Source organism: Streptomyces fructofermentans, assembly GCF_014651055.1.
Classification (GTDB): domain Bacteria; phylum Actinomycetota; class Actinomycetes; order Streptomycetales; family Streptomycetaceae; genus Streptomyces; species Streptomyces fructofermentans.
Window position 1 is genome coordinate 1 of record NZ_BMWD01000044.1, and the last position, 49,422, is coordinate 49,422.

Below are 49,422 nucleotides of genomic sequence, written 5' to 3' on the forward strand. Positions count from 1 at the left end.
CGGGGTGGTCGCGGGGGGCTCGGCCCGGGGGACGGCTCAGCCCTTGCGGGTGGTGATCTCCTCGGTGAGCTGCGGGACGACCTCGAAGAGGTCGCCGACCACGCCGTAGTCGACCAGGTCGAAGATCGGGGCCTCGGCGTCCTTGTTGATCGCCACGATCGTCTTCGAGGTCTGCATGCCGGCGCGGTGCTGGATCGCGCCGGAGATGCCGGAGGCGACGTAGAGCTGCGGCGACACGGACTTGCCGGTCTGGCCCACCTGGTTGGTGTGCGGGTACCAGCCGGCGTCCACGGCGGCACGCGAGGCGCCGACGGCCGCGCCGAGCGAGTCGGCGAGCGCCTCGATGATCGCGAAGTTCTCGGCGCCGTTCACGCCGCGGCCGCCGGAGACCACGATGGCGGCCTCGGTCAGCTCGGGGCGGCCCGTCGACTCGCGCGGGGTGCGGCCGGTGACCCGGGTACCGGTCGCCTGCGCCGAGAAGGAGACGGACAGCGCCTCGACGGCGCCGGCGGCCGGGGCGGCCTCGACGGCCGCGCTGTTGGGCTTGACCGTGATGACCGGGGTGCCCTTGGAGACACGGGACTTGGTGGTGAAGGAGGCGGCGAACGCGGACTGCGTGGCCACCGGGCCCTCGTCGCCGGACTCCAGGTCGACGGCGTCGGTGATGATGCCCGAGCCGATGCGGATCGCGAGGCGGGCGGCGATCTCCTTGCCCTCGGCGGAGGACGGGACCAGCACGGCGGCCGGGGAGACCGCGTCGTACGCGGCCTGGAGGGCGTCGACCTTCGGTACGACAAGGTAGTCGGCGTACTCGGCGGCGTCGTGCGTGAGGACCTTGACCGCGCCGTGCTCGGCGAGCGCGGCCGCGGTGGCCTCGGCGCCGGAGCCGAGCGCGACGGCGACGGGCTCGCCGATGCGGCGGGCCAGCGTCAGCAGCTCCAGGGTGGGCTTGCGGACGGCACCGTCCACGTGGTCGACGTAGACGAGAACTTCAGCCATGGGAATGCTCTCCTGCTTGCGAAAGTGAGGGGGCGGTCGGGGAGCCCGCGACGGGCTCGAGTTCTCAGATGAACTTCTGGCCCGCGAGGAACTCGGCGAGCTGCTTGCCGCCCTCGCCCTCGTCCTTGACGATCGTGCCCGCGGTGCGCGCCGGGCGCTCGGACGCGGAGTCGACCTTGGTCCACGAGCCCTCGAGGCCGACCTCTTCCGCGTCGAGACCGAGGTCCTCGAGGTCCCAGGACTCCACCGGCTTCTTCTTGGCGGCCATGATGCCCTTGAAGGACGGGTAACGCGCCTCGCCCGACTGGTCGGTGACCGAGACGACGGCCGGCAGCGAGGCCTCCAGCTGCTCGGAAGCGGTGTCGCCGTCGCGGCGGCCCTTCACGACGCCACCATCGACGGAGACCTCGGAGAGCAGCGTGACCTGCGGGACGCCCAGGCGCTCGGCGAGCAGCGCGGGCACCACGCCCATGGTGCCGTCGGTGGACGCCATGCCGGAGATGACCAGGTCGTAACCGGCCTTCTCGACGGCCTTGGCCAGCACCAGGGACGTGCCGACGGCGTCGGTGCCGTGCAGGTCGTCGTCCTCGACGTGGATGGCCTTGTCGGCACCCATCGACAGGGCCTTGCGCAGCGCGTCCTTGGCGTCCTCGGGGCCGACGGTCAGCACGGTGATCTCCGCGTCGTCCGCTTCGTCGGCGATCTGCAGGGCCTGCTCGACCGCGTACTCGTCGAGCTCCGACAGCAGGCCGTCCACGTCGTCACGGTCGACGGTCAGGTCCTCGGCGAAGTGCCGGTCGCCAGTGGCGTCGGGCACGTACTTCACAGTGACAACGATCCTCAAGCTCACGCCGGCTCTCCTACTGCATCGTCTTTTCTGGGCTGCCTTCTGTTGGGCAGCATAGGCGCCTGAAGCGGCCGTTCCCTGCGGGGGCGACCCGCGCTCCGAGCGATATATTACTCGCCAGTACGCACCATCTACGCTCCCGCAGTTCGTTCCCTCTAAGCAAGCGCTTTGAACTGTGACCTTCGCAACGCAGCGTAATCGGAACTCGCCGCGCCCGCAGACCCGGTGGGCCGTACGGACCGGTGGATCAGTCGCGCAGCCCGCCGAACCGCCCCTGGTGGTAGAGCAGTGGCCGGCCGACGCCCGCCGGGTCCCCGGCCAGCACCTCGGCGAGGACCACCCGATGGTCCCCCGCGGGCACCCGGGTGACGATGCGGCAGACCAGCCAGGCCAGCACGTCGTCGAGCACGGGGATGCCCTCGGGGCCCTCGCGCCACGCGGTGGCCCCGCCGAAGCGGTCGGCGCCGCTGCGCGCGAACGTGGCGGCCAGGTCCTGCTGGTGCTCGCCGAGCACATGGACGCCGACATGGTCGGTGCCGGCTATCGCGGGCCAACTGGAGGCCCCCGTGCCCACGCCGAAGGAGAGCATCGGCGGGTCGACGGAGACCGAGGCGAGCGAGGTCGCGGTGAAACCCACGGGTCCCCGTTCGCCCCGGGCCGTGATCACGGCGACCCCGGCCGCGTGCTGCCGGAAGACGGAGCGGAGCAGGTCCGGGGAGGCGGGTCGGTGGGTGCGGAGACGGGGCGTGGCCGGCACGGGGGTGTCCTTCTGCTGGAGGCGGCGAGCGGGGTCCGGACTGTTCAACAGCCCGGACAGCGCGGGCCGGCACAGCGGGCGGGGTCCACGGGGACGCGCGCGGGGAGAAGGGGTTCCGGCGGCACAGGGCCAGGCTGACGATAGGTGGTGCGCACAGTCAAGTTCGTCCCGGCATGTGGGAGATGCGTCACCGGTGACTCCTCCGCCCTCTCGCTGTCAGGACGCCGCGACGGCCTCGCCCAGCGCGGCGATGACGTCGGCCCTGCGCGGCTGCCCTGTCGCACGCCGCACGACACGCCCGTCCGCGTCGAGCACGAGCACGGTCGGCGTCTTCAGGATGTCGAGCGCGCGCACGAGGTCCAGGTGGTCCTCGGCGTCGATCTCGACGTGCCGGACGCCGGGAACCATGCCGGCGACCTCGCCGAGCACGGTACGGGTCGCCCTACAGGGTGCGCAGAAGGCACTGGAGAACTGGACGAGTGTGGCTCGTTCCCCGAGCTCCTCGCCCAACTCGGCCGCGCCCAGCCTCTTCCCGCCGTCCCGCCCGCGCACTCTCACCCTCCCGCTCCGGCGTCCGTGCAGCACGCCGTACACGCTCGCCAGCGCCAGCACCACGAGGCACACCGCAAGTCCGCTCATCCCCGGCTTCAGCGTTCACGAGACTGCAAAGATTCCCGCGCCCGCGAGCCTTTCACGTACGGAATGCTTGATTCATGGACATCGATGCGAGGGGGCCGCGCTTCGGGGCGGCCGTGACGGCCGTCGTGCTGGCGGTCGTACTGGTCACCGGCAGCACCTGGCTCCTCGCCTGGCAGACGCTGGCGTTCGCGCTCGGCGCGGCGCTGGGAGTCGGGCGCTCGCCGTACGGGCTGCTGTTCCGCGCGGCCGTCCGTCCCCGGATCGGGCCGCCCGCGGAGTTCGAGGCCCCGCAGCCGCCCCGGTTCGCGCAGGCGGTCGGACTCGCCTTCGCCGCACTGGGCCTCGTGGGATTCGCGGCGGGCCCCGAATGGCTCGGTCCCGCGGCGACCGGCGCGGCGCTCGCGGCGGCGTTTCTCAACGCGGCGTTCGGGTACTGCCTCGGGTGCGAGATGTACTTGCTCGTGCGGCGCGTCACGGTACGCGCGAAGTAAAGGGAGCTTAAAACTGCGAGGTGGATCAAGGGGTACGTGACGAGGATCTCGCGGTTCCGGGGCACCAGGGCTGGTCACTCGTCCGTTATTGGGGCACGATCTGCGCAATGCCGTAAACCTACGGCAGCGTAAGTTTCCCGCCGGGAACCCCCTTCCCAGGCAGAGCATAGAGAAGGGTCCACCCCGTCCATGGCTGAGCTTGCCTACCGTCCCGCCATCGGTCTCGCCCGCACGCTGTTCAAGGCCTGGGACCTGCAGATCGACTGCAAGGGGTCGGAGAACATCCCGCGCACGGGCGGTGCGGTGCTGGTGAGCAACCACATCAGCTACCTCGACTTCATCTTCGACGGCCTCGCCGCGCTGCCGCAGAAGCGCCTGGTCCGGTTCATGGCCAAGGAGTCGGTGTTCCGGCACAAGGTCTCCGGCCCGCTGATGCGGAACATGAAGCACATCCCCGTGGACCGCAAGCAGGGCGAGGCGGCGTACGCGCACGCCCTGGAGTCGCTGCGCTCCGGTGAGGTCGTCGGCGTCTTCCCCGAGGCCACGATCTCCCAGTCGTTCACGCTGAAGAGCTTCAAGTCGGGTGCCGCGCGCCTGGCCCAGGAGGCGGGCGTCCCGCTGATCCCGATGGCCGTGTGGGGCACGCAGCGGCTGTGGACCAAGGGCCACCCGCGCAACTTCAAGCGCAGCCACACCCCGATCACCATCCGCGTCGGCGAGGCCATCGAGGCGTCGCGCGACAAGTACGCGGGCGCGATCACCCGTCAGGTGCGCGAGCGCGTGCAGGAGCTGCTGGAAGCCGCGCAGCGCGCCTACCCCGTACGCCCGAAGGGGCCGAACGACACGTGGTGGATGCCGGCGCACCTGGGCGGCACGGCCCCGACCCCCGAAGAGGTCAAGGCCGCCGAGAGCCGCTGAATCACCCCTGGGGGGCCCGGACCTCGATCCGCGCCCCCGGGCTGAACTTCTCCAGCAGTTCGGCCAGTTCGACCGCCGCCTCCTCGGCCTCGGGTGCCGGCGCCAGGCTCTCCAGCAGGAAGATCGCCGAGGTCGACTCCCCGGTGAGCCGGGTGCGCGGGCCCTGGCGCCAGTTCCAGCGCCGGCAGGTCACGCCCGCGTCGTCGAGCCACACCACCTCGCCCGCGGCGGGGTGCTCGACGGTCTCCTCGCCTCCGGCGACGGTCACGAAGTCCTCGTCGCCCGCGGCCCGTACGAGACGCATCCCGCCCCTGACCCGGTCGAGGTCCTCCCCGCCCACCGGGACGAGCCGGGCGACGCTGACCGCGTTGTAGAGGTCGACGAGCAGGTTGACGCGGGGCAGGCCGGCGTCCGTGAGGGCGCGGCGGGCGAGCGCCTCCGCGGAGTTGCGGGTGCGCGAGGGCTTGGAACCGAACGCCGTGTACACCTCGCGCCAGGCCGCCATGTGCGGGTCCTCGTGCGGCGCCCGGCCGGCCGTCCGCGCGGCGAGCCTGCGGGCCGCCGCGTCGAGCAGTTCCGACGTGCCGTCCGTACTGGGCCCGTTGACGAGTCCGTGCGCCTCGACGGCGACATGGGTGAAGCCGGGCGCGAGCGCGCGCACCTCGTCGGAGACGGTCAGCGGGAGAGTCATGGTCGGCCTTGCCTCACAGCGCGGTAGGGAGCGTCCGCCACAGGTGCGGCCGGTCCGACGCGGCCCGGAGGGCACGCATGACGACCGGATGCGGTTCAGCGTACAGCACCGGATAGTCCAACTCATTGGACTTCGGGTCGGGCGTGAAGGCCAGCCGTTCGCCGTCGAGCGAGAACCGGGCGTCCACTCCGGGCTTGTTCCCGCGCGGGTCCTGACGGTGCCAGGAGCCGTCGAGGCGCACGGCGACCAGACCGTGCACCACGCCGAGCCGCTGGTAGCAGAACGCGGTGGGGATGTCCTCGGCGCGCAGCAGGGCGGCCAGCGCGTGGGCCTTCGCGAAGCAGACGCCCGTGCGCCGCTCCAGCACGTCGGAGGCGCGCCAGGTGACGCGGAGATCGCCGGCGTCCTGCGAGTGCGGGATCGCGTCGCGGACGAATTCAAACGCGGCCCTCGCATAGTCATACGAGTCCGTCGACCGGGAAGCCAGTCGGGCAGCCGTCTCGCGGACCACCGGATGATGGTGGTCGATGACGTCGTCGGCGGCCAAGTAAGCCGAAAGGTCGGGGTTTTCCTGGATCAGCTCCATGCCCGCAGAGCATAGGAATACGGCCACCCGGGAGTCAATGAAATTTCGGATGGCCGTATATCTATGCAGTTGTGGAGGTGCGGGCCGGCTCGCTAGCGGGCCATCTCCTCCTTGAGCGCGGCCACGAAACCGTCGACGTCGTCCTCGGTCGTGTCGAAGGCGCACATCCAGCGGACGTCGCCCGCCGTCTCGTCCCAGAAGTAGAAGCGGTACCGCTTCTGGAGGCGCTCGCTCACGTCGTGGGGCAGCCGCGCGAAGACCGCGTTCGCCTGCACGGGGTGGAGGATCTCGACGCCGTGCACCGCCCGCACGCCCTCGGCGAGGCGCTGGGCCATCTCGTTGGAGTGGCGGGCGTTGCGCAGCCACAGGTCCTTGGCGAGCAGCGCCTCCAACTGCACCGACACGAAGCGCATCTTGGAGGCCAGCTGCATGGACAGCTTGCGCAGGTGCTTCATGTGGCTGACGGCGTCCGGGTTCAGCACGACGACGGCCTCGCCGAACAGCGCGCCGTTCTTCGTGCCTCCGAAGGACAGGACGTCCACGCCGACCGCGTTGGTGAAGGCCCGCATCGGAACGTCCAGGGAAGCGGCCGCGTTGGCTATACGGGCCCCGTCGAGATGGACCTTCATCCCGAGCCCGTGGGCGTGCTCGCAGATGGCGCGGATCTCGTCGGGCGTGTAGACGGTGCCCAGCTCGGTGTTCTGGGTGATCGAGACGACCTGGGGCATGGCGCGGTGCTCGTCGTCCCAGCCGTACGCCTGCCGGTCGATCAGCTCGGGCGTGAGCTTGCCGTCCGGCGTGGGGACGGTGAGCAGCTTCAGTCCGCCCATCCGCTCCGGGGCGCCGCCCTCGTCGACGTTGATGTGCGCGCTCTCGGCACAGACGACGGCGCCCCAGCGGTCGGTGAGCGCCTGGAGCGCGACGACGTTGGCGCCGGTGCCGTTGAACACCGGGAAGGCCTCGGCGGAGGCACCGAAGTGGCTCCGGATCACCTGCTGGAGGTGCCCCGTGTAGTCGTCCTCGCCGTACGCGACCTGGTGCCCGCCGTTGGCCACGGCCAGGGCGGCGAGCACCTCGGGATGGGCTCCCGCGTAGTTGTCGCTGGCGAAACCCCGCACCTGGGGGTCGTGGTGCCGTCGTACATCGGTCCTGGGAGGGTTCACGGCTTCTCGGTCAGCCACAGACGCGTTCCGTTCACTTCGGAGGCGGGCCGCTCCCAGACGCCGGCGACGGCCTCGGCCAGCTCCGTGACGTCCGTGAAGCCCGCGAACTTCGCATTCGGGCGCTCGGCGCGCATGGCGTCGTGCACCAGAGCCTTCACGACCAGGATCGCAGCAGCGGAGGTCGGCCCCTGCTCGCCCCCCGCCTTGCGGAAGTAGTCGCCCAGGGCCAGCGTCCACGCCTCGGCCGCGGCCTTGGCCGCCGCGTAGCTCGCGTTGCCCGCGGTGGGCTTGCTGGCGCCCGCGGCGCTGATGAGCACGTACCGGCCGCGCTCACTGCGCTGCAGGGCCTCGTGGAAGGCGAGGGAGGTGTGCTGGACGGTGCGGACGAGCAGCATCTCCAGGAGGTCCCAGTCGTCGAGATTCGTCTTGGTGAACGTCTCTCCGCCGCGCCAGCCACCCACGAGGTGGACGAGGCCGTCGACGCGGCCGAACTCCTTCTCGGTGCGGTTGGACCAGTCCCGGACCGACTGCAGGTCGAGCAGGTCGACGGTGTCGCCGACCACGGTGGCCCCGCCGTGCGCGTAGCGAGCCGCGTCGACCGCCTCGGCGAGCCGCTCCGGATCGTTGTCGGAGGCAACGACGACGGCCCCCGCCTCGGCCAGCCGCAGGATGGTCGCCCGTCCCGCGGGTCCGCCCGCCCCCGCCACCGCGACCACCGCGCCGCCGAGTGCTCCGTTCCCGTTCTCCTCGGTCATGGTCCCAACCTCCTGAGCTGCCTCGGCGCGGGCGCTCACGCGGCGGCCCGCTCGGCGCCCGCCGCGGTGATGCCCTTGGTCGAGGCGATCACCGTCTTCAACCTCTTGGAGAGCGCCTCATAGAACATGCTCAGGGGAAACTCGTCCGGAAGCACGTCGTCCACGAGTTTGCGCGGCGGCAGCGACAGGTCGAGCGCGTCGGGACCCTTCGCCCAGCGGGAGCCGGGGTGCGGCGCCAGGTACTGGGAGACGAGGTCGTACGCGGCGAACCAGTGGACCAGCTTCGGGCGGTCGATGCCGGCCCGGTAGAGGTCCTCGATCTCGGCGCAGAGCTGGTTGGTGACCTGCGGCGCACGCTGCCAGTCGATGTGCAGCTTGTTGTCCGTCCAGCGGACGACGTCGTGCTTGTGCAGGTAGGCGAAGAGCAGCTGGCCGCCCAGACCGTCGTAGTTGCGGACGCGGTCGCCGGTGACGGGGAACCGGAACATCCGGTCGAAGAGCACCGCGTACTGCACGTCCCGGCCGTGCGCGTTGCCCTCGGACTCCAGCTTCACGGCCTCCTTGAAGGCGGTGAGGTCGCAGCGCAGCTCTTCCAGGCCGTACATCCAGAACGGCTGGCGCTGCTTGATCATGAAGGGGTCGAAGGGCAGGTCGCCGTGGCTGTGGGTGCGGTCGTGGACCATGTCCCACAGGACGAACGCCTGCTCGCAGCGCGCCTGGTCGCCGACCATCTCGCGGATGTCGTCGGGGAGTTCCAGGCCGAGCGTGCTGACGGCGGCCTCGGTCACCGCGCGGAAGCGGGCCGCCTCGCGGTCGCAGAAGATGCCGCCCCAGGTGAACCGCTCGGGCGCCTCGCGCACGGCGATGGTCTCCGGGAAGAGGACGGCCGAGTTCGTGTCGTAGCCGGCCGTGAAGTCCTCGAAGGTGATGCCGCAGAACAGCGGGTTGTCGAAGCGGGTGCGCTCCAGCTCGGCCAGCCAGTCGGGCCAGACCATGCGCAGGACGACCGCTTCGAGGTTGCGGTCCGGGTTGCCGTTCTGCGTGTACATGGGGAACACGACCAGGTGCTGGAGACCGTCGGCGCGGTGCGCCGCGGGCTGGAACGCCAGCAGGGAGTCGAGGAAGTCCGGCACCTCGAAGCCGCCGTCCGCCCAGCGGCGCAGGTCCTTGACGAGCGCCTGGTGGTACGCGGCGTCGTGCGGAAGCAGCGGGGAGAGCTCCTCGACGGCGTCGACGACCCGGCGCACGGCCAGGTCCGCCTCGGCGGGCGCGGGAGCGGACTCGGCGCCGAAGTCGATCGACCCGTCCTTGGACTGCCATGGCCGGATCCGCTCCACGGCATCCTTGAGCACGGGCCAGGCCGGGTGCTCCACCACCCTGTCCCGAGGAGGAACGATCTCCTCCGTACCCACCTGCACAAGAATTTCCGTCATGTCCCATCCTTCTCAGGAGAACCTCGCGTATGAACACCGTACGTGGCGACAGTTCCCTTCCACAAGGGGAGGATCGGGAGATTGTCCCGTCCCACCCGGGGTATCACCGCTCTTTTTCCTGTGGGGCACGGCAAAGCCGAATACTTCCGCGTCCGGCGGGTAGTGATCGTCCTCCGGTCAACCCGCCCGGGACTCGCCCACCGACGGGTGAGCCGCGCACCCGCACAGCAGCGCTCGTTCCCGTGGCTGGAAGGCCTCATTCCCCGCTGCCGCAGCGGGTCCAACGCCGGTCGGGGCGATTAGGCTGCGGGCTTGCCGCGTGGGTAAGGGAGAGCAGCACGCGGCAGCCGAGCCGCCGTCGACGGAAGCGGAGTCAGCCTTGAACTTCCTCACCATCGGTCACCGCGGAATCATGGGTGTCGAACCCGAGAACACCCTCCGTTCCTTCGTCGCGGCCCAGCACGCCGGCCTCGACGTGATCGAACTCGATCTGCACCTCAGCAAGGACGGCGCGCTCGTCGTCATGCACGACGCCGACGTGGACCGCACGACCGACGGATCGGGCCCCATCGCCGGGAAGACGCTCGCCGAGCTGCGCGCGCTGGACGCGGGCCGGGGCGAGCGGGTACCGGTCTTCGAGGAGGTCCTCGACGCCGTCACGGCACCACTCCAGGCGGAGATCAAGGACGTGGCCGCGGCCCGGGCCCTCGCGGAGGTCATGAACGGACGCGACCTGGCCGCCCGTGTCGAGGTCCTGTCCTTCCACGACGAGGCCGTCGCGGAGATCGCGCGCCTGGTGCCCGGGGTGCGCACGGCGCTCGTCGCCAGCCGCTACGGCACCGATGTCGTCGAGCGGGCCACCGCGGTCGGCGCCACGAGCCTCGTACTGAACATCCGGCGGCTCACACTGGAGATCGTCGAGCGGGCGCGCAAGGCGGACCTGCGGATCATCGGCTGGGTGGTGAACACCCAGGACCATCTGCGGCTGGTGCGCGCGCTCGGCCTGGACGGCGCCACTACCGACTACCCGGAGATCAAACGCACCGGCCGATTCACGGCGTGACGGTCAGGCGAGGTCCTTGACCAGCAGCTCGAACCGGAGGTCGTCGCGCTGCGGGATGCCGAACCGCTCGTCGCCGTACGGGAAGGGCGTCATCCTTCCCGTACGGCGGTAGCCGCGGCGCTCGTACCAGGCGATGAGGTCCTCGCGTACGGAGATCACGGTCATGTGCATCTCGCGCACACCCCAGATCTCGCGGGCGATGCGCTCGGCCTCGGCGATGATCACCTTGCCGAGGCCGGCACCCTGGAGCGCGGGGCTGACCGCGAACATGCCGAAGTAGGCGTGGTCACCGCGGTGTTCGAGCTGGCAGCAGGCGACGATCGCGCCGTCGCGCTCGACGGTCAGCAGACGGCCGTCGGGGGCCTTCATCACCTCGCGCACGCCTTCGGCGTCCGTGCGACGGCCTTCCAGGATGTCCGCCTCGGTGGTCCAGCCCGTACGGCTGGAGTCGCCCCGGTAGGCGGACTCGACGAGCGCCACCAGGGCGTCCACGTCCGCGTCCGCGGCATCGCGGAAGGTGAGTCCGTCGGCGGCGGTGGCGGCGCTGTCCATGGAGCGTTTCTCCGATTCTCGGCAGGGCTCGGGCACCGAAGAGCGTATCCCCCTCACTAGACTCGGGACGCATGGTGCATGTACTGAGCAGCAGGACCCTGCTCCGGCCCACCGACCCCGAACGCTCCCGCGCCTTCTACGGGCAGCGGCTGGGCCTGCCCGTCTACCGGGAGTTCGGCACGGGTCCCGAACGCGGCACCGTCTACTTCCTGGGCGGCGGGTTCCTGGAGGTGGCGGGCCGCTCCGACGCCGCCCCCTCACCCGCGCTGAAGCTGTGGCTGCAGGTCGCGGACGTCGCGGCCGCGCACGACGAACTCGTGGCGGCGGGCGTCGAGGTGCTCCGCCCACCCCGTAAGGAGCCGTGGGGCCTGATCGAGATGTGGATCACCGATCCGGACGGCACGGAGATCGTGGTCGTGGAGGTCCCGGCGGACCACCCCCTGCGCCACCGGCCCTGACGGGACTCGACCCCACCCCCGGACCTGCCCCGACCCGCCCCGCGGAACCGGCCTGCCCCGATCGGAGACGCCACGACAGGGACGCCCGGCGGCCCGCCCCCGGGGGTCTTCACGGAGGGCGGGCCGTACGCAGATTCCCCGCGGGCCTCGGACGCGCCCGCCGGGATCGCCGTGGGATCCCGGCCCCACGGGGCACGGACCGGTCGGGGCGCGGGGTCAGTGGTGGCCGAGGCTTCCGCTGCCGAACCCGCCGCTGCTGTTGGTGTTCCAGACCGGGCGCTTCTGCAGCTTGGCGCGGCGCGTGCCGTGGGCGTGCAACTGGTGCGGCGTGAGCACGCTGCCGTCGTGCGGCATCTCGTCGGGCTCGCGCATCTCGCTCTCCTCGCGGACCGCACCGGTCGCCGGGAGATGTGGTTGGCTCTCCGGGCTCGGCGGCCCCGGTTCACCGGCACGCACCCTCATGCCCCACCACACCGCGACGACCAGCAGCGCGGTGACGGCCATTCCCACGACGAAGGGAGCCCAGCCGGCGACGACCTCGTCCGGCAGCGCGATGTCCACTCGGAAGCTGTCCATGCTTCCTCCGTACCCGGACAGAACGGCACAAAACCGTCATTGCGGATGCCGGTGCGGCGACGGTATGGCGAGGGCCGCCACGGGTACGGGAAGGGGATGCGCATGGGTGTACTGGACATCGGCTCGAACACGGTACGACTCGTCATAGCGGAGACGGACGGAGCCGTGCCCCTGCCCGTACACACGGCCAAGCGGCAGCTGAGGCTCTCCGACCACGTGGAGCGCGGGGGCAGGCTGCCGCCGGAGCAGGTGGCACGGCTGGTGGAGGCGGTGGCGGACGCCAGGGACGAGGGCAGACGCTGGGGCGTCACCAGACCCTTCGCCTTCGCCACGGCGATCGTCAGGGACGCCCCGAACCGCCTCGACATCCTCGACCGGGTCGCGGCGGACACCGGGGTGCGGCTGCATGTGCTGCCCGGGGAGGTCGAGGCCGAACTGACCTTCCTCGCGGCGCGGCGCTGGATGGGCTGGCGCGCGGGTCCGCTGGCCCTGCTCGACATCGGGGGCGGCACGCTGGAGGTCGCCTTCGGCCGCAGCAGACTGCCCGACTTCGCCATCTCCCTGCCGCTCGGGGCAGCCCGGATGACGCGCGAGTTCCTGCGGGGCCAGGACCCGCCCTCGGCGCACCGGACCCGCCTGCTGCGCCGGCACGTGAGGCACCAGCTGCGCGATGTCGCGGCCCGCATCCGCTGGGAGGCCCCGCGCACCGCGGTCGCCACCTCTCGGACGTTCCAGCAGCTCGGGCGGCTGTGCGGCGCCGCGCCCGGCCGGTCGGGGCCGTTCACCGAACGTGTCATGACCCGCGCCGACCTGGGCTCGGCCGTCGAGCGGCTCGCGGCGCTGCCGGCCGCGGGGCGCGCCGGCCTGCCCGGCATCTCCGCCGCACGGTCCGGCCAGTCCCTCGCGGGGGCGATCGTCGCGCACACCTCGATGAAGCTGATGGGCGTCGACGAGGTGGTCATCTGCCCGTGGGCCCTGCGCGAGGGTGTCCTGCTGCGCTGCATCGAGGACGGCAACGCCGACTGGTGGGACGGCACGGCGCCCGTGATCCGCGAATGGTCGGCCTCGCCGCGCGCGCTCCGGCGCGTCACCGCCGACGACCAGTCCGGCGCGGCGGTCCCCGCACAGGTACCGGCGCCCGTCCCCGCAGTGGTCCCCGCACCGGTCACCCCGGCGGGGCACCGGCCGCGGGGGCCGGGCCTGTTCACCGAACGCACCTGAACGCGGGCGGTCCCGGCCCGGGGCGGTCCCGCGTGCAGCGGCGGACGACGGCCGTTCGAGCGGGGGTCGAGGGGCGTTCGAGTCGCGGCCGAGCAGCGTTCGAGCGCGAGTCCGGCGACCGTCGAGCGGGGCTCCGACGAGCATCCGGTCGCGCTCCGGCGCCGTTCGAGCGGCGGGGGACGACGAGGAACGGCGCGGGGGACGACGAGGCGGGGCGGCGCGGGACGAGGGACGCCGGCACCGACGTACGCCGCACCCCCGCACCCCCGCGGCCCTGGGCGCGCGTTCCGCCACCGGCGGTCCGCGTGCCGTCGTCAGCCGCGCGGTGTACGCAGCCTGCCCTCGAGCTGCACGAGCAGCTCACCGAGCAGCGCCGCGAGTTCCCGCTGCCCGTCGTCGTCGACACCGGAGAGCACGCCCGTCTCGTACGCGAGCTGCTCGGGCAGGATGCCGTCGACGAGGTCGCGCCCCGCGTCCGTGAGCCGCACATGCGCGACCCGGCGGTCCCGGGTGTCGCCGCGGCGCTCGACCAGGCCGCGTTCGGTCAGCTGCTTGAGGCGCTTGGTGACGGCGGCGCCGGACGAGAAGGTCTCGCGGATCAGGTCGCCGGGGGTGAGTTCGAGGCCGGTGCGGCGCAGCGCGCCCAGGAGGTCGAACTCGGGCCGGGTGAGTCCCGCGTGGCGCAGCGGCGCGTCCTCCGCCTGCTGGAGCAGCGCCGCGCAGCGGTTGATGCGGCCGATGACCTCCATGGGACCGGTGTCGAGGTCCGGGTGGACCGCCTTCCACTGCCGCACCACCGCGGCGAGCGTGTCCCCCGCGCCCGAGGCCGCCGCGGGCCCGTTCCCTGCCGTCATGCCCGTGCGTCCTCCGAAACGTGCGGTCCCTGGCGTCGTACCGTCGCCGCGAGCGTACGGTGTCCGGCCCGCTCCACCCGCATCACCCGCTCCCCCGGCAGGGCGCGCTGCCACCACTCGCCGGCCGCCGCGTCGGCGGTGGCGCGCAGCTCGACGAGTGCGCCGGCCAGCCGTCGGCGGGCCGGCTCCAGCCCCCCGGAGCCGGTGCTCCCGGCCGAGATCAGCCGCTCGGCGTCCTCGCGGGCGCGGGTCGCGGTGCCGAGCGCGTCCTCGACGCGGTCCCCGGCCCTCCGATTGGTGACGGCGACCGCGGCGGCGAGGCCGACGAGTGCGCCGACCAGCGTGTCGGCGATGCGCTCCGTCATCAGCTCACCGGCCGGCCGGAAGCCCGCGAACTCGGTGACCAGCAGGGCCATCGGCGTCACGCAGACGCTGCCGAGCCAGTAGTTGCGGCCGATCAGCGCCTCCGCCCCGAAATTGAGGGCGAGGCAGCACAGCACGAGGGCGGCGGGGCCGAGGTGGGCGAGCGGTACGACGGCCGCGAAGAGGAGGACGCCCGCGAGGTTGCCGACGACGCGCTGGACTCCCCGGTTCCAGGTCAGGACGAGGTTGGCCTGGTAGAGCGAGGCGGCGGTGACGAGGGCCCAGTACGGCCGGCCGACGCCGAGGGCCAGGGAGGCGTATCCGGCGAGCGCGCAGCCGAGCGCGGTGCGCAGGGCGATCGGCACGAGCGGGCCGAACCGGGCCGCCGCACGCCGCTTCCCGAGGGCTTCCGCCACGTCCACGCCGAGGAGTTCGGCGGACCCGGGTCCCGCCGCCGGGGACGGCGCCGGCCGCCTGCCGCGCAGGTCGCGCGCCCACGAGCGCAGCAGCGCCGGGTCGGCGTCGGCGGGTGCGGCGAGCGCGACCTCGGCCCGTACGAGGAGCCCCGCGAGCGCGCGGCGGGCTCCGGCCGGAGCGCCGGCGGCGAGCAGGGACTGCCGGGCCGCGTGCACGGCGGCGGCCGCGGCCGCCCGAGCCCGCTCATGCCCGGCGTCGGGGCGGCCGTCCGGGCCGACGGCCGCCGCGCAGTCGGCGGCCGCGGCCAGCGCGCGGGCCGTGGCGCGGCGTTCCGGGCCGTGCGGGCGTACGAGGCCCGGCGCCATGCCCACGAGCCAGGCCCAGGCGCCCGCCGCGGCGACCAGGGCGAGGTGTCCGGGCACCTGCCCGGCCGTCTGCGGGGCGAAGAGCGCGGCCGAGCCGATGAAGGTGAGGACGACCGGTCCGGGCGGGCCGATGCCCGTGGCGTCGCACAGCGCCTTGTGGGCGGCGGCGAGGAGCGCTCCGACCGTCACGAGGACCGCCGCGGAGGACGCCAGGGACGCCGTGACGAGCGCGACCGCGACGGTGGCGAGCATGCCCAGCACGACCAGGGCGAGCGCCCTGGCCCTCGCGGCGTACGGCAGGTTGTGGGCGTAGAGCGCGCAGAGCGACCCGGCCATCGTGTACATGGCGAGGTCGAGGCGGCCGAGAGCCAGCAGCGTCAGGTTCGGCACGCCCGTGGCGACGACCACGCTGAGCGCGGGCTTGAACCAGATGTCGGAGGGGCGGCCGACCCGCAGGACACCGGCGAGGGGCAGCGGGCGCATGCGCGGAGGGCTGGGGACGGCACTGCTCATGGAATGGAAGATTAGCAGGTGTTTTACTCGTGAAAGATATTGCGCCGTCGCCCGACTCCCATCGCCCGTCGCCCGATCACCGGTCGCCTTCGCCTCCCGCCTCCCGATCACCGGCCGCCCCCGCCTCCCGCCTCCCGTCCCCGGGCGGACCACCTGCTTCCGTGTCCGGGTGCACCCCCCGCACGCTCCCCGTGTACTCCCTTGCGCTCGCTTGCGCACCGACCGGCCGGGGCATCTCTTCGACCGGACAGTCCGACACCGGCGAGCGGGGAGGTACGCGGTGCACGGAGCGGGGTCGTCCGGCTGGCTGCTCGTCGCGCTGTGCGCGGCGACCGGGGCCTACTGCCTGCTGCGGATGCGCAGCGCCGTCGAGGAGCAGCGCCGCACGGCGGGCGGCGAGGCGCTGATGGGGTTCGGCATGGCCGTGATGGCCGTGCCCGCCGCGGTGGTGACCCCGCCCCGCTGGGCCTGGGCCGTCCACACCGCCGTGTTCGGCGCGGCCGCGCTGCGCGCCCTGTGGGGTGCGCGGACCGGCGGCCACCATCTGCACCACCTCGTGGGCGCGTGCGCGATGGCCTACATGGCGCTGGTGATGGCCCGCGGGGGGCACACGGGGGTTCCCGTGCTGACCGGAGTGCTGCTCGTGTACTTCACCGGCTACGTGCTGTGGACCGGCAGCCGGCTGATACCGGTCACCGCGGCCGGCAGGCCGGGAGGTGCCGCCGCCGTCGGCTGGGGCGACCGGCTGGAACTGGCCCGCGCGTGCCGCCTGTCGATGGGCATCGGCATGCTCGCGATGCTCCTCGGCGTCTGACCGTCCGAAGCGGAGCGCCTGAAGCGTCCCGGCCGCCCGGGTCCCGCCCTCCCGCGCCCGGAGCGGCTCAACGGCCCGTGGTCTGCGTCACTTTGCCGCGGCGGGCCGTATCCGCGGACGGCACCCCGCTCATAGGCTGCACCCATGATGGTCCCCGCGGCACTGCTGCTGCTCGGCGCCCTGGCCGCCGTCCTCGCTCCGCGGCTCCTCGCGCGGACGGACTGGCAGGACCGTGAGCCGGTGGTCGCGCTGTGGGTGTGGCAGTGCGTGGTGGCGGCCGTACTGCTGTGCTTCGCCCTGTCCATGACGCTGAGTGCGGCAGCCGCCTGGCAGGCGGTCCGCGGCCGCGTCTTCGCCCCCGCCCCGCGCGACGTCGTGGAGGCGTACGCACTCACCGGGGGCTCCTGGGCCGCGACGATCGCGGTGGCGCTCGCCCTCGGCGGCGCGTGGAGCGCGGCGATGCTGGTCCGCGAGATCGCCGGGTCCGCCGCGCGGCGCCGCCGGAGTCGGGCCGAACTCCTCCTGCGCGCACCGCTGTTGCCGGGCGAGGAGCCCAGCAGCGATCGACTCGTCGTCCTTGAGGGCGAGCGCCCCGACGCATGGTGGCTCCCCGGGGCCACACCCCGACTCGTGCTCACCACGGCCGCGTTGCGCCGACTCGAGGGCCGCCGGCTCGACGCGGTGCTCGCCCATGAGCAGGGGCACGCGCAGGCCCGCCACGACTGGCTGCTGCACTCCTCGGCCGCGCTGGCCACGGGCTTTCCGCAGATCCCGGTGTTCGCCGCGTTCCGCGACGAGATGCACCGCCTCGTCGAACTCGCCGCGGACGACATGGCCTCACGCCGCTTCGGCCGGCTGACGACCGCGCTGGCGCTGGTCGAACTCAACGAGGACCGGGGCGTGTTCGGGCCCAGCCCCACCCCTCAGGCCCATGTACCGCAGCGCGTCCAGCGGTTGCTCACTCCCCCGGACCGGCTGACGGCGGGCCGCCGGCTGCGGCTCACGGCGGCGGCGGCCCTGGTGCCCGTGGTCCCCGTCCTCGTGGCGTTCGTCCCCGGACTGCGCGCCCTCGGCTAGCCGCCCCGAACCGCCAGGAGCCGCGCGTGTTCGCCTCCGGCGCCGCCGGTCGGCGAGGATCGACCCCATGCACTCGCCATCCGTCGTCGCTCCGCCGCACGCATCGGGCTCCGGAACAGCCCTGCGCGTGGCGGCCGCGCTCGCCCTGCCGTCCGTCCTGCTGCTCGTCCTGGTCGCGGTGTCCTGGCATCCGCTCATGGTCCTCGACGGCGACATCGCCCGTACGACGCACCGGTGGGCCGTGGACGACCCGGAACTGACGCAGGCGTTCCGCGTCCTCACGGACTGGGTCTGGGACCCGTGGACGATGCGCGCCCTGTGCACCGCCGCGGTGCTCTGGCTGGTGCTGCGCCATTCCGCGTGGTGGCTCGCGCTGTGGCTGGCGGCCACCTGCCTGCTGAGCGCGCTGCTCCAGCAGGGCCTGAAGGCCGCGGTCGGCCGCGAACGCCCGGTCTGGCCGGACCCGGTGGACTCGGCCCACTACGCGGCCTACCCGTCGGGACACGCCATGACCGCCACGGTGGTGTGCGGGCTGGTGCTCTGGCTGCTGCGCCTGTACGGAGCCGGCCGCACGCTGTGGCGCGCGGCGGCGGCCGTGGCCGCGGTCTCCGTCCTCGGAGTGGGTGCCACCAGGATCTGGCTGGGGGTGCACTGGCCGACCGACGTGCTCGGCGGCTGGCTCCTGGGAGCGCTGGTCGTGGCCCTGGCGATCGCCTCGTACGACAGGTTCCGGGGCCCGGGCGAACTCCGGTAGCGCCCGCACCACCGGTACCGGCCGCCCGCACCACCGGCACCGAACCGGCCGCACCACCGGTACCGAACCGGCCGCACCACCGGTACCGGACCGGCCGCACCACCGGTACCGGACCGGCCGCCGCACCGCGGCACCGGACCGGCGGCCCGCACCAGCGGCACAGCGCGAATCGCCGCCGGCGGGCCCCACGCCGCCGCCGCGTGCGCCGGGTGTGCCCCGGAGCGCCCCCTCGGGTGGACAGGCCCGCCGGTAGGGTCCAGCGCATGGCTGCCGTGCTGTTCGACTTCTCCGGGACCCTCTTCCGCGTCGAGTCCGCCGAGTCCTGGCTGCGGGCCGTGCTCACCGCGGCCGGCACGACACTGCCCGAACCGGAGCTGATCCGGACCGCCGGGGCGCTGGAGGCGGCGGGCGCGCTGCCCGGCGGCGCCTCTCCGTCGGGGCCGCCGCCCGAGGAGGTGGCCGGTGTGTGGGCCGAGCGCGACCGCACCGCCGAACTGCACAGGGCCGCGTTCACCGGCGCCTCCCGCAGCGTGGACCTGCCCGACCCGGCGCTGCACGACGCGCTGTACGACCGACACATGGAGCCGGCCGCCTGGCACCCCTACCCGGACGCGATCGGCGTGCTGGACGGACTGCGCGGGCGCGGGGTGGCCGTCGGCGTGGTGAGCAACATCGGCTGGGACCTGCGTCCGGTGTTCCGGCACCACGGCCTGGACCCGTACATCGACACGTACGTCATGTCGTACGTGTACGGCATCCAGAAGCCGGACCCGCGGCTGTTCGCGACCGCCTGCGACGCCCTGGGCGCCGATCCCCGCGAGACGCTGATGGTCGGCGACGACCGGCGGGCGGACGGCGGCGCGGCGGCCCTGGGCTGCGCCGTGCACTTCGTGGACCACCTGCCGGTGGCCGAACGGCCCGGCGGGCTGCTGCCGGTACTGGACATGGTGGGCCGACCGCCGGTCGTGCCGTGACGTCCGGCGCCCCGCAGCGCTCCCCCGTCCCGCCGGGCGCCCGCCACGGCGGGGTGCGCCGCCGTGGCGGGCGGTGACGGCGGGGATCAGGCCTGGTAGCCCTCGACCTGCGACGACGGACGTACGTGCGCGTCGTCCGGGTTCTCGCCGAACTCCGACTTCGCCCGCCGCTGGCGCAGCAGGTCCCAGCACTGGTCGAGATCGCGTTCGAGCTGCCCGAGCCGCTCGTGCTCGGTCGCACCGTCGATCTGCCCGGCCGCGAGCGCCTCGCGGAGCCTGCGCTCGTCGTCGACCATCGTCGTGATCCGGGCCAGGATCTGCTCTTGATCCATGTGCGTACGCCTCCTCGGCACTCGCCTCCACTGTAAGGAGCGGACGGCGGCTCTGCGACGCGGCGCGGTGGCGGCACGGGCCTGTCGGGCCCGGCCCCGGCAGCCTCCCGGGGAGCCGCGGGGCCGACCCGGCACAGCGGCGGCGCGTCCAGCGGGTTGGAGGCCGTCCCGCGTCCGGGCGGCCTCGCCGGCGCACCGGGCGGGGCGGGGAGCGAAGCGAGCCCGCGACGACGGTGCGTGCGGGCTCGGGCGGTGACGGGGGCGCGCCTGTGAAACGCGTCTTCACTCGCCGTCCGCCCGGGACGATCCCCCGCGTCGCCCCGGGCGGACGGCATCCCGGCGGGCACCCCTTGCCGGGGGCTCGCCGGAAGCGCTGAGTATAGTTGGCTGACAGCCAGTCAACGCAGGAGTACAGGATGTCCCCTCGCAGCGCCGCGGTCAATGAAGAGTTGCGCCGGCGTTCCCGCGAGAGGCTCCTCCAGGCCGCCGTGGAGGTGGTCGGCGAGCGCGGCTACGAGGCCACGACGCTCGGCGACATCGCGGACCGCGCGGGCTCCGCCCGCGGACTCGTCTCGTACTACTTCCCGGGCAAGCGGCAGCTCGTCCAGTCGGCCGTGCACCGGCTGATGCACCGCACGCTGGAGGAGGCGCTGGAACGCGAGCCGCGCACCGAAGACGGCCGGGAGCGAATGGCGCGGGCCATAGACGCCGTTCTGGGCCTCGCCCGGGACCACCCGGTGCTGATGCGCCAGCACATGGCGGGCATCCTCCAGGCCGAGGGGTTCGTGCAGTGCGCCGAGCAGCGGCGGCTCGCGGAACTGCTCGGGGACACCGTGGCCCGCTACGGCTCGCCCGACACCGCGGCCGACTATCCGATGCTGCGCGCGCTCCTGATGGGCTCGATGTACGCGGCGCTCGTGCCCGGGGCCCCGATGCCGCTGCTCACCCTGCGCGCCGAGCTGTTCCGGCGCTACCGCCTCGACTGGGAACGCGGTGCCCCGCCGGACGCACAGGCGCCCGACGGGACGTTCCACGAGGACGTCTCACGGTTCTTCGCGCCCGAGGGCCGCGAGCAGGACCGTGAGCCGGATGCCGCCGGTCAGTCGAAGTAGTCCGGCTGCGTCTGCACGTTCAGCTCGCGCAGGCGGTTCCACTTCGCGGGGTCGGTACGGCGGTCGTTGATCTTCAGGACGTCGAAGCCCTTGGCGATGTCGTTGGAGTAGATGTAGCCGTTGTAGTAGTACGCCGACCACGAGCCGCCGACCTGGAGCGTGTCGGTGCTCACCGGGCCGCGCTCGAAGTACGCGATCTCCTTCGGCTTCGCGGAGTTCGTGAAGTCCCAGACGGAGATGCCGCCCTGGTACCAGGCCTGGACCATGATGTCCTTGCCCTTGACCGGGATCAGCGAGCCGTTGTGGGCGACACAGTTCTCGGTGTCCGCCTGGTGGCGGGGGATCTTGTAGTAGCTCTTGAAGACGAGCTTGCGCCTGTCGCCCTTGCCGACGATGTCGTAGATGCCGTCGGCACCGCGGTTCGGACCGACGGTCGCGTTGCAGGTGGCCGCTCCGCCGCCGCCCAGTTCGTCGGTGAAGACGACCTTGTTGGCCTTCTGGTTGAAGCTCGCCGAGTGCCAGAACGCGAAGTTCACGTTGTCCTGGACCTGGTCGATGACCTTCGGGTTCTCCGGGTCCTTGATGGAGAACAGGATGCCGTCGCCCATGCAGGCGCCCGCCGCGAGGTCCTTGGAGGGCAGCACGGTGATGTCGTGGCAGCCGGTGGTCTTGGAGACGCCCGGGTTGGTGGGCCCGCCCGGGTTGCCGCCGCCGTCCGGTCCCTCACCGGGGAACAGCACGGGGAAGTTGACGATCGCGGCCTTCTCCGGCGCCTTGCGCGGCACCTTGATGACCGAGATGCCGTCGTGCGGCGGCTGGCAGTCGGGGAACGCGGCGTTCGGCGAGTACGAGGAGACGTACACGTAGACGTTCCTGCGCTCCGGGACCAGCGTGTGCGTGTGCGAGCCGCAGGCGGTCTCGACGGCAGCGACGTACTTCGGGTTCTTCTTGTCGCTGATGTCGAAGACCTTCATGCCCTCCCAGGAGGACTTCTCGGTCGCGGGCTGCGTGGTGCTGCTGCAGGAGTTGTCGCTGCGCGAGGAGTCGGTGGAGAGGAAGAGCAGGTCGCCGGAGACGGTGATGTCGTTCTGCGAGCCCGGGCAGAGCACCTGGGAGACCGTCTTCGGGGCCCTCGGGTTGCTGATGTCGAAGATGCGGAAGCCGTCGTAGTTGCCGGCGAAGGCGTACTTGCCCTGGAAGGCGAGGTCCGAATTGGTGCCCGGCAGAGCGTCCTTGGGGATGTTCGCGAGGTGCTCGATGTTCTCCGAGTGGACGATCTCGTCCTGCCCGGGTATCTCGCCGCTCGCGATGGCGGCTCTGGCTTCGGCGGCCTCACTCCTGGAGACCTTCTCCGCTGTGGCCGGTACGTCCCCGGGGTCGGGGGTCGCGACCGCCGGTCCGGCCGTGAGCAGGGCCGCCAGGAGTCCCGCCGCTGTGGCGGCGACTCCCAGACGTCTGCGCCGCGTTCGGTGGTTGTTCAACAGGGTCACTGCGTCCTCCCTTGTAGCCGTTCGCAGTTGAACGGTTTCAGGTACCACCGCAGTATCGTCTTCATCATGCACAGATCAACAGACGGCAACGCACTTGTAATGAATGTTTCCGATCACTGATGCTCGGAAGCGTGTTACTACGGTCATCAACACTCACAAGGTGTCAGCCGCTTCAGGTGCCACAGGAGGTCACTGTGCTCGCTCGCCGTACGTCCCGCCGTCTGATCACGGCGTCCGTGACGGCCGCCGTCCTCGCTCTCGGTGGCTGCACGGGCTCGGACGACGACCCCAAGTCCGCCTCGGGCAGCGGGCCTTCGGTGATCGCTCCGGGCAAACCGGGCGAGGCCGCGGAGACCCTCTCGGCGGAGCAGGCCGCCGAGCAGCGTGACGACGACACCCCCAACTCGGCGGACCTCGCCTACGCGCGCATGATGATCAAGCATCACGGCCAGGCCCTGGAGATGACCGAACTCGTCCCGGACCGGGCCGAGTCGGGCAGGGTGAAGCGGCTCGCCGAGCGCATCGCGGCCGCGCAGGGGCCGGAGATCGACACGATGAAGGCCTGGTTGAAGAACCACGGCGGCGACGCGAAGGGCGACCGGCACGACCACGCCGCGATGCCGGGGATGGCCGGCGCGGCGCAGATGAAGGAGCTGCGGGCGGCCGAGGGGAAGGACTTCGACGAGTTGTTCCTGAAGCTGATGATCACCCATCACGACGGGGCGATCACCATGGCCGTGGACGCGCTCTCCGAGGGCAACAACATCCAGATCGGCGAGATGGCCGACGACGTGATCGCGCAGCAGACCACCGAGATCAGCAGGATGCGCGACATGTCCTGACGCGGCACGGGCGGGACGCGCTTCGCCGCCCCCGCCATGCTGCCGAGGACCCGCACGCCGACCCGCGCCGGTGCCTGCGCTCGCGCACCGGCACCGGACGCGTCGTCGTCCTCAGCGACGGACGTGACGCGCGGTCAGGAATCCCGCGTCCCGGGCCCCGGCGATGAGCCGGAGGGAGCGACGGCGGCTGTGGCCGGTCACGGCCATCACCGCGAGCACCGCGTCCCGCCCGGCCTCGCGGGCCGCCAGGTACTCCCCCGCGACGAACCGCAGCCCCTCGACACCCCGTGGCCGCTCGGGTCGCGCGTGACGCTTGTCCGAGGTGCCGTCGCCGGCGTCGGCGCCCGGAGCCGCCGGTCCCGCGCAGGCCTCCAGGAGCGGCCCCTCGATCCAGTCCGGCAGGACGGCGACGTCGTCGAGCGAGAGCGCGGGCCGGGCGCGTACGTCCTCGACGGAGACGCATCCGTCGCACACCACGGCGAGCAGGTCCACACGGGCGCCGTCGTCGAACGAGAGCCGGACGTTGCACCACGTCGTGACGGCGTCCCGCTCCCGCACTTCCCAGGCGGGCCACACGGCCACGGCCGCGTCCGGACCGTCGCGATCAGAAAGATTAAGGAAGGATGTTTCCAGCACATACGCAACGTAACCGCATCATCACATTCATCGCGCACAGCGACGCGACGCGGCCTCCGAGGGGCACCCCGTCGGCGCACACCCCGCGCGGACCCTCCCCGGGCGGGCGGTGCGGTGCGATGCTGGAGGCGCCAGCGGATCTCCTCGTTCTCCTCGGGGAAGGGGCACAGCCGTGCTGCAGGTCGCCGTCGTCGGCTCCGGGCCGAGTGGGGTGTACACCGCACAGGGGCTCGTCCAGCAGGACCGGGTGCCCGGCGTCCGGGTGGACGTCCTGGACCGGCTGCCGTGCCCGTACGGTCTGGTGCGCTACGGCGTGGCACCCGACCACGAGAAGATCAAGTCGCTCCAGGGGACTCTGCGTACGGTCCTGGAGCACGAGCGCGTCCGCTTCCTGGGCGATGTCCTCGTCGGCACGGACGGGCTGCCCGCCGCCCGCCTCCAGGAGCTGTACCACGCCGTCGTGTACTGCGTGGGCGCCGCCACCGACCGCCATCTCGGGGTGCCGGGCGAGGACCTGCCGGGCAGTTGGTCGGCCACCGAGTTCGTGTCCTGGTACAGCGCGCACCCGGACGCCGCCGCGGACGGATTCGTACGGGGCACACGGGCGGCGGTCGTCATCGGCGTGGGCAACGTGGCGGTCGACGTCACCCGGATACTCGCGCGCGGCGTGGCCGAGCTGAGCCCCACCGACATGCCCCAGGCGGCGCTCGCCGCGCTCGCCGACAGCCGGGTGCGTGCGATCACGATGGTCGGGCGCCGCGGCCCCTCCCAGGCCCGCTTCACCACCAAGGAGCTGCGGGAACTGGGCACCCTGCCGGACACCCGGATCGAGGTGGATCCGGCGGAGTTGGCGCTCGATCCGGCGTACGCCGACCCGTCGTCGCTGCCCGCGGCGCAGCGCCGCAACGTGGAGGTGCTGCGCGGCTGGGCGGAGCGGCCCCCGGCCGGCGGGTCCCGGCGCATCAGCCTCCGCTTCTTCCTCCGGCCCACCGAACTGCTCGCCGACGGGGGGCGCGTGGGCGCGGTGCGCTTCGAGCGGACCCTCCCGGACGGGCGCGGCGGTGTCACGGGCACGGGCCGGTACGAGGACATCGAGGCGCAGTTGGTGCTGCGCTCGGTCGGATACCGGGGCGTACCGCTGGAGGGGCTGCCCTTCGACGAGGAGCAGGCGACCGTGCCCCATCTGGCGGGCCGGGTCCTGCGGGACGGTTCGGTGGCGCCGGGCGAGTACGTGGCCGGCTGGATCAAGCGCGGCCCGACCGGCGTCATCGGCACCAACCGCCCGTGCGCGAAGGAGACGGTGGCCTCCCTGCTGGCGGACGCCCCGGCGCTCGCGCGGCGCGCGCTGCCGGGCGACCCGCTGACCGCCCTGCGCGCGTCGGGGCTCCGGCCCGTCGAGTGGGCCGGCTGGCAGGCGATCGAACGGGCCGAGGCCGCGCTCGGCGCCTCGCTGGGCCGGCGTGTGGTCAAGCTCCCGGACTGGCCCTCCCTGATGAGGGCGGCCCGGGACGGCGCATAGGCGGCGACTCCGGCCGCTTCGCGCGACCGGCGGCGGTCGCCGTCCCGGCGGCCCGCCAGTTCCCGCGTTCAGCCGGTGCCGAGGCGGGCGGCCTGGCGGGCGGCGGCCGCGAGGACACTGTCCAGGAGCCCCGGGAACAAGTCGCCCAGGTCGTCGCCGCGCAGGACGTTCATCTTGGCCGTGCCCCGGTAGATCTGCCGGATCACCCCGGCCTCGCGCAGCACCCGGAAGTGGTGCGTGGTCGTGGACTTGGTCACGGGCAGGTCGAAGTGCGAACAGGACAGCTCGTGCCCGTCGGCTGCGAGCTCACGCACGACCTGGAGCCGCAGCGGGTCGGAGAGCGCGTGCAGCACGGCCTCCAGGCGGATCTCCGAAGGCTCCGGGTGCGGGAGGACACGGGTGCTGCTGTTCGCGGCTTCGGTCGTCACGGCGGCTCCAGTCCATCGGTCCCGGAGGGCTCCGGGGAGACCATTGTACGAGGGTCTTCGTAGTTTGACATTCACCGTAGTACGATGCTTATCGTACGAGTCGTGAAGCGGTCCGGTGCTTCGGTTCCGTCGGTTCCGACGCGTCCCGTGCCCACCGGCCCTGTCCCGTCCGGCCCACCCTGCCCATACGGCCCCGCAACGAATGGAGTCCGCCGTGAGCGCGCTCTTCGAGCCCTACGAGCTTCGCGACCTGACCGTGCCCAACCGGGTCTGGATGGCACCGATGTGCCAGTACTCGGCCGCGCCGGACGGCCCCGACGCGGGCGCCCCGAACGACTGGCACTTCGCCCACTACGCGGCCCGTGCCGCCGGCGGCACGGGCCTGATCGTCGTCGAGGCCACCGCGGTCGCCCCCGAGGGGCGGATCTCCCCGTACGACCTCGGCATCTGGAACGACACCCAGACCGAGGCGTTCCGGCGGATCACGGGCTTCCTCAAGGATCAGGGCACCGTGCCCGCGATCCAGCTCGCGCACAGCGGCCGCAAGGGCTCCACCGACCGCCCCTGGAAGGGCGGCGGCCCGGTCGGACCCGAGGCGCACGGCTGGCAGCCGCTCGGACCGAGCCCGCTCGCCTTCGACGAGGGCCACCCCGTACCGACCGAGCTGACGTCCGAGGACATCCGGGAGGTCGTCGGCCGCTTCGCCGACGCCGCGCGGCGTGCGCTGGCCGCCGGCTTCGAGATCGCCGAGGTCCACGGCGCGCACGGCTACCTCATCGGGCAGTTCCTCTCCCCGCACTCGAACCGCCGCACCGACGAGTACGGCGGCTCCTACGAGAACCGGGTGCGCCTCGCCCTCGAAGTCGTGGACGCCGTGCGCGAGGTGTGGCCCGAGGACAAGCCGCTGTTCTTCCGCATCTCGGCCACCGACTGGCTGGAGGAGAACGGCTGGACGGCGGACGACACGGTCCGTTTCGCCGCCGAGCTGAGCGAGCACGGCGTGGACCTGCTCGACGTGTCGACCGGCGGCAACGCGGCCGGTGTGCGCATTCCCGTGGGGCCCGGCTACCAGGTCCCGTTCGCCGCGCGGGTCAGGAACGAGACGCCGATGGCCGTGGCCGCGGTCGGTCTCATCACCGACGCCGAACAGGCCGAGAAGATCCTCGCCAACGGTGAGGCCGACGCCGTGCTGCTCGGCCGGGAACTGCTGCGCAACCCCTCATGGGCCCGGCACTCGGCACGCGAACTCGGAGGCGACGTCCACGTGCCGGACCAGTACCACCGGTCCGTCTAGTCCGGACCGTCCGGCCCGGCGACCCGCCCTGCCCCGCACCGGCCCGGCCTCCGTCGGAGACCGGGCGGGGTTCGGCCGGGACCGGCACCGGGGTGCGGTCCGGGCGCGGGGCGCGGGGCGCGGTCGGGAACGGGCCCGGACCCGGTCGGGGGTTGGGTCCGGGCCCCGTCCAGGAGTCGGACCGGGTCCGGAGTGCGGACCCGGTCCCGCGGGGCCTCACCGCCCGGCGGTGAGCCAGTCCGCGTACCGGGTCGTGGACAGGTGGGCGTCCGGTCCGGGGAGCAGCGAGCGCTCCTGGAGCGGCGCTCCGAAGTAGCCCGCGGACTCGTCCGTGACGACCTCTCGCGGGTCCCCGTCGGCCTTGAGGCCGATCCGTACCAGCTCGTCGAGGGGGAACTCCTCGGGGCCGGCCACCTCCGTCATGCCGTTCAGCGGCGCCGCGACCGCCGCGCCGGCGACCGCGTCGGCGACGTCGTCCGCGGCGAGGGGCTTGATCAGCGCGGAGGGCAGCCGGACCGTGTCGCCGTCGGTGGCCGAGGCGGCGATGCCCTTCACGAACTCGAAGAACTGCGTCGCGTGGACGAGCGTGTAGGGCGCTCCCGAGCCCTTGATCAGCTCCTCCTGCGCGACCTTGGCACGGAAGTAGCCGGACTCGGGCAGCCGCTCGGTGCCGACGACCGACAGCGCGACGTGGTGGCCGACGCCCGCGGCGGCCTCGGCGGCCAGGAGGTTGGTCGTGGACGCCTGGAAGAACTCCATCACCGCGTCGGCCTCGAAGGACGGCGAGTTGGACACGTCGACGACGACCGAGGCCCCCTTCAGGACGTCGTCCAGGCCCTCGCCGGTGATGGTGTCGACACCGGTGTTCGGTGACGCCGCGACCGCCTCGTGGCCGTCCGCCTTCAGCCTCGCGACCACCTTCGACCCGATGAGCCCCGTACCGCCGATCACTACGATCCTCATGGTGCAAACCTTCCGGTCATGTCCTGGCTTCCGTCCGAACCCTTCGGACCCACTGTCCTGATGGACCGGACAGGGCCGGAAAGTGTGACAACGGGGCCGCGGCACGCGGCCGTCACGGGACCGTCCGGACGGGTCCGGACGTCCCAGGTGGTCCGGGCGCCGGGGCGGTCCGGGCGCCGGGGTGGTCGGGACGTCCCGGGTGGCCTGGGCGGTCGGGTCGGTCCGGGCGGTCCGCATGGTCGGGTCGGTCCGGGCGGGCGGTCCGGCGCCCGAGGGTTCAGCCCGTCTTCCACCCCCACTGCGGGCCGACCCGCTCCCACTCCGCGTCCCAGGCGTCGAGCCGCAGTTGCTCCAGCCGTCCGCGCAGGAGGCGTCCGCCCGCGAGGGGCACGGCCGCCGCGCTCACCCCGATCAGCATCCCGACCAGCGAGGCCCGGAGGCTCGCCTGCGCCTTCGTCGCGGGCCTGGTGACCTGCAGTCCCTCGAGGTCCGTCCACACCGTGACCGGGGTGCCGGCCGCGCTGCCGGGCTCCACCCGGGTCTGGCCCTCGTGGGCCACCCCGTCGGCCGCGGTCCACCGCACCTTCGCCCACACCCGTTCGGAGCCCGCGGCCGAACCGGGCGCGCGCTCGATCAACCGGGCGGGCACCGCACGCCACTCCGCCCGCTCCCGGGCGAGGCTGCGCTCGACGGACTGCGCGGTGGCCGCTCCGGCGAGCACGCCCGCGAGCAGGGTGACGGCCCAGGTGGCGAGCAGGGTCCAGGCCTCCACCTTGTCGCTGCGGCGGCGGAGGGGGTTGGGCCACCACCGCCACAGCAACGCCCTCGGACCACGTACTGCCGGTACTCCCGCCATCGCAGGCCCCTCCTCGTCACGAGCACACCCGGTGACGTCCCATACGGGAGCGGCCGCCGGGTTGCTCAGGAGACGTGCCGCACATCTGCCCGCGCCCTCGCGAAACGCTCCTGACCTGCGCCGGAGCCGCTCGGAAGGGTTACTGTCAGTGGCAAGGTGCAGACTGGCCGTTGTCTGAGACAGCGACGTCCGGAGGTGGTCGGCATGGCCGAGGTACTACTCACCGTAGGTACACGCAAGGGTCTGTTCGTCGGGCGGAGGCGCGGCGGCTCCTGGGAGTTCGACGAGACTCCCTACTTCAACGCGCAGGCGGTGTACTCGATCGCGATCGACACCCGCACCGACGTCCCCCGGCTCCTGGTGGGCGGCGACAGCGCCCACTGGGGACCGTCCGTGTTCCACTCCGACGACCTGGGCCGCACCTGGACCGAGCCGGCCAGGGCCGCCGTCAAGTTCCCCAAGGACACCGGGGCTTCACTGGAGCGCGTCTGGCAGCTGCACCCGGCCGCCGCCGAACCGGACGTCATCTACGCGGGCACCGAACCCGCCGCGCTCTACCGCTCGGCGGACCGGGGCGAGACCTTCGAGCTGGTCCGCCCCCTGTGGGAGCACCCCACGCGCTCCAAGTGGGTGCCCGGCGGCGGCGGGGAGGGCATGCACACCATCCTCACCGACGCCCGCGATCCGCGCGCCGTGACGGTCGCCGTCTCCACGGCGGGCGTCTTCCGCACGAAGGACGGCGGCGAGAGCTGGGAGCCCTCCAACTCGGGTGTCTCCGCGGTCTTCCTGCCCGATCCGAACCCGGAGTTCGGGCAGTGCGTGCACAAGATCGCGCAGGACGCGGCGACACCGGACCGCCTCTACCTCCAGAACCACTGGGGCGTGTACCGCAGCGACGACGCGGGCGGCCACTGGACGGACATCGGCGAGGGCCTGCCGTCCACCTTCGGGTTCGCCGTGGCGGCCCATCCCCATCGCGGGGACACCGCCTACGTGTTCCCGATCAACGCGGACTCGGACCGGGTCCCGGCCGACCGGCGATGTCGCGTCTTCCGCACCGACGACGCCGGCAGGAGCTGGCGGCCGCTGACCGAGGGGCTGCCGCAGGAGGACCACTACGGCACGGTCCTGCGCGACGCCCTGTGCACGGACGACGCGGACCCCGCGGGCGTGTACTTCGGCAACCGCAACGGCGAGGTGTTCGCGTCGGCCGACGACGGCGACCACTGGGAGCAGTTGGCCTCGCATCTGCCCGACGTCCTCTGCGTCCGCGCGGCGGTGATCGCTTGAGCCCCGCCACGGGCGGACCGGCCCCCGTCGTGCGACGGTCCGCCGCGCGCCGGAGCCCGGGCACCCGATCCGACCGCCCCGCGCTGCCGAGTCGGGGCGCCCGGTCCGGCAGCGGCCGCCCTCGACGCCCCAACGCCCCTGTCCGCGAGGGGACATACCGGTTCGGCCCGTACGGGGACCACCGGTTGATCGCCGTCGCGCGTACGGCAGTAGGGTGACGCCGTGGCACCACGACCGTTGCACGAGATCGTCGAACCCGGCTGGGCCAAGGCCCTTGAACCGGTGGCCGGACGCATCGCCGAGATGGGGGACTTCCTGCGCGCGGAGATCGCCGCGGGACGCACCTATCTACCGGCGGGACCGAACGTCCTCCGAGCCTTCCAGCAGCCCTTCGACGACGTCCGGGTCCTCATCGTCGGCCAGGACCCCTATCCGACCCCGGGACACGCCGTGGGGCTGTCGTTCTCGGTCGCACCCGACGTGCGGCCGCTGCCCGGCAGTCTCATCAACATCTACCGGGAACTGCACACCGACCTGAGCCTGCCCCCGCCGACCAACGGCGACCTGACGCCCTGGACCCGGCAGGGCGTGCTGCTGCTCAACAAGGCGCTCACCACGGCTCCGCGCAAAACGGCCGGACACCGCGGCAAGGGCTGGGAGGCGGTCACCGAACAGGCGATACGGGCCCTGGCCGCGCGCGGACGGCCCCTGGTGTCCATCCTGTGGGGGCGCGACGCCCGGAACCTGCGGCCGCTGCTCGGCAGCCTGCCGGCGGTGGAGTCGGCGCACCCGTCTCCGATGTCGGCCGACCGCGGCTTCTTCGGTTCGCGCCCGTTCAGCCGGGCCAACGAACTACTGGTCGAACAGGGCGGTGACCCCGTGGACTGGCGGCTCCCGTGACCTCTCCGGGCGCCCGGAAGGGCGGCCGGCCGGGCGTTCTGGGGGTGGACTCCGGAGGATCCGGGCTGCGAGTGGCCCTGGCCGTGGACGGTGGCCGGGTCACGGCTCCGCTGACGTCCGCGGAGCCCGTGCGCACCGGTCCGCGCGGCATCGACGCCGGGCACCTCCTGGGTCAACTGGTGCCGATGGCCCGCCGGCTCATGGCCGGGGCCGGGGTCGGCAGCCTGCGGGCGGTCGCCGTCGGGGCGGCCGGGTTCGGCACGCTGGGCGACGCGCTGCGGGCCGAACTGCCGTCGGCGCTCGCCCGCGACCTGGGCGTACGGAAGCTCGCCCTGGCCGCCGACGCGGTCACGGCGTACCAGGGCGCCCTGGGTCAGCGGGCGGGCGCGATCGTCGCGGCGGGCACCGGGATGATCGCGATCGGTACGGACCTGCGGAGCTGGCGCAGGGCGGACGGCTGGGGGCACCTGCTCGGCGACCACGGCGGCGGGGCGTGGATCGGGCGGGCGGGCCTCGACGCCGCGCTGCGGGCCCACGACGGGCGGCCCGGGGGCTCGCTCCCGCTGCTGGCCCGTGCCGAGGAACTGTTCGGCCCGGTCACGGCGTTGCCCGGGCAGCTCTATCCGCGGACCGACCGCCCGGCCGTACTCGCGTCCTTCGCGCCCGAGGTGGCCGCCTGCGCGGCCCACGACCCGGTGGCGGCGGGAATCCTGGCCACCGCGGCGGGGCACATCGCCGACTCCGCCGCCGCGGTCTGCCCCTCCGGGGCGGACGCCGCACCCGGCGAGGTCCGTCTCGCGCTCACGGGCGGGCTGTTCGGCATGGGCGAGCCGCTTCTCGTGCCACTGCGGGCGGCCCTGACGGACCGCCTGCCGCACGTACGGCGTGTCCCGGCCGCGGGCGACCCGCTCACCGGCGCCGTGCGCATGGCCGCCGACCTGGCCGAAGACCACCTGGCGCTGCCCCGGGACCCCGCCCTGCTCCATGTCGTGTCGGACTCGCGCGACTCGGCGAACACCCCCGACAACAAGGGCATCACGGACAGCGGACCCGTCGACGGTCCCTCGAACACCACGGACATGACGGACGGTGAGGCCGTCACGCCTGCCCGCCCGCCGAGCAGCCCAAACGTCCACCCGCGGGACCGTCCGGCTTGATCCACGGACGGCCGAGTAGATCAAACCGTACGTAACTCATCAGACAAAACAGGACGGATACCGCTCACCTGCACCCTCCCCGAACAGGGGAGCACCGGAAGCCAGTAACATGCGGCGCCATGAGCTCCCCCACTGGGCCCGCGTCCGGCCTGCCTGTACGAATGCCGCGACCCCGCCAGCCCGGCCGGCACCGCCGACCGGAACCGCTGGCGGCTCCCGAGGGCGCGCCCGCGCTCGTCCTCGCGGTGCCGGGCACGCCCAGCGCCGCCACCCGCAGTCTCGCCGAGGAAGTCGTGAGCATCGCGCGCTCCGAGCTTCCCGGCCTCGATGCCCGCATCGGGTACCTGGACGGGGACGACTCCGAGTTCCCCACGCTGCAGTCCGTTCTCGCGCACGCCTCCACGGAACGCGCCGACCGCTTCGAGCAGGCCCGCGCCGCCGGATCCGACGTCACGGAGCCCGACGGGCCCGTGGCCGTCGTCGTGCCCCTGCTCGCCGGACCGGACAGCGCGCTGCTGCGCCGGGTCCGCCAGGCCGTCATGGACAGCCGCGTCGCGGCCGACCTGACCGACGTGCTCGGTCCGCACCCGCTGCTCGCCGAGGCCCTGCACGTACGCCTTTCCGAGGCGGGTCTGGCGCGCGCCGACCGCGCCCGGCTCTTCACCGTGGCCACCGCCGCGGACGGCATCATCCTGGCGTCCGTGGGCGGCAGCGAGGCCGTGCAGGCGGCCGGGATCACCGGCATGCTCCTCGCCGCGCGGCTCGCCGTGCCGGTGATGGCCGCGGCACTGGACGAAGAGGGCTCGATCGCCGCCATCGCCGAGCAGCTGCGCGGCTCCGGATCGCAGCAGCTCGCGCTCGCGCCGTACCTGATCGGCCCCGAGCTGGACGCCGGGCTGCTCGACGCCGCCGCGAAGGAGGCGGGCTGCGCGGCCGCCGAGGCGCTGGGCCCGTACCCGGCCATCGGCAAGCTGGCGCTCGCGAAGTACACGGCCGCGCTCGGCATCGCGCCGCCGCAGCCGCAGGGCGCTCCGGCCCACTAGTTCCCCCGGTCCCGCACACGCACGAACCCCGAAGGGCCCGCTCCTGAACCAGGAGCCGGGCCCTTCGGGGTTGACGCGCGCGTCCGCCGCGGCCTGCGGGTGCCCGCCGGGGTCAACTCGTCCCTGCCAGGCCCTGCGGGGATGGCTGCCGGACGCGCCCGCATGCGACCTGCCCGGTGCCCGCCGGCGTCCAGCGGCGTCCCTTCTCGGTGCCCGCCGACGCCCGCCGACGCCCGCCGACGCCCGGCGCGGCCTGTAGGGCCTGGTCAGGGGCCCGCGAGGGTGCCTTGCGGGCCCCTGGCCGCGCCCGTGGGCGCCGTTCGGCGCCACCGGCACCCGTACCGCGCCCGTCCGGCCCGTACGCGCCTGTCCGCCCGTACGCGCCCGCGCTCAGTCGCCGGGGCCGAGCACCACGCAGGACGCGGCCGGCGCCTTCATCGAGCCGCCGCGCACCGGGACGCCCGTCCCCGGGTCCACCGTGAACCAGGTGACGTCGCCCGAGCGCTCGTTCGCCACGTACAGGAACCGGCCGGTCGGGTCGAGGGCCAGGGCGCGCGGCCAGGCACCGCCGCACGGCACCGTGGCGACGAGCCGCAGGCCCTGCCCCGCCGTGCCGGGGACGAGCACGGAGAGGACGTCCGGGCCCCGCGTCGCGGTCCACACGTACCGGCCGTCGGGCGAGGCGACGATGCCGGAGGGGTACGCGTCGCCCGCCGGCGGGTCGGCGAGGACGGACGTCTCGGCGACCGGCCGCAGCACGCCCCGGACGGCGTCCCAGTGGCAGGTGGTGACGGTCGGGGAGAGTTCGTTGACGACGTACGCGGCGGCGCCGTCCGCGTGGAACGCCAGGTGGCGCGGTCCCGAACCGGGGCGCAGCGCGATCTCCCGGTGCAGGGAGAGGGTGCCGTCCCGCAGTGCGCAGACCCTTACGGAGTCCGTGCCCAGGTCGACGCTCACCGCCCACCGGCGGCTCGGATCGGGGCGTACGTGGTGGGCGTGCGGTCTCTGCTGGCGCTGCGCGTGCGGCCCCGAGCCCTCGTGGCGGAGCACATCCGAGGCGGGGGCGAGGCTCCCGTCGTGGCGGACGGGCACGGCGGTGACGCCGCCGGAGCCGTAGTCGGCCGTCAGGACGTGCCCGTCGAAGAGGCTGAGGTGGGTGGGCCCGCCGCCGACCGGGACCAGTGGGCCGACCAGGGAGGGTTCGTCGCCCTTCAGCCGGTACGCGGCGACCGCGCCCTGCGCCGTCTCGCTGACCGCGTAGAGCATGTCGCCGTCGGGCGACAGGGCGAGGTACGAGGGGTCGGCGACGCTGTTCACGGCGCTCAGCGGCGTGAGGGCGCCGCTCTCCTCGTCCACCGCCGCGGTGAGGACACCGAGGCCTCCCGCCGCCGTGAACGAGCCGATGTACGCGCGTCGTCGCCGTCCGCCGCCGTCTGCCACTGCCGTCCCCTCTCGGGTGCCGTGCCCCGTACCGGGTCGGTTCCGGGATGTCCTGGGCGACGGTAGCAGTCAATGGCCTAGACCAAACGGGTGCTTCGGCCGTGCCCCGAGGGGCCGATCGCGGGTCGGGGGCCGTGCGCACGGACGGGACCGTGTCCGGACGACGCCCGTACGTCCTCCGGCGCACCGGCGTGGCGTTCGACGGAGCGGCACGACCCGGGTCCGGACCGGTCCGCACGGAGACGACGGGCCTGCGGTGCGTCGGGCAGACAGTGCGGAGAGGCAGCGGCCCGACGCGCTCCCGTCACCCGCCCGGCCGTCCGCATCGCCGCGCCGTCCGCATCGCCGGGCCACACGCATCGCCGGGCCACACGCATGAGTGCGGCCACAGCGGGTGCGCGGCCCCACCGGCTCGCACGGCCCCACCGGCTCGCACGGCATGTCCGGCGCCCGGTCGACAGGGTGTCCACCCGCGGCCCGCGGGTGGCGGTCAGGCGCCGACGGCCGCCGAGGCGCGCAGCGGTGCGGCCAGGGCGGCGAGCGCGCGCTCCAGGCCGTGCAGGTGGGCCAGTGCCTGCTCGGCGCCGGGGTGGTGTCCCGGCACGCCCTCACCGGCCGTCACGGCGCGTTCGGGCACCGCTCCGACCAGCACCTCCACCGCCGTTTCGACACGCCCGCAGGCGGCCGTGAGACGGGCGTCGTGCGAGGCGTCGGGATCGGCGGCCACCGCGGCGAGGCCGCGCGCCTCACGGGCGCAGTCGTCGAGGAGGGCGAGCACTTGGCGGGCCCGTTCCTTGCGGGCCCGCATCGGGTTCAGCGGATGGACGAGCGGTGCGAGGGAGAAGCGCACCCGCCCGAGCAGGGCCTCCAGCTCGGCGGCCAGTGGGGCCGGATCGGCGTCGGGGTCCCCGGCGAGGCGGCGGGCGGCCGCCGCGGTGCAGCCGTGCACGGAGCGCACGGCCTGGCCGACCCAGCGGTCGGTGACGGCGTGCGTGGTGACGGGCAGGACCAGCGCGACGGCGAGCACCGCGCCGAGCGCGCCGACCCCGGTCTCCGCGAGGCGCAGTACGAGCAGACCGGGGTGCAGGACACCCAGCAGGCCGTACAGGAGGCCCGCCATGACGGTCACGAAGAACATCATCCAGCTGTAGGACAGCGGCGCGGTGTAGAAGATCCCCCAGACGCAGACGGCCACGATGACCGCGGTGGGCGCCGGGGCGCCGTGCAGCGGTACGGCGATCAGCATGCCCGCCGCGATGCCCGTGAGGGTGCCCAGCACCCGACGGAAGCCGCGGACGAGGGTCTCGCCCCGCGAGGACGTGTTGACGAAGATCCACCATGCGGTGCCGACGGCCCAGTACCAGCGCTCGTGCGACAGCACCTGGCCCGCGGCCATCGCGAAGGCGCAGGCCGCGGTCGTCTGGAAGGCCTGCCGGGTGGTGACCCGGGAGAGTCCGCGTCCGCCCGGCACCGCGGGCACGGCCGGAACGGGCAGGCGCCGCTCGACGCACCACGCGCCGAAGCGCACCGCCGAGGAGGCCGCCAGGGCCAGGGCCATCGCGGTGTACAGCTCCGGGAGCTGCGCCGGTACCGCGTGCAGGAACTGGGTGATGAAGAAGGTCATGAAGGCGAAGATGCCGAGCGCGTGGCCGCGGGGACCCCAGCGGCGGGCGTACACCCCGCCGAGGACCACGGCGAGCCAGGTCGCGTCGCGCGCCGTGGGGACCGTGTGCAGGGTGGCCGCGAGGGCCAGCACCGGGAAGCCCGCTACGGGCAGCAGGGCGGTGGTGACCGCCTGGCCCCGCACGGTCGGATCGCCGACCGTGAACAGCGCGAGGAGCGCGGCCAGACCGGCCGTGATCGACGCGGACAGCGAGAGTCCGGCCAGCTCCGACGCGGCGACCGCGAGCCCGATGCCGAGCACGGCCCGCAGCGAGATCCGCAGCCGTACCAGGCCCGGATCCGGTGCCATGAACATCTTCCTCACCGTCGGCAGCCCGCCCCCGTCTCCGTGTCGACCCCCGCCCGCGGCGTGCGCGCGGACAGGACGTCCGGGCGCGGCCCTCGGGGCATGGGAAAGGCGCCGCGGGTCCGGTCCGGCTTCCTTGCCGTCCGACGCTGCGCGGCGCCATGAATACCCACACGGTAAGCAATCGGAGGGCAGTGGCTCAACAGGCGCGTGACAAGGTGGGCCATTGGTACAGTCGTGGCGCATCAGGCAGGACCACGGAGAGGCCAACGGACCATGGCGGTGGACGAGCTCGACACCCGCATCCTGCGGCTGCTGCTGGAGCAGCCGCGCACCAGCGTGCGGGAGTACGCCCGCATCCTCGGCGTCGCCCGCGGCACGCTCCAGGCACGCCTGGACCGGCTGGAGCGCGACGGAGTGATCACCGGTACCGGTCCGTCGGTGTCGCCCGCCGCGCTGGGTCATCCGGTGCTCGCGTTCGTCCACATCGAGGTGACCCAGGGGCACCTCGACGACGTGGGGGACGCGCTGGCCGCGGTTCCGGAGATCATCGAGGCGTTCTCGATCACCGGCGGCGGAGATCTGCTGACGCGGGTCGTCGCGCGGGACAACGGGCATCTGGAGGACGTGATCCAGATCCTCATCAGCCTGCCGGGCGTGGTCCGCACCCGGACCGAGGTCGCTCTGCGCGAACGGGTGCCCCAGCGGGTCCTGCCCCTCGTGGAGGCGGTCGGACGCGCGGCACGCTGACCGGCACGGGCGGCGCCCGTGCCGGATCGGCGCACGCTCCGGGCGGTTCGCCGCACGCTCCGGGCGGTTCGCCGCACGCTCGGGGCGGTGAGCGGCACCCGCTCGGGACGGTGGGTCGCCGCCCGCTCCGGGCACTGATCCGCTCAGGCCGGGGCGGTGCTCGACGCACGGGGTGGCGGTGATCCGCGGCACCCGGCACCGACCCGCGCCCGGTCGGGACGGTGATCCGCGGGGCACGGCACCGCGGTCGGCGTCCGCGGAACCGGGGCCCGGGGTGCGGACCGCGACCGGCGCACGCGCCGACGGTCGGGCGGTCGGCCCCGGGACCCGGCCCGGCCGCCCCGAGGTGGCCCTTGGCATCCTGGACGCATGAGCATCCCCGGCGGCCTCTCGGTCATCTTCGATCTCGACGGAACACTCGTGGACAGCGAGCCGAACTACTTCGAGGCGGGGAGGCAGACCCTCGCCGAGCACGGCGTCACGGACTTCACCTGGGCCGACCACGAGCGCTACGTGGGCATCAGCACCCGGGAGACGCTCGTGCTCTGGAAGGAGCGGTACGACCTGGACGCCCCGCTCGACGTGCTCCTGGCGGACAAGAACCGCCGCTACCTGGAGCTGGCCCGCGCGTCGACCCGCGTCTACCCGCAGATGCGGGCGTTCGTGGAGCTGCTCGCCGCGGACGGCGTGCCGATGGCGGTGGCCTCGGGCTCCTCCCGCGAGGCCGTCCGGGCCGTCCTCGCGGGCACCGGCCTGGACGCGTACCTGCTGACGGTCGTCTCGGCGGAGGAGGTCGCGCACGGGAAGCCCGCCCCGGACGTCTTCCTGGAGGCCGCCCGGCGACTGGGAGCGGTTCCGGCGGAGTGCCTGGTCGTGGAGGACGCGGCCCCCGGCGCCCAGGCGGCACATGCCGCCGGGATGCGCTGCCTCGCCGTCCCGTACCTCCCGTCGCAGGCCGGCGACAGCGCCTTCGCGACGGCGGCCCTTCTGGTACGCGGCGGGCAGGCCGAGTTCAGCGCCAGGGCTGCGTACGACTGGCTCGCGGGAGCCGTGCGCCCGGCCTGAGCCACCGCCCGCGCACCGCCGGGCGCGCCGCACCCGTCCCGCCGCCCGCGTCAGGTCCGGCGCGCCACACGGCCGAGGTCACCCGCTCGAGCGACGTCACCGCTCACGTCACGCCCGCCGCGTCGAGCAGCGCGGCGGCCGTCGTCGTGGCCAGCCCCGCCAGGGTCTCCGCGCCCGCGCCGGCCCTGGCGCTCGCTCCGTCGAAGACGAGGGTGAGCTGCCGGGCCAGGAGTTCGGGATCGCCGGCCCCGCCCCGCCGGGCCTCCTCGCGGAACGCCTCGGTCAGCGCGCCCTTGACCCGCAGCGCGACGACGCTGGCGGGGTGCTCGGGGTCCTTGAGCTCGACCAGGGCGGACAGGTACGGGCAGCCGCGGAAGCCCTCCTCGGCCGAGGCCAGCTCCAGCTGCTCGAAGACGTGCAGTACGCGGGCGCGGGCGGACCGGCCGTCCTCAGGAGCCGGACCGAGGCGCTCCCAGTACTCGGGCGCGCGCAGCTCCAGACTGGCCGCGAGCACCTCGTCCTTGCTCGTGAAGAGCTGGTACATCGAGCGCTTGGACACCCCGGCGGCGCGGCACAGCGCCTCGACGCCGATGGAGACCCCGTCGCGGTAGAAGAGCTCCGTCGCCGCGTCGAGCAGCCGGTCTCTCGTGGACACCTTGTCCGTACTGGTCATGGGGGCGAGGCTACCGCCGCCGGAGCGCCCCTGGAAACCGATCGGTCCACGAAGCGGCGGCGGTACCCGCGTGCTCGTCGCGACGGCCACGGCCCGATCCCCGTCCTAGGCGGCGAGCTGCGGGTAGAGCACCGGCAGCTCGGCCGAGAGACCGGACTTGACCTGCCGCGACACCTCGTCCGCGAGCACCTCGAAGGCCCCGGTCTCGATTCCGTCGAGGGCCTGCGCGGCCACGTCGGCGGGTGACGACTTGGGGGCGTCGACACCGGCCGTCATGTCCGTCTCGACATAGCCGACGTGCAGCCCGGTGACGTCGATCCCCCGCGGCCTGAGGTCGAGCCGCAGGGAGTTGGTCTGGGACCAGAGGGCGGCCTTCGAGGCGCTGTACGAACCGGCGAGGCCGATCCACGACAGCGCGGAGTGGACGTTGAGGATGTGGCCGCCGCCGTTGCGCTCGATGACCGGGACGAAGGCCCGTGCGGTGAGGAGCGGTCCGTAGAAGTTGGTCTCGAAGTCCCGGCGCACGTCGTCCACCGGAGCCTCCAGGAAGGAGGCGTTCACGGCGACCCCCGCGTTGTTGATCAGGATCGTGACGTCCCCGGCGCGCTCCGCGGCGGCGGCGACGGACTCGGGGTCGGTGACCTCCAGGGCCAGCGGGACAGCCCCGGGGTGCGTGACCGTCCGCGGGTCGCGGGCCGTGGCGTACACCTTCTTCGCCCCCCGCTCGAACAGGCCCTCCACCAGCGCCTTGCCGATCCCCCTGCTGCCGCCGGTCACCAGGACGACGGAACCTTCGATCGCGGTCATGCCACTCTCCGAACCCATCACGTGGAAACCGATCGGTTTCCTCTCATGGAAAAAAGGTAAACCGATCGGTTTCACAACGCAAGGCGGGGCGCGGCCCGGAAACGCGAGCGGCCCCGCCGTCATACGGCGGGGCCACTCGAAAAGGACTGGTCAGCGCGGGCTGACGCCCGGGGACGTGTTACGCGCCACTCTCCCTGAGCATGTCCTCGCGCTCGACGTACTTGACCCGCTCACGGCCCTCGGGCTCGCCGAGCGCCTTCTCCGCGGCGTCCAGGCGGTACCAGCCCTCCCACGTCGTGCAGCGCACGTTCCGCTCGGCGAGGAAGGCGTCCACGGCCTCCGGGTCGGGGGAGGCGGGGGTCTGCAGCCGGCCGTTCGCGTGGTCGTCCAGCAGGTTGGCGACGGTCTCGTTGGCGTCGCCCTTGGTGTGACCGATCAGACCGACGGGACCGCGCCGGATCCAGCCCGTCACGTACGTCGACTGAAGGTGCTCACCGGTCTCCTGGATCACCCGGCCGCCCGCGTCGGGAACCGTGCCGGACTCGACGTCCCAGGGCAGCTTGGGGAGCTTGTCGGAGAGGTAGCCGACCGCCCGGTACACCGCGCTGACGTCCCAGTCCTTGAACTCGCCGGTGCCCTTCACGTTGCCCGTGCCGTCGAGGGCGGTGCGCTCGGTGCGCAGCCCGACGACACGGCCGTCCTCGCCGAGGATCTCCGTCGGCGACTCGAAGAAGTGCAGGAAGAGCTTGTGGGGGCGGTCGCCGACGTCGCGGATGGCCCAGTTCTCCAGGGTCTTGGCGACCATGTCGGCCTGCTTGTTGCCGCGGCGGGTCGCGATCGAGCCGTCGTCGTAGTCGATGTCCTCGGGGTCGACGACGACCTCGATGTTCGGGGAGTGGTCCAGCTCCCGCAGCTCCATCGGGCTGAACTTCGCCTGCGCCGGGCCCCGGCGGCCGAAGACGTGGACCTCCAGCGCCTTGTTCGCCCTGAGCCCTTCGTGGACGTTCGGCGGGATCTCGGTCGGCAGCAGTTCCTCGGCCGTCTTGGCGAGGATGCGGGCGACGTCGAGCGCGACGTTGCCGACGCCGAGCACGGCGACCTTCTCCGCCTCCAGCGGCCAGGTGCGCGGAACGTCCGGGTGCCCGTCGTACCAGGAGACGAAGTCCGCGGCGCCGTACGAGCCGTCGAGGCCGATGCCCGGTATGTCGAGCGCGCGGTCGGCGGTGGCACCCGTCGAGAAGACCACCGCGTCGTAGAAGGCGCGCAGGTCGTCGAGGTTGATGTCCCCCGGGTAGTCGACATTGCCGAAGAGTCGGATCTGCGGCTTGTCCAGCACCTGGTGCAGGGCGGTGATGATGCCCTTGATGCGGGGGTGGTCGGGGGCCACGCCGTAGCGGATCAGGCCGAAGGGGGCGGGCATCCGCTCGAAGAGGTCGATGGAGACACCGGGCTCGGCGGCCACCCCCGACTTCAGCAGGGCGTCGGCGGCGTAGATACCGGCGGGACCGGCTCCGACGATGGCTACCCGCAGGGGGCGAGGCATGTTCAGGTTCCCTTCGAGCGGTGGCAGTCGATCTCGCCGGAAGCCTAAACTAAGGCAAGCCTAAGTCAGTAGCCGGGCTGGATCTATGACCTCATAAATCCGGTTTATGAGTCGACTCCGACCCGTACGGGCACGTACGGGTCGGCGCGAAGCGCCTGGTCGGACGCTACAGCCCGCCGCGGCGGACGCTTCGGGCGGCCCCGGTCGGACGACGGCCGCTGCGGGCTCGACGGAGGGCGCCTCGCGCGGGAAAGGGCCCTGAGACCGGCGGACCCCGTGCCGCGGCTCGCACCGGACGCATCCGCCGGGGCCGGGACAACCCCGGCCGGTGGGACCGGTCGGGACCAGCCCTCGGGGACGCGGGCGGCGCGACCGGGCACCGCCGCGGCGCGCGGACCGGCGTGCCCGCCCGGGACCGGAACAACGGGCGGAGGCCCCACGCCTACGGACCCGGTGGAACCCCTGTGGACCTCACCACCGGAGCGGGCGGGCCCCGGCGCACGGCCCCTCACCGCGGGCGCGGGGCCGGCGGGGCCGCACCGCGACGCGCCGCCCCGGTTCAGCTGTCGAAGTCGACCGTCAGCGTGTCGGAGACCGGGTACGACTGGCAGGTGAGCACGTATCCCGCGTCGATCTCGGCGGACTCGAGGGCGAAGTTGCGGCGCATGTCGGCCTTGCCGTCGGTGACCAGGGCCCGGCAGGTACCGCACACACCGCCCTTGCAGGCGAAGGGCAGGTCCGGGCGGGCCCGCTGGGCGCCGTCGAGAATGCTCTGCTCCCGGTCGAGGGCCGACGTCGTGGACCGGCCGTCCAGGGTGATCGTGACCTGGCTGACGGGCCCCTGGGCCGCGGCCTCCTCGTGGCGCACTTCCCGTACGGGCTCGTCGTCGGCGTAGAACAGCTCCCGGTGCACCCGGGCCTCGTCCACTCCGGCCGCTGCCAGCACCCGCTGGGCGTCGCGCACCATGCCGTGGGGGCCGCACAGCCACCAGTGGTCGGCCCGCTCGACGTCGACCAGGGACTCGATCAGCGCCGCGAGCCGTTCCGCGTCGAGGCGTCCGGACAGCACCTCGGCCTCGCGGGGCTCGCGTGACAGCACATGGGCGAGGTGGAAGCGTGACGGGTGGAGGTCCTTCAGGTCCGCCAGCTCGTCCGCGAACATCACCGTGCCGCTGCGCCGGTTCCCGTAGAAGAGCGTCACGGTGGACCGGGAGTCCGCCGCGAGCACCGACTCGGCGATCGAGATCATCGGTGTGATGCCGGAGCCGGCGGCGATCAGCACATGGTGGCCGGGCTCGGTCAGGTCGGGCGTGAAGGCACCCGTGGGGGCCATCACCTCGACGGTGTCGCCGGGACGCACCTCGCCCACGAGCCACGCCGAGAACAGGCCGCCCGGCACGACCCGCACGCCGATGCGCGGCACCGAGCCCGCGGGCGAGCAGATCGAGTACGAGCGCCGCTCGTCCCGTCCGTCGATCTCGCGCCGCAGCGTGAGCGACTGGCCGGGGGCGAAGGCGAACTCCCCGGCCAGTTCCTCCGGGATCTCGAAGCCCACGGCCGCGGCGTCCTCGCACAGCGGCTGCACGGAGGCGACACGCAGGGCGTGGAAGGCCGGGCGGCGGCGGGCACGGGGGCGCGGCGCCGGGGTGGTGGCGGCCGGAGCGGGCGCGGCGGGGTCCGCCGTCCGACCCGTCGGCTCGTGCCTCAGGCCTTCCATCAGATCTCCTTGAGGTACTCGAACGGCTCGCGGCAGGCGAGGCAGCGCCACAGCGCCTTGCAGGACGTGGCGGCGAAACGGGAGGTCTCCTCGGTGTCCGCCGAACCGCAGCGCGGGCAGTCCACCGTGCGCCGGGTGGGTGTCAGCACGAGGGGCACCGGGCCGGCGGCGCGGCGCGGCGCGGCCCCGGGCGGGGCGATGCCGTTCGCGGCGAGCTTGCGGCGGCCCTCGGGGGTGATCCAGTCACTGGTCCACGGCGGGTCCAGGACGGTACGGATGCGTACGTGCCCGTAGCCCGCGTCCCGCAGCCGGGCCGCCACGTCCGCGCGCATCTCGGCCATCGCGGGACAGCCCGAGTAGGTCGGCGTCAGGCTGGCGACCACGGTGCCGTCCGCGGTCAGCTCGACATCGCGCAGGACGCCCAGGTCGGCGAGGGTGAGCATGGGCAGTTCGGGGTCCGGCACCTGCTCCGCGACGGACCGGGCGTGCCGCACGTCGGCCAGGACGCTCACCATGCCGCCTCCGGGTGCGCGCGTGCCACGCTCTGCAACTCGGCCAGCAGCGGGGCGAGATGCTCGGTGTGCTCGCCGGACCGGCCTGAACCGGGCAGCGGACGGTACACCGGCATGGGGAGTCCGGCCGCGTGCGTCACCTGGCGCAGCACGGCGACGACCTCGTCCCGCACGTCGTGGGCGGTGAACAACTCGCCCAGGTACGGGGCGACCTGATCCATCGCCGCCCGCATCCGGCGGTGCGACTCCTCGGTTCCGTCGCCGAGGCGGACGGCCCACTCGGCCGCGTACTGCCGGTGGTACGTCAGTTCCTTGACGCCCTTCGCCGCGATCGCCGAGAGGACGGGGTCGGGGTGGGAGGCGAGCCGCTCGAAGTGCGCGAGGCGCCAGCTGGACATCACCAGCAGCCGTACGACGGCGAACGCGAAGTCCCCGCGCGGGAGTTCGGCCAGCCGCACGTTGCGGAACTCCGCCGGGTCGCGGAAGTAGGCGTACGCGTCCTCGTCGCGTCCCGTGCCGTCGACCTGGCCGGCGCGCGCGTACAGCAGACGGGCCTGGCCGAGGAGGTCGAGGCCGATGTTGGCGAGGGCGACCTCCTCCTCCAGTTCGGGGGCGCGGGTGGTCCACTCGGCGAGCCGCTGGGCGCCGACGAGGGCGTCGTCGGCGAGGGCCAGGCAGTCCGCGGCGAGCAGGACGGTGTCGATGCCCGCGGGCACGGCGGTGTCCACGCCGTGCAGGGGGTCCTCGAAGCCCGTGCCGTACGCCCACCTGGAGTCGTCCTCGTGTCCCTCGGCGAGGGACAGGTAGACGTGGTCGTCACTCATTCCCTGCTCCTCAGATGTGGGGGACGTCGTCGGGGATGTCGTAGAACGTGGGGTGCCGGTAGACCTTGTCGGCGCTGGGGGCGAAGAACGGGTCCTTCTCGTCGCGCGTGGACGCGGCGATGTGCTCCGAGCGCACCACCCAGATCGAGACGCCCTCGTTGCGGCGGGTGTACAGGTCGCGGGCGTGGGTGAGGGCCATGGCGTCGTCGGCGGCGTGCAGCGATCCGACGTGGACGTGGTTCAGCCCGCGCTTGCCCCGTACGAACACCTCGTACAGGGGCCAGTCGCCCTTGGTCGTGCCGGTCATGCCGTCGCTCCTTCACGTGCGCGGGCCGCCTGCTTGGCGGCGTGGGCGGTGGCCGCCTCACGCACCCACGCGCCCTCCTCGTGGGCGGTCCTGCGCCGCTCCACCCGTTCTGTGTTGCAGGGTCCGTCGCCGCCGATGACCCGCTTCAGCTCCGACCAGTCGGGGGTGCCGAAGTCGTGGTGCCCGAGCTCCTCGTTCCAGCGCAGTTCGGGGTCGGGCAGGGTGACGCCGAGCTTCTCGGCCTGCGGCACGGTCATGTCGACGAATCGACGGCGCAGTTCGTCGTTGCTGTGCCGCTTGATCTTCCAGGCCATGGACGCCGCCGAGTTGGGCGAGTCGCCGTCGGGCGGGCCGAACATCATCAGGGAGGGCCACCACCAGCGGTTCACCGAGTCCTGGACCATGGCCCGCTGTTCCTCGGTGCCGCGCATCATCGTCATCAGCAGTTCGTAGCCCTGGCGCTGATGGAACGATTCCTCCTTGCAGATCCGCACCATCGCGCGGGCGTACGGTCCGAACGAACTCCTGCACAGCGGGACCTGGTTGCAGATCGCGGCGCCGTCCACGAACCAGCCGATCACGCCCACGTCGGCGAAGGTCGGCGTCGGGTAGTTGAAGATCGACGAGTACTTCTGGCGGCCCTCGATGAGGCGCTCCGTCAGGTCCGCGCGGTCGGCGCCGAGGGTCTCCGCCGCCGAGTACAGGTACAGCCCGTGCCCGGCCTCGTCCTGCACCTTCGCGAACAGGATCGCCTTGCGGCGCAGCGACGGCGCGCGCGTGATCCACTCGCCCTCGGGCTGCATCCCGATGATCTCCGAGTGCGCGTGCTGCGCGATCTGCCGGACCAGCGTCCTACGGTAGCCGTCCGGCATCCAGTCGCGCGGCTCGATCCGCTGGTCACGCGCGATCGTCGCGTCGAAGTGCTCCTGGAGGTCCTCCTGGGGCGGCACCTCGGCGGAGTGTGTCGTGGTCATCGATACCAGCTTCCCTACCGACCATTCGTTCGGTCTCAGTGTGACGTGTTTCCGGCGACCGGGCAAGACCCGGGCGCCGGGGTCCCGCCGGCGCCCCCGGGGAGGGGGACCACCCCGGCTCCGGGTCCGGCTCCGGCTCCGGGTCCGGCCCTCGACCCCGGCTGCGTCGGGCCGACCGGCCGGACCCGGTCCACACCACGGGGCCCCCACCCGACGCCCCACCCCGGGGCACCGGCGGCGGGGTTGCGGGCGGACTCCCGGCGGTCCTGCCGGCGCCGCATGGCCCCGCGGCGCCGGGTGACGCCGGGCGGCCCCTCAAGGCCGGCTGACGCCGTGCGGGTCCGGAGGGTTCGGGGACCCTCCGGAGAGGGCTCACACGCGTTCCACCAGCATCGCGACCCCCTGCCCCACCCCCACGCACAGGGTGGCCAGCCCGAGCCGTCCGCCCTCGCGCTCCAGGCGGCCGAGCAGCGTCAGCAGGATGCGGGCGCCGGAGCAGCCGAGGGGATGACCTAGCGCGATGGCGCCACCGTCGGCGTTGACCTTCGCCTCGTCCAGCTTCAGCCGCCGGACCACGGCCAGCGCCTGGGCCGCGAAGGCCTCGTTCAGCTCGACGGCGTCGAGGTCGGCGACCCCCCGGCCCGCCCGGGCGAGCGCCTTCTCCGTGGCCGGGACCGGGCCGAGGCCCATCAACTGCGGCGGTACGCCGGCCGAGGCGGACGTCACGATCCGGGCACGGGGCGTGAGGCCGTACCGCTCTACGGCCGCACCGCTCGCGACCACGAGCGCGGCGGCGCCGTCGGAGAGCGGGGAGGCGGAACCGGCCGTGACGATGCCGTCCGGGCGGAAGATGGTCCGCAGCGCGCCGAGCTTCTCCGTCGTCGTGCCCGGCCGCGGCCCCTCGTCACGGGTCACCTCGCCGCCCTTCACCGGCACCGGCACGATCTCACGGTCGAAGTGCCCGGCCTCCTGCGCGGCGACCGCCCTCCGGTGGCTGCGCAGCGCGAACGCGTCGGAGTCGGCGCGGGTGATGCCGTCGAGCGCCGCGACCTCCTCGGCGGTCTCCCCCATCGACAGGGTGACCCGTACCGTCCCGGGTCCGGCGCCGGCGGGCACGGCACGGTCGGCGGCGGTGAAGCGCGGGTTGGTGAAGCGCCAGCCGAGGGAGGTGTCGTACACCTCGCCCGGCTTGGCCCAGGGGGTACCGGGCTTGGCCATCACCCACGGCGCCCTGGTCATCGACTCGACACCGCCCGCGACGACGAGTTCCGCCTCGCCGGAGCGGACGGCCTGCGCGGCCGAGGCGACGGCGGTCAGCCCGGAGGCGCACAGCCGGTTGACGCTGTAGCCGGGAACGGTGTGCGGGAGTCCGGCCAGCAGCACGGCCATGCGGGCGACGTCCCGGTTGTCCTCGCCGGCCTGGTTGGCGGCTCCGAGGATCACCTCGTCCACCGCCTCCCCGGGTATCCCGGCGCGCCGGACGGCCTCACCGACCACCAGGGCGGCCAGGTCGTCGGGGCGCACGGAGGCCAGCGCGCCTCCGTAGCGGCCCTGCGGCGTGCGGGCCCCGTCGATCAGATAGACCTCGTCGGACATGGTCGGACTCCTCCACGGGAACGGGCCGGCGGGACGGCGGCGTCATCGGCGCCCGACGACGGGCACGGGCGGGTGTCGGCAGGTCGCCGGCCGTGCGGTCGGGGACGGTCCGGGGCATGCACTCCACCTCTTGACACCCAGTGGCACGGCTGGATTACTTGGCCGTGCCGCAAGCTAACCGAATGTTCGGTCGGTACACAAGGTGGTGGAAAAGGTGACGCGGACCACTGGCGCGACGGCGCCCGCGGAAGCGATGTTCGCCGCGGACGAGGCCTCGCGGGGCCTGGGCATCGAGCTGCTGGAGCACGGCGAGGGCACGGCGGTGCTCCGGATGACCGTGACCGCGGCGATGGTGAACGGACACCGGATCGCCCACGGCGGCTTCGTGTTCCTGCTGGCCGACAGCGCCTTCGCCTGCGCCTGCAACAGCCGCGGGCCGGTGACCGTCGCGGCGGGCGCCGACATCACCTTCGTGGCTCCGGCGCACGAGGGCGACGTACTCGTGGCGCGGGCCGAGGAACGCGTCCGGTTCGGCCGCAGCGGCATCTACGACGTGAGCGTCCTGCGCGGCGACCAGGTGGTCGCGGAGTTCCGCGGACGCAGCCGCAGTATCGGCACGACGACGAAGGAGTCGCCATGAGCACCAAACCGACGGGCGGCGCGGCGAGCGGACCCCGCCTCGGCGGACCCCTCCCCGGCGACCTGCTGGACGACGGCGAGCGGCTGAGCCGCGGGCAGCTCCGGGAGCTCCAGCTCGACCGGCTCAGGGCGACCCTGCGGCACGCGTACGACAACGTGGAGCTCTACCGCAAGAAGTTCGACGAGGCGGGCGTCTCCCCGGACGACTGCCGCTCGCTGGAGGACCTCGCCCGGTTCCCGTTCACCACGAAGGCCGACCTGCGGGACACGTACCCCTTCGGCATGTTCGCCGTCCCGATGGCCGACGTACGGCGTGTGCACGCCTCCAGCGGCACCACCGGACGCCCCACGGTCGTCGGGTACACGGAGAACGACCTCTCGATGTGGGCCGACGTGGTCGCCCGCTCGATCCGGGCCGCGGGCGGCCGCCCCGGGCACAAGGTGCACATCAGCTACGGCTACGGGCTGTTCACCGGTGGCCTCGGCGCGCACTACGGCGCCGAACGGGCCGGCTGTACGGTCATCCCGGCCTCCGGCGGCATGACGGCCCGCCAGGTGCAGATCATCCAGGACTTCCGGCCCGAGATCATCATGGTCACGCCCTCCTACATGCTCACGCTGCTCGACGAGTTCGAGCGGCAGGGCATCGACCCGCGCTCGACCTCCCTGGAGGTCGGCATCTTCGGGGCCGAGCCGTGGACGGAGGAGATGCGCCGCGAGATCGAGTCGCGCATGGACATCCACGCCGTCGACATATACGGGCTGTCCGAGGTCATCGGGCCGGGCGTCGCGCAGGAGTGCGTGGACACCAAGGACGGGCTGCACGTCTGGGAGGACCACTTCTACCCGGAGGTCGTCGACCCGCTCACGGACTCCGTGCTGGCCGAGGGCGAGGAGGGGGAGGCCGTCTTCACCTCCCTCACCAAGGAGGCCCTGCCGATCATCCGCTACCGCACCCGTGACCTGACCCGGCTGCTGCCCGGCACGGCCCGGCCCGCGTTCCGCCGCATCCAGAAGATCACAGGACGCTGCGACGACATGATCATCCTGCGCGGGGTGAACGTCTTCCCGAGCCAGATCGAGGAGATCGTGCTGCGCACCCCCGGGGTCGCCCCGCACTTCCAGATCCAGCTCGCGCTGCGCGGCCGCATGGACCACATGACCGTGCTCGTCGAGGCGCGCCCCGGCGCGGGACCGGAGCAGCGGGAGACGGCCGCCGCGGCGATCGTCCGGGGCGTCAAGGACGGGGTGGGCGTGAGCGTCGAGGTGACGGTCGTCGACCCGGAGACCCTGGAGCGCTCGCTCGGCAAACTCCGCCGGGTCAGGGATCTCCGCAGCCGCTGACCGCGGGGACGGCGACCGCGGCCGCGCCTCGGCTCGGACTCGGGCTCCGCTTCGGCTCGGGCTCGGACTCGGACTCGGGCTCCGCTTCGGGCCCGGGCCCGGGCTGAGTCCGGGCCCGGG

At 73.3% G+C, this 49,422-nt stretch carries 51 protein-coding genes; 21 read left to right on the forward strand and 30 right to left on the reverse strand.

Annotated elements, in window-relative coordinates; genetic code table 11:
* Positions 1-36: 36 nt before the first annotated feature.
* From IE265_RS35615 to IE265_RS35630, 4 genes are all read right to left on the reverse strand, one after another.
* The gene (locus IE265_RS35615) at positions 37-999 is read right to left on the reverse strand and encodes an electron transfer flavoprotein subunit alpha/FixB family protein (RefSeq protein WP_190039920.1); all 963 of its coding nucleotides are present in this window, start codon (positions 997-999) and stop codon (positions 37-39) included.
* Between the two features lie 64 nt (positions 1,000-1,063).
* Positions 1,064-1,849, reverse strand: a complete 786-nt coding sequence (locus IE265_RS35620) for an electron transfer flavoprotein subunit beta/FixA family protein (protein WP_190039921.1) — start codon at positions 1,847-1,849, stop codon at positions 1,064-1,066.
* Between the two features lie 244 nt (positions 1,850-2,093).
* Positions 2,094-2,603 (reverse strand): flavin reductase family protein, encoded by a 510-nt coding sequence (locus IE265_RS35625; RefSeq protein WP_190039922.1) that lies wholly within the window; start codon positions 2,601-2,603, stop codon positions 2,094-2,096.
* 216 nt (positions 2,604-2,819) lie between these two features.
* Positions 2,820-3,242, reverse strand: a complete 423-nt coding sequence (locus tag IE265_RS35630; protein WP_190039923.1) for a TlpA family protein disulfide reductase — start codon at positions 3,240-3,242, stop codon at positions 2,820-2,822.
* A 74-nt stretch (positions 3,243-3,316) separates the two neighbouring features.
* On the opposite strand from IE265_RS35630, the gene IE265_RS35635 reads away from it, so the two are divergent.
* Together IE265_RS35635 and IE265_RS35640 are read left to right on the forward strand one after the other, a co-directional pair.
* A complete protein-coding gene (locus tag IE265_RS35635; protein ID WP_190039924.1) occupies positions 3,317-3,733 on the forward strand; it encodes a DUF4395 domain-containing protein in 417 nt (138 codons plus the stop codon).
* A gap of 189 nt (positions 3,734-3,922) precedes the next feature.
* Positions 3,923-4,651, forward strand: coding sequence for a lysophospholipid acyltransferase family protein (locus IE265_RS35640; RefSeq protein WP_190039925.1), 729 nt, complete (start codon positions 3,923-3,925; stop codon positions 4,649-4,651).
* A 1-nt stretch (position 4,652) separates the two neighbouring features.
* On the opposite strand, the gene IE265_RS35645 is transcribed toward IE265_RS35640, so the two are convergent.
* From IE265_RS35645 to IE265_RS35665, 5 genes are all read right to left on the reverse strand, one after another.
* Positions 4,653-5,342, reverse strand: a complete 690-nt coding sequence (locus IE265_RS35645; RefSeq protein WP_190039926.1) for a B3/B4 domain-containing protein — start codon at positions 5,340-5,342, stop codon at positions 4,653-4,655.
* A 13-nt stretch (positions 5,343-5,355) separates the two neighbouring features.
* Positions 5,356-5,928, reverse strand: coding sequence for a transglutaminase domain-containing protein (locus IE265_RS35650; RefSeq protein WP_190039927.1), 573 nt, complete (start codon positions 5,926-5,928; stop codon positions 5,356-5,358).
* Between the two features lie 92 nt (positions 5,929-6,020).
* Positions 6,021-7,091: a threonine aldolase family protein gene (locus IE265_RS35655; protein WP_190039968.1), complete on the reverse strand. Its 1,071-nt coding sequence runs from the start codon at positions 7,089-7,091 to the stop codon at positions 6,021-6,023.
* Complete coding sequence (locus IE265_RS35660; protein ID WP_190039928.1) at positions 7,088-7,846, reverse strand: SDR family NAD(P)-dependent oxidoreductase; 759 nt, start codon at positions 7,844-7,846, stop codon at positions 7,088-7,090. The genes IE265_RS35655 and IE265_RS35660 overlap by 4 nt, the downstream gene beginning before the upstream one ends.
* A 35-nt stretch (positions 7,847-7,881) precedes the next feature.
* On the reverse strand, positions 7,882-9,279 hold the full coding sequence (locus IE265_RS35665) for a DUF6421 family protein (RefSeq protein ID WP_190039929.1): 1,398 nt from the start codon (positions 9,277-9,279) through the stop codon (positions 7,882-7,884).
* Between the two features lie 379 nt (positions 9,280-9,658).
* Between IE265_RS35665 and IE265_RS35670 the strand changes: the two genes are divergently transcribed.
* Positions 9,659-10,342 (forward strand): glycerophosphodiester phosphodiesterase, encoded by a 684-nt coding sequence (locus IE265_RS35670; RefSeq protein ID WP_190039930.1) that lies wholly within the window; start codon positions 9,659-9,661, stop codon positions 10,340-10,342.
* Positions 10,343-10,345: 3 nt separating this feature from the next.
* Here the strand turns inward: IE265_RS35670 and IE265_RS35675 are convergent, their stop codons facing one another.
* A complete protein-coding gene (locus IE265_RS35675) occupies positions 10,346-10,894 on the reverse strand; it encodes a GNAT family N-acetyltransferase (RefSeq protein ID WP_190039931.1) in 549 nt (182 codons plus the stop codon).
* Between the two features lie 71 nt (positions 10,895-10,965).
* Between IE265_RS35675 and IE265_RS35680 the strand changes: the two genes are divergently transcribed.
* Positions 10,966-11,352, forward strand: a complete 387-nt coding sequence (locus IE265_RS35680; RefSeq protein WP_190039932.1) for a VOC family protein — start codon at positions 10,966-10,968, stop codon at positions 11,350-11,352.
* A gap of 216 nt (positions 11,353-11,568) precedes the next feature.
* On the opposite strand, the gene IE265_RS35685 is transcribed toward IE265_RS35680, so the two are convergent.
* Complete coding sequence (locus IE265_RS35685) at positions 11,569-11,928, reverse strand: DUF6479 family protein (RefSeq protein ID WP_190039933.1); 360 nt, start codon at positions 11,926-11,928, stop codon at positions 11,569-11,571.
* Positions 11,929-12,024: 96 nt separating this feature from the next.
* Between IE265_RS35685 and IE265_RS35690 the strand changes: the two genes are divergently transcribed.
* On the forward strand, positions 12,025-13,149 hold the full coding sequence (locus tag IE265_RS35690; RefSeq protein ID WP_190039934.1) for a Ppx/GppA family phosphatase: 1,125 nt from the start codon (positions 12,025-12,027) through the stop codon (positions 13,147-13,149).
* 314 nt (positions 13,150-13,463) lie between these two features.
* On the opposite strand, the gene IE265_RS35695 is transcribed toward IE265_RS35690, so the two are convergent.
* Both IE265_RS35695 and IE265_RS35700 read right to left on the reverse strand, forming a co-directional pair.
* Positions 13,464-14,003: a MarR family winged helix-turn-helix transcriptional regulator gene (locus IE265_RS35695; RefSeq protein ID WP_190039935.1), complete on the reverse strand. Its 540-nt coding sequence runs from the start codon at positions 14,001-14,003 to the stop codon at positions 13,464-13,466.
* On the reverse strand, positions 14,000-15,661 hold the full coding sequence (locus IE265_RS35700) for an FUSC family protein (RefSeq protein ID WP_190039936.1): 1,662 nt from the start codon (positions 15,659-15,661) through the stop codon (positions 14,000-14,002). The genes IE265_RS35695 and IE265_RS35700 overlap by 4 nt, the downstream gene beginning before the upstream one ends.
* Before the next feature lie 280 nt (positions 15,662-15,941).
* On the opposite strand from IE265_RS35700, the gene IE265_RS35705 reads away from it, so the two are divergent.
* From IE265_RS35705 to IE265_RS35720, 4 genes are all read left to right on the forward strand, one after another.
* On the forward strand, positions 15,942-16,475 hold the full coding sequence (locus tag IE265_RS35705; RefSeq protein ID WP_190039937.1) for a DUF5134 domain-containing protein: 534 nt from the start codon (positions 15,942-15,944) through the stop codon (positions 16,473-16,475).
* Between the two features lie 144 nt (positions 16,476-16,619).
* On the forward strand, positions 16,620-17,552 hold the full coding sequence (locus IE265_RS35710) for a M56 family metallopeptidase (RefSeq protein ID WP_190039938.1): 933 nt from the start codon (positions 16,620-16,622) through the stop codon (positions 17,550-17,552).
* Between the two features lie 67 nt (positions 17,553-17,619).
* Entirely contained in the window at positions 17,620-18,306 is a 687-nt protein-coding gene (locus IE265_RS35715; protein ID WP_190039939.1) for a phosphatase PAP2 family protein, read from the forward strand.
* Between the two features lie 263 nt (positions 18,307-18,569).
* A complete protein-coding gene (locus tag IE265_RS35720) occupies positions 18,570-19,280 on the forward strand; it encodes an HAD family hydrolase (RefSeq protein WP_190039940.1) in 711 nt (236 codons plus the stop codon).
* Between the two features lie 86 nt (positions 19,281-19,366).
* Here the strand turns inward: IE265_RS35720 and IE265_RS35725 are convergent, their stop codons facing one another.
* Complete coding sequence (locus IE265_RS35725) at positions 19,367-19,612, reverse strand: DUF2630 family protein (protein WP_190039941.1); 246 nt, start codon at positions 19,610-19,612, stop codon at positions 19,367-19,369.
* Positions 19,613-20,028: 416 nt separating this feature from the next.
* Between IE265_RS35725 and IE265_RS35730 the strand changes: the two genes are divergently transcribed.
* Positions 20,029-20,724 (forward strand): TetR/AcrR family transcriptional regulator, encoded by a 696-nt coding sequence (locus tag IE265_RS35730; protein WP_190039942.1) that lies wholly within the window; start codon positions 20,029-20,031, stop codon positions 20,722-20,724.
* Here IE265_RS35730 and IE265_RS35735 read toward each other — a convergent pair.
* A complete protein-coding gene (locus tag IE265_RS35735; protein ID WP_190039943.1) occupies positions 20,712-22,214 on the reverse strand; it encodes an LVIVD repeat-containing protein in 1,503 nt (500 codons plus the stop codon). The genes IE265_RS35730 and IE265_RS35735 overlap by 13 nt on opposite strands.
* 194 nt (positions 22,215-22,408) lie before the next feature.
* Between IE265_RS35735 and IE265_RS35740 the strand changes: the two genes are divergently transcribed.
* Positions 22,409-23,056, forward strand: coding sequence for a DUF305 domain-containing protein (locus IE265_RS35740; protein WP_229916927.1), 648 nt, complete (start codon positions 22,409-22,411; stop codon positions 23,054-23,056).
* A 111-nt stretch (positions 23,057-23,167) separates the two neighbouring features.
* Here the strand turns inward: IE265_RS35740 and IE265_RS35745 are convergent, their stop codons facing one another.
* Positions 23,168-23,692 carry a DUF6214 family protein gene (locus tag IE265_RS35745; RefSeq protein ID WP_229916928.1) on the reverse strand — a complete coding sequence of 175 codons (525 nt, stop codon included), beginning with the start codon at positions 23,690-23,692 and terminating at the stop codon, positions 23,168-23,170.
* 172 nt (positions 23,693-23,864) lie between these two features.
* Here IE265_RS35745 and IE265_RS35750 point away from each other — a divergent pair, with 172 nt between their 5' ends.
* Positions 23,865-25,211 carry an FAD-dependent oxidoreductase gene (locus IE265_RS35750; protein WP_190039945.1) on the forward strand — a complete coding sequence of 449 codons (1,347 nt, stop codon included), beginning with the start codon at positions 23,865-23,867 and terminating at the stop codon, positions 25,209-25,211.
* A 68-nt stretch (positions 25,212-25,279) separates the two neighbouring features.
* On the opposite strand, the gene IE265_RS35755 is transcribed toward IE265_RS35750, so the two are convergent.
* Entirely contained in the window at positions 25,280-25,639 is a 360-nt protein-coding gene (locus IE265_RS35755) for an ArsR/SmtB family transcription factor (protein ID WP_190039946.1), read from the reverse strand.
* A gap of 214 nt (positions 25,640-25,853) precedes the next feature.
* Here IE265_RS35755 and IE265_RS35760 point away from each other — a divergent pair, with 214 nt between their 5' ends.
* Complete coding sequence (locus tag IE265_RS35760; protein WP_190039947.1) at positions 25,854-26,933, forward strand: NADH:flavin oxidoreductase/NADH oxidase; 1,080 nt, start codon at positions 25,854-25,856, stop codon at positions 26,931-26,933.
* A gap of 216 nt (positions 26,934-27,149) precedes the next feature.
* Here the strand turns inward: IE265_RS35760 and IE265_RS35765 are convergent, their stop codons facing one another.
* Complete coding sequence (locus tag IE265_RS35765) at positions 27,150-27,896, reverse strand: SDR family oxidoreductase (RefSeq protein ID WP_190039948.1); 747 nt, start codon at positions 27,894-27,896, stop codon at positions 27,150-27,152.
* Between the two features lie 277 nt (positions 27,897-28,173).
* Positions 28,174-28,752: an Rv1733c family protein gene (locus IE265_RS35770; RefSeq protein ID WP_190039949.1), complete on the reverse strand. Its 579-nt coding sequence runs from the start codon at positions 28,750-28,752 to the stop codon at positions 28,174-28,176.
* A 204-nt stretch (positions 28,753-28,956) separates the two neighbouring features.
* On the opposite strand from IE265_RS35770, the gene IE265_RS35775 reads away from it, so the two are divergent.
* The 4 genes from IE265_RS35775 (at position 28,957) to IE265_RS35790 (ending at position 33,142) form a co-directional block, all read left to right on the forward strand.
* The gene (locus tag IE265_RS35775) at positions 28,957-30,042 is read left to right on the forward strand and encodes a WD40/YVTN/BNR-like repeat-containing protein (RefSeq protein WP_190039950.1); all 1,086 of its coding nucleotides are present in this window, start codon (positions 28,957-28,959) and stop codon (positions 30,040-30,042) included.
* A gap of 222 nt (positions 30,043-30,264) precedes the next feature.
* Positions 30,265-30,942 carry a uracil-DNA glycosylase gene (locus tag IE265_RS35780; RefSeq protein ID WP_190039951.1) on the forward strand — a complete coding sequence of 226 codons (678 nt, stop codon included), beginning with the start codon at positions 30,265-30,267 and terminating at the stop codon, positions 30,940-30,942.
* A complete protein-coding gene (locus IE265_RS35785; RefSeq protein WP_190039952.1) occupies positions 30,939-32,099 on the forward strand; it encodes an N-acetylglucosamine kinase in 1,161 nt (386 codons plus the stop codon). The genes IE265_RS35780 and IE265_RS35785 overlap by 4 nt, the downstream gene beginning before the upstream one ends.
* A gap of 119 nt (positions 32,100-32,218) precedes the next feature.
* Entirely contained in the window at positions 32,219-33,142 is a 924-nt protein-coding gene (locus IE265_RS35790) for a sirohydrochlorin chelatase (RefSeq protein ID WP_190039953.1), read from the forward strand.
* Positions 33,143-33,532: 390 nt separating this feature from the next.
* On the opposite strand, the gene IE265_RS35795 is transcribed toward IE265_RS35790, so the two are convergent.
* Together IE265_RS35795 and IE265_RS35800 are read right to left on the reverse strand one after the other, a co-directional pair.
* Positions 33,533-34,582, reverse strand: a complete 1,050-nt coding sequence (locus tag IE265_RS35795) for a lactonase family protein (protein WP_190039954.1) — start codon at positions 34,580-34,582, stop codon at positions 33,533-33,535.
* A gap of 490 nt (positions 34,583-35,072) precedes the next feature.
* Positions 35,073-36,560, reverse strand: a complete 1,488-nt coding sequence (locus IE265_RS35800; RefSeq protein ID WP_190039955.1) for an FUSC family protein — start codon at positions 36,558-36,560, stop codon at positions 35,073-35,075.
* Between the two features lie 267 nt (positions 36,561-36,827).
* Between IE265_RS35800 and IE265_RS35805 the strand changes: the two genes are divergently transcribed.
* Both IE265_RS35805 and IE265_RS35810 read left to right on the forward strand, forming a co-directional pair.
* Entirely contained in the window at positions 36,828-37,301 is a 474-nt protein-coding gene (locus IE265_RS35805) for an Lrp/AsnC family transcriptional regulator (protein ID WP_190039956.1), read from the forward strand.
* A gap of 369 nt (positions 37,302-37,670) precedes the next feature.
* The gene (locus IE265_RS35810; protein WP_190039957.1) at positions 37,671-38,366 is read left to right on the forward strand and encodes an HAD family hydrolase; all 696 of its coding nucleotides are present in this window, start codon (positions 37,671-37,673) and stop codon (positions 38,364-38,366) included.
* A gap of 103 nt (positions 38,367-38,469) precedes the next feature.
* Here IE265_RS35810 and IE265_RS35815 read toward each other — a convergent pair whose 3' ends face one another.
* From IE265_RS35815 to IE265_RS35855, 9 genes are all read right to left on the reverse strand, one after another.
* Positions 38,470-39,039, reverse strand: a complete 570-nt coding sequence (locus tag IE265_RS35815) for a TetR/AcrR family transcriptional regulator (protein ID WP_190039958.1) — start codon at positions 39,037-39,039, stop codon at positions 38,470-38,472.
* Between the two features lie 105 nt (positions 39,040-39,144).
* Positions 39,145-39,846 (reverse strand): SDR family oxidoreductase, encoded by a 702-nt coding sequence (locus IE265_RS35820; protein ID WP_190039959.1) that lies wholly within the window; start codon positions 39,844-39,846, stop codon positions 39,145-39,147.
* Positions 39,847-40,024: 178 nt separating this feature from the next.
* On the reverse strand, positions 40,025-41,389 hold the full coding sequence (locus tag IE265_RS35825; protein ID WP_190039960.1) for an FAD-dependent oxidoreductase: 1,365 nt from the start codon (positions 41,387-41,389) through the stop codon (positions 40,025-40,027).
* Positions 41,390-41,948: 559 nt separating this feature from the next.
* Entirely contained in the window at positions 41,949-43,106 is a 1,158-nt protein-coding gene (paaE, locus tag IE265_RS35830) for a 1,2-phenylacetyl-CoA epoxidase subunit PaaE (RefSeq protein ID WP_190039961.1), read from the reverse strand.
* Entirely contained in the window at positions 43,106-43,621 is a 516-nt protein-coding gene (gene paaD / locus IE265_RS35835; protein ID WP_190039962.1) for a 1,2-phenylacetyl-CoA epoxidase subunit PaaD, read from the reverse strand. The genes paaE and paaD overlap by 1 nt, the downstream gene beginning before the upstream one ends.
* A complete protein-coding gene (gene paaC, locus IE265_RS35840; RefSeq protein ID WP_190039963.1) occupies positions 43,615-44,442 on the reverse strand; it encodes a 1,2-phenylacetyl-CoA epoxidase subunit PaaC in 828 nt (275 codons plus the stop codon). Before paaC ends, paaD begins: the two co-directional genes overlap by 7 nt.
* Positions 44,443-44,452: 10 nt before the next feature.
* Positions 44,453-44,749, reverse strand: coding sequence for a 1,2-phenylacetyl-CoA epoxidase subunit PaaB (gene paaB, locus IE265_RS35845; protein WP_190039964.1), 297 nt, complete (start codon positions 44,747-44,749; stop codon positions 44,453-44,455).
* Positions 44,746-45,723, reverse strand: coding sequence for a 1,2-phenylacetyl-CoA epoxidase subunit PaaA (gene paaA, locus IE265_RS35850; protein WP_190039965.1), 978 nt, complete (start codon positions 45,721-45,723; stop codon positions 44,746-44,748). The genes paaB and paaA overlap by 4 nt, the downstream gene beginning before the upstream one ends.
* A 372-nt stretch (positions 45,724-46,095) precedes the next feature.
* On the reverse strand, positions 46,096-47,319 hold the full coding sequence (locus IE265_RS35855; RefSeq protein WP_190039966.1) for a thiolase family protein: 1,224 nt from the start codon (positions 47,317-47,319) through the stop codon (positions 46,096-46,098).
* A gap of 253 nt (positions 47,320-47,572) precedes the next feature.
* Between IE265_RS35855 and paaI the strand changes: the two genes are divergently transcribed.
* Both paaI and paaK read left to right on the forward strand, forming a co-directional pair.
* Positions 47,573-47,959 (forward strand): hydroxyphenylacetyl-CoA thioesterase PaaI, encoded by a 387-nt coding sequence (gene paaI, locus IE265_RS35860; protein WP_190039970.1) that lies wholly within the window; start codon positions 47,573-47,575, stop codon positions 47,957-47,959.
* A complete protein-coding gene (paaK, locus tag IE265_RS35865) occupies positions 47,956-49,302 on the forward strand; it encodes a phenylacetate--CoA ligase PaaK (RefSeq protein WP_190039967.1) in 1,347 nt (448 codons plus the stop codon). Before paaI ends, paaK begins: the two co-directional genes overlap by 4 nt.
* The last annotated feature ends 120 nt before the right edge of the window (positions 49,303-49,422 follow it).

Excerpts from the sequence above, each read along its gene's own strand:
- IE265_RS35805 (WP_190039956.1), top strand. The coding sequence starts at position 36,828 with ATGGCGGTGGACGAGCTCGACACCCGCATCCTGCGGCTGCTGCTGGAG.
- IE265_RS35680 (WP_190039932.1), top strand. The coding sequence starts at position 10,966 with ATGGTGCATGTACTGAGCAGCAGGACCCTGCTCCGGCCCACCGACCCC.
- IE265_RS35615 (WP_190039920.1), bottom strand. The coding sequence starts at position 999 with ATGGCTGAAGTTCTCGTCTACGTCGACCACGTGGACGGTGCCGTCCGC.
- IE265_RS35660 (WP_190039928.1), bottom strand. The coding sequence starts at position 7,846 with ATGACCGAGGAGAACGGGAACGGAGCACTCGGCGGCGCGGTGGTCGCG.
- IE265_RS35855 (WP_190039966.1), bottom strand. The coding sequence starts at position 47,319 with ATGTCCGACGAGGTCTATCTGATCGACGGGGCCCGCACGCCGCAGGGC.
- IE265_RS35810 (WP_190039957.1), top strand. The coding sequence starts at position 37,671 with ATGAGCATCCCCGGCGGCCTCTCGGTCATCTTCGATCTCGACGGAACA.
- IE265_RS35715 (WP_190039939.1), top strand. The coding sequence starts at position 17,620 with ATGCACTCGCCATCCGTCGTCGCTCCGCCGCACGCATCGGGCTCCGGA.
- IE265_RS35675 (WP_190039931.1), bottom strand. The coding sequence starts at position 10,894 with ATGGACAGCGCCGCCACCGCCGCCGACGGACTCACCTTCCGCGATGCC.
- IE265_RS35690 (WP_190039934.1), top strand. The coding sequence starts at position 12,025 with ATGCGCATGGGTGTACTGGACATCGGCTCGAACACGGTACGACTCGTC.
- IE265_RS35815 (WP_190039958.1), bottom strand. The coding sequence starts at position 39,039 with ATGACCAGTACGGACAAGGTGTCCACGAGAGACCGGCTGCTCGACGCG.
- paaE (WP_190039961.1), bottom strand. The coding sequence starts at position 43,106 with ATGGAAGGCCTGAGGCACGAGCCGACGGGTCGGACGGCGGACCCCGCC.
- IE265_RS35640 (WP_190039925.1), top strand. The coding sequence starts at position 3,923 with ATGGCTGAGCTTGCCTACCGTCCCGCCATCGGTCTCGCCCGCACGCTG.
- IE265_RS35730 (WP_190039942.1), top strand. The coding sequence starts at position 20,029 with ATGTCCCCTCGCAGCGCCGCGGTCAATGAAGAGTTGCGCCGGCGTTCC.
- IE265_RS35800 (WP_190039955.1), bottom strand. The coding sequence starts at position 36,560 with ATGTTCATGGCACCGGATCCGGGCCTGGTACGGCTGCGGATCTCGCTG.
- IE265_RS35635 (WP_190039924.1), top strand. The coding sequence starts at position 3,317 with ATGGACATCGATGCGAGGGGGCCGCGCTTCGGGGCGGCCGTGACGGCC.
- paaC (WP_190039963.1), bottom strand. The coding sequence starts at position 44,442 with ATGAGTGACGACCACGTCTACCTGTCCCTCGCCGAGGGACACGAGGAC.
- IE265_RS35775 (WP_190039950.1), top strand. The coding sequence starts at position 28,957 with ATGGCCGAGGTACTACTCACCGTAGGTACACGCAAGGGTCTGTTCGTC.
- paaD (WP_190039962.1), bottom strand. The coding sequence starts at position 43,621 with ATGGTGAGCGTCCTGGCCGACGTGCGGCACGCCCGGTCCGTCGCGGAG.
- paaA (WP_190039965.1), bottom strand. The coding sequence starts at position 45,723 with ATGACCACGACACACTCCGCCGAGGTGCCGCCCCAGGAGGACCTCCAG.
- IE265_RS35770 (WP_190039949.1), bottom strand. The coding sequence starts at position 28,752 with ATGGCGGGAGTACCGGCAGTACGTGGTCCGAGGGCGTTGCTGTGGCGG.
- IE265_RS35695 (WP_190039935.1), bottom strand. The coding sequence starts at position 14,003 with ATGACGGCAGGGAACGGGCCCGCGGCGGCCTCGGGCGCGGGGGACACG.
- IE265_RS35825 (WP_190039960.1), bottom strand. The coding sequence starts at position 41,389 with ATGCCTCGCCCCCTGCGGGTAGCCATCGTCGGAGCCGGTCCCGCCGGT.
- IE265_RS35820 (WP_190039959.1), bottom strand. The coding sequence starts at position 39,846 with ATGACCGCGATCGAAGGTTCCGTCGTCCTGGTGACCGGCGGCAGCAGG.
- IE265_RS35790 (WP_190039953.1), top strand. The coding sequence starts at position 32,219 with ATGAGCTCCCCCACTGGGCCCGCGTCCGGCCTGCCTGTACGAATGCCG.
- IE265_RS35720 (WP_190039940.1), top strand. The coding sequence starts at position 18,570 with ATGGCTGCCGTGCTGTTCGACTTCTCCGGGACCCTCTTCCGCGTCGAG.
- IE265_RS35665 (WP_190039929.1), bottom strand. The coding sequence starts at position 9,279 with ATGACGGAAATTCTTGTGCAGGTGGGTACGGAGGAGATCGTTCCTCCT.
- IE265_RS35645 (WP_190039926.1), bottom strand. The coding sequence starts at position 5,342 with ATGACTCTCCCGCTGACCGTCTCCGACGAGGTGCGCGCGCTCGCGCCC.
- paaK (WP_190039967.1), top strand. The coding sequence starts at position 47,956 with ATGAGCACCAAACCGACGGGCGGCGCGGCGAGCGGACCCCGCCTCGGC.
- paaI (WP_190039970.1), top strand. The coding sequence starts at position 47,573 with ATGTTCGCCGCGGACGAGGCCTCGCGGGGCCTGGGCATCGAGCTGCTG.
- IE265_RS35765 (WP_190039948.1), bottom strand. The coding sequence starts at position 27,896 with ATGAGGATCGTAGTGATCGGCGGTACGGGGCTCATCGGGTCGAAGGTG.
- IE265_RS35725 (WP_190039941.1), bottom strand. The coding sequence starts at position 19,612 with ATGGATCAAGAGCAGATCCTGGCCCGGATCACGACGATGGTCGACGAC.
- IE265_RS35710 (WP_190039938.1), top strand. The coding sequence starts at position 16,620 with ATGATGGTCCCCGCGGCACTGCTGCTGCTCGGCGCCCTGGCCGCCGTC.
- paaB (WP_190039964.1), bottom strand. The coding sequence starts at position 44,749 with ATGACCGGCACGACCAAGGGCGACTGGCCCCTGTACGAGGTGTTCGTA.
- IE265_RS35685 (WP_190039933.1), bottom strand. The coding sequence starts at position 11,928 with ATGGACAGCTTCCGAGTGGACATCGCGCTGCCGGACGAGGTCGTCGCC.
- IE265_RS35630 (WP_190039923.1), bottom strand. The coding sequence starts at position 3,242 with ATGAGCGGACTTGCGGTGTGCCTCGTGGTGCTGGCGCTGGCGAGCGTG.
- IE265_RS35650 (WP_190039927.1), bottom strand. The coding sequence starts at position 5,928 with ATGGAGCTGATCCAGGAAAACCCCGACCTTTCGGCTTACTTGGCCGCC.
- IE265_RS35700 (WP_190039936.1), bottom strand. The coding sequence starts at position 15,661 with ATGAGCAGTGCCGTCCCCAGCCCTCCGCGCATGCGCCCGCTGCCCCTC.